At 71.9% G+C, this 56,735-nt stretch carries 49 protein-coding genes and 1 pseudogene (1 of these 50 running past the window's edge); 22 read left to right on the top strand and 28 right to left on the bottom strand.

Annotation, left to right across the window (positions count from 1 at the left end):
• Window positions 1–524 carry the 5' portion of an NAD-dependent epimerase/dehydratase family protein gene (locus V6U89_RS09915; RefSeq protein ID WP_334570479.1) on the bottom strand. It extends 538 nt beyond the left edge of the window, so 524 of the gene's 1,062 nt are visible here — the first part of the coding sequence; it begins with the start codon at window positions 522–524; the stop codon falls past the left edge of the window.
• 309 nt (window positions 525–833) lie between these two features.
• On the opposite strand from V6U89_RS09915, the gene V6U89_RS09910 reads away from it, so the two are divergent.
• Both V6U89_RS09910 and V6U89_RS09905 read left to right on the top strand, forming a co-directional pair.
• Window positions 834–2,114 (top strand): molybdopterin-dependent oxidoreductase, encoded by a 1,281-nt coding sequence (locus V6U89_RS09910; protein ID WP_334570707.1) that lies wholly within the window; start codon window positions 834–836, stop codon window positions 2,112–2,114.
• Window positions 2,107–2,550, top strand: coding sequence for a hypothetical protein (locus V6U89_RS09905; protein WP_334570478.1), 444 nt, complete (start codon window positions 2,107–2,109; stop codon window positions 2,548–2,550). Before V6U89_RS09910 ends, V6U89_RS09905 begins: the two co-directional genes overlap by 8 nt.
• A 37-nt stretch (window positions 2,551–2,587) precedes the next feature.
• Here V6U89_RS09905 and V6U89_RS09900 read toward each other — a convergent pair whose 3' ends face one another.
• Entirely contained in the window at window positions 2,588–2,821 is a 234-nt protein-coding gene (locus V6U89_RS09900) for a hypothetical protein (RefSeq protein WP_334570477.1), read from the bottom strand.
• A gap of 278 nt (window positions 2,822–3,099) precedes the next feature.
• On the opposite strand from V6U89_RS09900, the gene V6U89_RS09895 reads away from it, so the two are divergent.
• The 3 genes from V6U89_RS09895 to V6U89_RS09885 are packed head-to-tail and all read left to right on the top strand — an operon-like array spanning window position 3,100 to window position 4,756.
• The gene (locus V6U89_RS09895) at window positions 3,100–3,666 is read left to right on the top strand and encodes a hypothetical protein (RefSeq protein ID WP_334570476.1); all 567 of its coding nucleotides are present in this window, start codon (window positions 3,100–3,102) and stop codon (window positions 3,664–3,666) included.
• Complete coding sequence (locus V6U89_RS09890) at window positions 3,663–4,073, top strand: phage holin family protein (RefSeq protein WP_334570474.1); 411 nt, start codon at window positions 3,663–3,665, stop codon at window positions 4,071–4,073. Before V6U89_RS09895 ends, V6U89_RS09890 begins: the two co-directional genes overlap by 4 nt.
• A gap of 17 nt (window positions 4,074–4,090) precedes the next feature.
• Entirely contained in the window at window positions 4,091–4,756 is a 666-nt protein-coding gene (locus V6U89_RS09885) for a DUF3618 domain-containing protein (RefSeq protein WP_334570473.1), read from the top strand.
• Window positions 4,757–4,944: 188 nt separating this feature from the next.
• Here the strand turns inward: V6U89_RS09885 and V6U89_RS09880 are convergent, their stop codons facing one another.
• Window positions 4,945–6,036, bottom strand: a complete 1,092-nt coding sequence (locus V6U89_RS09880) for an NYN domain-containing protein (RefSeq protein WP_334570471.1) — start codon at window positions 6,034–6,036, stop codon at window positions 4,945–4,947.
• A 471-nt stretch (window positions 6,037–6,507) separates the two neighbouring features.
• Here V6U89_RS09880 and V6U89_RS09875 point away from each other — a divergent pair, with 471 nt between their 5' ends.
• Complete coding sequence (locus tag V6U89_RS09875) at window positions 6,508–6,741, top strand: hypothetical protein (protein WP_334570470.1); 234 nt, start codon at window positions 6,508–6,510, stop codon at window positions 6,739–6,741.
• A gap of 182 nt (window positions 6,742–6,923) precedes the next feature.
• Here the strand turns inward: V6U89_RS09875 and V6U89_RS09870 are convergent, their stop codons facing one another.
• The 7 genes from V6U89_RS09870 to V6U89_RS09840 all read right to left on the bottom strand — a co-directional run bounded on the left by V6U89_RS09870 (window position 6,924) and on the right by V6U89_RS09840 (window position 20,307).
• On the bottom strand, window positions 6,924–10,571 hold the full coding sequence (locus V6U89_RS09870; protein ID WP_334570469.1) for a discoidin domain-containing protein: 3,648 nt from the start codon (window positions 10,569–10,571) through the stop codon (window positions 6,924–6,926).
• A 124-nt stretch (window positions 10,572–10,695) separates the two neighbouring features.
• On the bottom strand, window positions 10,696–13,560 hold the full coding sequence (locus V6U89_RS09865; protein ID WP_334570468.1) for a galactose-binding domain-containing protein: 2,865 nt from the start codon (window positions 13,558–13,560) through the stop codon (window positions 10,696–10,698).
• Between the two features lie 182 nt (window positions 13,561–13,742).
• Window positions 13,743–15,356: a glycoside hydrolase family 13 protein gene (locus V6U89_RS09860; RefSeq protein WP_334570467.1), complete on the bottom strand. Its 1,614-nt coding sequence runs from the start codon at window positions 15,354–15,356 to the stop codon at window positions 13,743–13,745.
• An 80-nt stretch (window positions 15,357–15,436) separates the two neighbouring features.
• Entirely contained in the window at window positions 15,437–16,324 is an 888-nt protein-coding gene (locus V6U89_RS09855; protein ID WP_334570466.1) for a carbohydrate ABC transporter permease, read from the bottom strand.
• 13 nt (window positions 16,325–16,337) lie between these two features.
• Entirely contained in the window at window positions 16,338–17,294 is a 957-nt protein-coding gene (locus V6U89_RS09850; protein WP_334570465.1) for a carbohydrate ABC transporter permease, read from the bottom strand.
• An 80-nt stretch (window positions 17,295–17,374) separates the two neighbouring features.
• On the bottom strand, window positions 17,375–18,754 hold the full coding sequence (locus V6U89_RS09845; protein WP_334570463.1) for an ABC transporter substrate-binding protein: 1,380 nt from the start codon (window positions 18,752–18,754) through the stop codon (window positions 17,375–17,377).
• A gap of 551 nt (window positions 18,755–19,305) precedes the next feature.
• Window positions 19,306–20,307, bottom strand: coding sequence for a LacI family DNA-binding transcriptional regulator (locus tag V6U89_RS09840; protein ID WP_179805468.1), 1,002 nt, complete (start codon window positions 20,305–20,307; stop codon window positions 19,306–19,308).
• A 371-nt stretch (window positions 20,308–20,678) separates the two neighbouring features.
• On the opposite strand from V6U89_RS09840, the gene V6U89_RS09835 reads away from it, so the two are divergent.
• Complete coding sequence (locus V6U89_RS09835; protein WP_334570706.1) at window positions 20,679–22,631, top strand: glycosyl hydrolase family 28-related protein; 1,953 nt, start codon at window positions 20,679–20,681, stop codon at window positions 22,629–22,631.
• 159 nt (window positions 22,632–22,790) lie between these two features.
• On the opposite strand, the gene V6U89_RS09830 is transcribed toward V6U89_RS09835, so the two are convergent.
• The gene (locus V6U89_RS09830; protein ID WP_334570462.1) at window positions 22,791–23,264 is read right to left on the bottom strand and encodes an MOSC domain-containing protein; all 474 of its coding nucleotides are present in this window, start codon (window positions 23,262–23,264) and stop codon (window positions 22,791–22,793) included.
• Between the two features lie 106 nt (window positions 23,265–23,370).
• On the opposite strand from V6U89_RS09830, the gene V6U89_RS09825 reads away from it, so the two are divergent.
• From V6U89_RS09825 to V6U89_RS09795, 7 genes and pseudogenes are all read left to right on the top strand, one after another.
• Window positions 23,371–25,218 carry a glycoside hydrolase family 15 protein gene (locus V6U89_RS09825; protein ID WP_334570461.1) on the top strand — a complete coding sequence of 616 codons (1,848 nt, stop codon included), beginning with the start codon at window positions 23,371–23,373 and terminating at the stop codon, window positions 25,216–25,218.
• A gap of 114 nt (window positions 25,219–25,332) precedes the next feature.
• On the top strand, window positions 25,333–26,061 hold the full coding sequence (locus tag V6U89_RS09820) for an alpha/beta fold hydrolase (RefSeq protein WP_334570460.1): 729 nt from the start codon (window positions 25,333–25,335) through the stop codon (window positions 26,059–26,061).
• A gap of 286 nt (window positions 26,062–26,347) precedes the next feature.
• A pseudogene (locus V6U89_RS09815) lies at window positions 26,348–26,542 on the top strand (carbohydrate-binding protein); the annotation flags it as partial.
• Window positions 26,543–26,563: 21 nt separating this feature from the next.
• Entirely contained in the window at window positions 26,564–26,959 is a 396-nt protein-coding gene (locus tag V6U89_RS09810; protein ID WP_334570705.1) for a ricin-type beta-trefoil lectin domain protein, read from the top strand.
• A 207-nt stretch (window positions 26,960–27,166) separates the two neighbouring features.
• Window positions 27,167–27,598: a hypothetical protein gene (locus V6U89_RS09805; protein ID WP_334570459.1), complete on the top strand. Its 432-nt coding sequence runs from the start codon at window positions 27,167–27,169 to the stop codon at window positions 27,596–27,598.
• Window positions 27,599–27,758: 160 nt separating this feature from the next.
• Complete coding sequence (locus tag V6U89_RS09800) at window positions 27,759–27,929, top strand: hypothetical protein (RefSeq protein WP_334570458.1); 171 nt, start codon at window positions 27,759–27,761, stop codon at window positions 27,927–27,929.
• A 72-nt stretch (window positions 27,930–28,001) separates the two neighbouring features.
• Complete coding sequence (locus tag V6U89_RS09795; protein WP_334570457.1) at window positions 28,002–29,015, top strand: radical SAM protein; 1,014 nt, start codon at window positions 28,002–28,004, stop codon at window positions 29,013–29,015.
• Between the two features lie 31 nt (window positions 29,016–29,046).
• On the opposite strand, the gene V6U89_RS09790 is transcribed toward V6U89_RS09795, so the two are convergent.
• Window positions 29,047–29,499 carry a DUF6098 family protein gene (locus tag V6U89_RS09790; protein ID WP_334570456.1) on the bottom strand — a complete coding sequence of 151 codons (453 nt, stop codon included), beginning with the start codon at window positions 29,497–29,499 and terminating at the stop codon, window positions 29,047–29,049.
• A gap of 322 nt (window positions 29,500–29,821) precedes the next feature.
• On the opposite strand from V6U89_RS09790, the gene V6U89_RS09785 reads away from it, so the two are divergent.
• Window positions 29,822–31,108, top strand: a complete 1,287-nt coding sequence (locus V6U89_RS09785) for an erythromycin esterase family protein (protein ID WP_334570455.1) — start codon at window positions 29,822–29,824, stop codon at window positions 31,106–31,108.
• A gap of 87 nt (window positions 31,109–31,195) precedes the next feature.
• Here V6U89_RS09785 and V6U89_RS09780 read toward each other — a convergent pair whose 3' ends face one another.
• The 6 genes from V6U89_RS09780 to V6U89_RS09755 form a co-directional block, all read right to left on the bottom strand.
• Window positions 31,196–31,912, bottom strand: a complete 717-nt coding sequence (locus V6U89_RS09780) for a hypothetical protein (RefSeq protein WP_334570454.1) — start codon at window positions 31,910–31,912, stop codon at window positions 31,196–31,198.
• Between the two features lie 184 nt (window positions 31,913–32,096).
• Window positions 32,097–33,254 carry a glycoside hydrolase family 26 protein gene (locus tag V6U89_RS09775; RefSeq protein WP_334570453.1) on the bottom strand — a complete coding sequence of 386 codons (1,158 nt, stop codon included), beginning with the start codon at window positions 33,252–33,254 and terminating at the stop codon, window positions 32,097–32,099.
• Between the two features lie 203 nt (window positions 33,255–33,457).
• A complete protein-coding gene (locus V6U89_RS09770; protein WP_334570452.1) occupies window positions 33,458–34,615 on the bottom strand; it encodes a glycoside hydrolase family 26 protein in 1,158 nt (385 codons plus the stop codon).
• Entirely contained in the window at window positions 34,603–36,336 is a 1,734-nt protein-coding gene (locus V6U89_RS09765) for a glycosyltransferase family 2 protein (protein WP_334570451.1), read from the bottom strand. The genes V6U89_RS09770 and V6U89_RS09765 overlap by 13 nt, the downstream gene beginning before the upstream one ends.
• A 286-nt stretch (window positions 36,337–36,622) precedes the next feature.
• Window positions 36,623–37,789: a glycosyltransferase family 39 protein gene (locus V6U89_RS09760; protein WP_334570450.1), complete on the bottom strand. Its 1,167-nt coding sequence runs from the start codon at window positions 37,787–37,789 to the stop codon at window positions 36,623–36,625.
• Window positions 37,790–38,092: 303 nt separating this feature from the next.
• A complete protein-coding gene (locus V6U89_RS09755; protein ID WP_334570449.1) occupies window positions 38,093–38,596 on the bottom strand; it encodes a MarR family winged helix-turn-helix transcriptional regulator in 504 nt (167 codons plus the stop codon).
• A gap of 112 nt (window positions 38,597–38,708) precedes the next feature.
• Between V6U89_RS09755 and V6U89_RS09750 the strand changes: the two genes are divergently transcribed.
• Genes V6U89_RS09750 through V6U89_RS09740 form a run of 3 tightly spaced genes read left to right on the top strand, consistent with a single transcriptional unit; the run spans window position 38,709 to window position 41,527 of the window.
• Complete coding sequence (locus V6U89_RS09750) at window positions 38,709–39,758, top strand: LLM class flavin-dependent oxidoreductase (RefSeq protein ID WP_334570448.1); 1,050 nt, start codon at window positions 38,709–38,711, stop codon at window positions 39,756–39,758.
• Entirely contained in the window at window positions 39,751–40,782 is a 1,032-nt protein-coding gene (locus V6U89_RS09745; protein ID WP_334570447.1) for an LLM class flavin-dependent oxidoreductase, read from the top strand. Before V6U89_RS09750 ends, V6U89_RS09745 begins: the two co-directional genes overlap by 8 nt.
• A 34-nt stretch (window positions 40,783–40,816) precedes the next feature.
• Window positions 40,817–41,527, top strand: a complete 711-nt coding sequence (locus tag V6U89_RS09740; protein WP_334570445.1) for an NADPH-dependent F420 reductase — start codon at window positions 40,817–40,819, stop codon at window positions 41,525–41,527.
• Between the two features lie 161 nt (window positions 41,528–41,688).
• Here V6U89_RS09740 and V6U89_RS09735 read toward each other — a convergent pair whose 3' ends face one another.
• The 3 genes from V6U89_RS09735 to V6U89_RS09725 form a co-directional block, all read right to left on the bottom strand.
• Window positions 41,689–42,126 (bottom strand): hypothetical protein, encoded by a 438-nt coding sequence (locus V6U89_RS09735; RefSeq protein WP_334570443.1) that lies wholly within the window; start codon window positions 42,124–42,126, stop codon window positions 41,689–41,691.
• Between the two features lie 808 nt (window positions 42,127–42,934).
• Complete coding sequence (locus tag V6U89_RS09730; RefSeq protein WP_334570442.1) at window positions 42,935–43,483, bottom strand: hypothetical protein; 549 nt, start codon at window positions 43,481–43,483, stop codon at window positions 42,935–42,937.
• A gap of 71 nt (window positions 43,484–43,554) precedes the next feature.
• Window positions 43,555–44,526: an NADP-dependent oxidoreductase gene (locus tag V6U89_RS09725; RefSeq protein ID WP_334570441.1), complete on the bottom strand. Its 972-nt coding sequence runs from the start codon at window positions 44,524–44,526 to the stop codon at window positions 43,555–43,557.
• Between the two features lie 265 nt (window positions 44,527–44,791).
• Here V6U89_RS09725 and V6U89_RS09720 point away from each other — a divergent pair, with 265 nt between their 5' ends.
• Entirely contained in the window at window positions 44,792–45,814 is a 1,023-nt protein-coding gene (locus V6U89_RS09720; protein ID WP_334570440.1) for an endonuclease/exonuclease/phosphatase family protein, read from the top strand.
• Here V6U89_RS09720 and V6U89_RS09715 read toward each other — a convergent pair.
• Complete coding sequence (locus tag V6U89_RS09715; protein WP_334570439.1) at window positions 45,801–46,160, bottom strand: MmcQ/YjbR family DNA-binding protein; 360 nt, start codon at window positions 46,158–46,160, stop codon at window positions 45,801–45,803. The genes V6U89_RS09720 and V6U89_RS09715 overlap by 14 nt on opposite strands.
• Window positions 46,161–46,346: 186 nt before the next feature.
• Here V6U89_RS09715 and V6U89_RS09710 point away from each other — a divergent pair, with 186 nt between their 5' ends.
• Window positions 46,347–46,823, top strand: a complete 477-nt coding sequence (locus tag V6U89_RS09710) for a heme-degrading domain-containing protein (RefSeq protein WP_334570438.1) — start codon at window positions 46,347–46,349, stop codon at window positions 46,821–46,823.
• A gap of 174 nt (window positions 46,824–46,997) precedes the next feature.
• Window positions 46,998–48,416, top strand: a complete 1,419-nt coding sequence (locus tag V6U89_RS09705) for an outer membrane protein assembly factor BamB family protein (protein ID WP_334570437.1) — start codon at window positions 46,998–47,000, stop codon at window positions 48,414–48,416.
• A 13-nt stretch (window positions 48,417–48,429) separates the two neighbouring features.
• On the opposite strand, the gene V6U89_RS09700 is transcribed toward V6U89_RS09705, so the two are convergent.
• From V6U89_RS09700 to V6U89_RS09680, 5 genes are all read right to left on the bottom strand, one after another.
• A complete protein-coding gene (locus V6U89_RS09700; protein ID WP_334570436.1) occupies window positions 48,430–48,777 on the bottom strand; it encodes a nuclear transport factor 2 family protein in 348 nt (115 codons plus the stop codon).
• 172 nt (window positions 48,778–48,949) lie between these two features.
• Window positions 48,950–49,975: a hypothetical protein gene (locus tag V6U89_RS09695; RefSeq protein ID WP_334570435.1), complete on the bottom strand. Its 1,026-nt coding sequence runs from the start codon at window positions 49,973–49,975 to the stop codon at window positions 48,950–48,952.
• A 75-nt stretch (window positions 49,976–50,050) separates the two neighbouring features.
• Window positions 50,051–51,871, bottom strand: a complete 1,821-nt coding sequence (locus V6U89_RS09690) for a serine hydrolase (protein WP_334570434.1) — start codon at window positions 51,869–51,871, stop codon at window positions 50,051–50,053.
• An 11-nt stretch (window positions 51,872–51,882) separates the two neighbouring features.
• Window positions 51,883–53,190, bottom strand: a complete 1,308-nt coding sequence (locus V6U89_RS09685) for an exo-beta-N-acetylmuramidase NamZ family protein (protein ID WP_334570433.1) — start codon at window positions 53,188–53,190, stop codon at window positions 51,883–51,885.
• A gap of 10 nt (window positions 53,191–53,200) precedes the next feature.
• On the bottom strand, window positions 53,201–55,021 hold the full coding sequence (locus tag V6U89_RS09680) for a glycoside hydrolase family 3 protein (protein ID WP_334570431.1): 1,821 nt from the start codon (window positions 55,019–55,021) through the stop codon (window positions 53,201–53,203).
• A 659-nt stretch (window positions 55,022–55,680) separates the two neighbouring features.
• Here V6U89_RS09680 and V6U89_RS09675 point away from each other — a divergent pair.
• Window positions 55,681–56,007, top strand: a complete 327-nt coding sequence (locus V6U89_RS09675; RefSeq protein ID WP_334570430.1) for a VTT domain-containing protein — start codon at window positions 55,681–55,683, stop codon at window positions 56,005–56,007.
• Here V6U89_RS09675 and V6U89_RS09670 read toward each other — a convergent pair.
• Window positions 55,965–56,240: an alpha/beta fold hydrolase gene (locus V6U89_RS09670; RefSeq protein ID WP_334570428.1), complete on the bottom strand. Its 276-nt coding sequence runs from the start codon at window positions 56,238–56,240 to the stop codon at window positions 55,965–55,967. The two genes, V6U89_RS09675 and V6U89_RS09670, sit on opposite strands and share 43 nt — an antisense overlap.
• Between the last annotated feature and the right edge of the window lie 495 nt (window positions 56,241–56,735).

Below are 56,735 nucleotides of genomic sequence, written 5' to 3'. Positions count from 1 at the left end.
GGCTCCAGCGGGGCGTCCTCGGGCACCAGCAGGGCGGCGAGGGTGCCACCGCACTCCGGGCAGGTGGGGTCGTACCGGCCGGCGGCCAGGTCGGCGGCGCGGCGCGGAGCGGGCCGGACGAGGCCGTGCCGGGCGCAGCCGTAGCGCCCCTCGCCGTAGACCACCATCGAGCTGGCCAGCACCAGCCGGGACACGCCGGCCCGGTGCATCGCGGCGAGCAGCACCGCCGTGCCGTAGTCGTTGTGGCTGGCGTAGTCGGGGGCGTCGGACGGGTCCAACCCGTGCCCGACCATCGCCGCCTGGTGGCACACCGCGTCCACGTCGGCCAGCAGGTCGTCCAGCAGCCCCGGGTCCCGCACGTCGCCGACCACCGGGTCGTGCCGGCGCGACCACTCCGGGAGCGCGCCGCCGTGCGCCTGCGGCAGCAACGCGTCCAGGCACACCACCTGATGCCCCTCGGCGACGAGCAGGTCCGCGACCTGCGATCCGATGAAGCCGGCCGCGCCGGTGACCAGTACCCGCATTCCCGTCACGCTAGGTCAGCGCGGCGGCCCCGCGGGCCGGTTCGGGCCGGACGTCAGCACTCCGTAAGGGACCGGTAATGCGACAAAGCGGGCCGCCGGGCGGGGCCGCCGTCTAGCGTCCAGCACGAGGGCCACCGTGCCCGAGCAGTCCCGCCCGCAGGAGGTCCCGTGCCCGCCGACCCGCCGCCACCGCCCGGCGACCGGACGCCGGGGCGCGGCGGGCCGCGCCGGGCGGCCGACCGGTCCGGGCCGCGAGCCGCCGCCGGGACGTCCGCGACCGACACCCACGGGTACGCCTACCCGGCGCGACTGTGGCGGGCGCTGGACCGGCACCGCCCGCCCGGCGTCGACGCCACCGCAGCCGCCTGGCGCAGCCCGGTCCGCGGCCCGTGGTTGACGTCGGTGTTCGGGGCGGTCCTGCTCGCCGCCCTGCCGCTGGTGATCGTCACCGGTCTGCTGGACTGGATCGCCTACGGCCCCCGGCTCGGCCAGGCGTTTCCCCGCGACGTGGGCTGGCTGCACCCGCCCGTCTTCGACTGGCCCACCCGGCCGGCCTGGCTGTTCCGGCTCACCCAGGGCCTGCACGTGACGCTCGGCATCGTGCTGGTCCCGGTGGTGCTGGGCAAGCTCTGGTCGGTGGTGCCGAAGCTCTTCGACTGGCCGCCGGCCCGCTCGGTGGCCCAGGTGCTGGAACGGCTGTCGCTGCTGCTGCTGGTCGGCGGGATCCTCTTCGAGACGGCCACCGGCCTGCTGAACATCCAGTACGCGTACCTGTTCGGGTTCGACTTCTACACCGCGCACTGGTACGGCGCCTGGGTCTTCACCGCCGCCCTGGTCACCCACGTGGCGATCAAGCTGCCCCGGATGGTCACGGCGCTGCGCGGGCCGGGCTTCGCGCGTACCCCGGTGGCGCGGACCGGACCGGAGCCGGCGGATCCGGACGGCCTGGTGTCCCGGCGGCCCGGTCCGGCGACGATGAGCCGACGCGGGGTGCTGGCCCTGGCCGGCGGCGGCGCGCTGCTGCTGGCCGCCCTGACCGTCGGGCAGAGCCTGGACGGGGTGCTGCGCCGCACCGCGCTGCTGCTGCCCCGGGGTCGGCAGCCCGGCGACGGGCCGAACGGATTCCCGGTCAACCGCAGCGCCGCGGCGGCCGGCATCCAGCCCGCCGACACCGGGGCGGGCTGGCGACTGACCGTACGCGGCGGCGGGCGCAGCGTCGAGCTGGACCGGGACCGCCTGCTCGCGATGGCACAGCACACGGCGGACCTGCCGATCGCCTGCGTGGAGGGCTGGTCGACGGCGCAGACCTGGACCGGGGTGCGGCTGCGCGACCTCGCCGCGCTGGTCGGTGCGCCGGAGGCGGCCACGGCGTCGGTCCGGTCACTGGAGCGGGCCGGCCTGTTCCGCCAGGCCCGGTTGCAGGCCAACCAGGTCCGCGACCCCGACTCGCTGCTCGCCCTGCGGGTCAACGGGGTGGACCTCTCCCCCGACCACGGCTATCCGGCGCGGGTCATCGTGCCGGCGCTGCCGGGCGTGCACTGCACCAAGTGGGTCCGGGAGATCGCCTTCGAGGGGCGCGCCGATGGCTAGGTTCCGGCGGGCCTACGGCGCCGCGCCCTGGCATTTGCTGCTCCTGCTCGGCTGCTTCACGGTGACCGGCTGGATCGTCCTGCGGCTGGCCGGGGAGGGGTCCGCGGTGCGGATGCTGCTCTGGTTCCTCGGCGCGGTGATCGCCCACGACCTGCTGCTGTTCCCGGTCTACGCGCTGACCGACCGGGCGCTGCGGGCCGGAGCGGGCCGGCGGGGCGGCCCGTCAGCGCTGAACCACGTCCGGGTGCCCGCGCTCGCCGCCGGGCTGCTCCTGCTCGTGTACCTGCCCGGCGTCCTCGGCCTCGGCGACGGCACGTACACCGCGGCGACCGGCCTGACCCCCCGGCCGCTGCTGCTCCGCTGGCTGGCGGTCAGCGCGGCGCTCTTCGCCGCCAGCGCGGCGCTGTACGCGCTGCGCCGGTGGCGACACCGCTGAGCCGGGGGGACGCCGTCGGACGGCTGGCCGCCCGGCGTCAGCGCTTGGGCGACAACGGGGTGTCCATGCGGCTGCCGGCGGGGGTCATGACCTCCGGGGACGGGGTGGTGGCTTCGCCGCCGGAACCCACCCAGTCGCCACCGGCGCCCTTGCGCCGCCGCAGCGCCGCGGCACCGGCCGCTCCGGCGGTGAGGACGACCGCCGCCAGCGGCCACCAGTTCCGGCGGTGCATCCGCGCCGCCCGCCTCTTCTGCAACATCGTCATTCTCATGCGTCCATTGTCCAAATCCGCAGGGGCGTCGGCGGTGAAATCCGCACCTACACCCGTTCGGCTGGCACCTGCCAGCTCCCGGTCCCACACCCGCAGGGCCGGCAACGGGACGGGCGTGTACACCGGGCGGCCACGGGTAACCGGCGTTCCCGTTCCTGCCCGAAGGGCGGGCCCCGACGAAGGGAGATCGCATGACGACGGGTCGGGAATCACCTCCTGCATCCGGTGACGGATCGCGCGGCGGCAAGGTCGGACAGCTCCGGCAGGAGGCCGGCCGCATGGGCCAGGAGACCGCGCAGGCCGGCGGGCACACCGCCCGGCAGGCGATGGATCAGGGCCGGCAGATCGCCTCGGAGGGCCGCCAGCAGGCCCGCAACCTGCTCAGCGAAGCCTCGGCGCAGGCCCGGACGCAGGCCGAGGAGCAGCAGCGGCGGGCCGCCGACAGCCTGCGCACGCTGGGTACGCAACTGCGGTCCATGGCCGACGGCGCCGACCAGGGCGGCATGGCCGCCGACGTCGTCCGCCGGGGCGCGGACGCCGCGCAGCAGGCCGCGGGCTGGCTGGACGAGCGCGAACCCGGCGCCCTGGTGCGCGAGGTACGCGACTACGCCAGCCGGCACCCCGGGGCCTTCCTCGCCGGAGCCGCGATCGCCGGACTGCTCGCCGGTCGGTTGGGGCGCGCCCTCACCGGCGGCCAGGACGGCCAGGGCGGTGGCGGTGACACCGGCAGGTTCGCCGGCGAGGGCCCGCCGGCGGCGGCCCAGACGCCGTTGAACGTGCCGGCGAGTCCGGGGATGACCGCGCCGGTCCGCCATGGTCCGACGGGCCATGAGGTGGGCCCATGAGCGCATCAACCATGGGCCCGGGCGGGGGTTCGGACAAGGCCCAGGCCTCCATCGGTGAGCTGCTCGCCGACGCCACCCGCAACTTCTCCTACCTCCTGCGCAAGGAGGTGGAACTCGCCAAGGCCGAGGTGCGGGAGGAGGTACGCAGCCTCGGCATGGTGGCAGCCATGTTCGCCGCCGCGGCGATCGCGGCGCTGCTGACCCTGGTGTTCCTGTCCCACGCCCTGTGGTGGGCGCTGTCCAACGTCATGGACCAGGGCTGGGCCGCGTTGATCGTCGCCATCATCTGGGCGGTGATCGGCGCCGTGCTCGCCTCCCGGGCGCGCAAGCAGCTACGCACGGTGAAAGCCGTGCCGCGTACCAAGCAGACCGCGCACGAGATTCCGGACGCGGTCAGAGGCCGCTGAAACCGAAGGGAGACGTCATGTCCACCGATCCGGACCGGATCCGGTACGACATCGAGGCAGCCAGAGCGGAGTTGAGCAGCGACGTCGACGCGTTGACCGACCGGGTCAACCCGCGTCGGATCGCGGCCGCGCCGGTGAACCGGGCTCGTGGCCGGCTCAGCCGGATGGTCGACACGATCATGGGCAACGCCAGGCACGCGCGGGACGTGGCCAGCCACCAGGCGTCCGGCGTGACGCAGCGGGCCTCGGCCACCACGCACCGGCTGTCCGACACCACGCAACACCTGACCGGTACGGCGCAGCAGGGCGCCGCCACCGCCGGCGAGCGGGCGCGCGGCCTCACCCACGCCTCGCGGGAACGTGCCGAGGGCAATCCGCTCGCCGCGGGCCTCATCGCCTTCGGCGTGGGCGCGCTCGCCTCGTCGCTCCTGCCACCCAGCCGCAAGGAGCGGGAGCTGGCCGAGCGCGCCAAGCACCAGGCCATGGAACACTCGGACCAGTTCAAGCAGCAGGCCAGCGGCGTGATGCACGGCGTGCAGGACAACCTGCGCGAACCCGTCCAGCAGGCGACCGAGCAGGTCAGGTCCACCGCGGCCCAGGGCGTGGCCTCGGTCCGCGACACGGGCGTCGGGGAGGCGCAGCACATCCGCGACGACGCGCGGGAGGCGCCGCGCAGGTGGTGAGACGGCGCGGTGGGGACCTCAGCCCCGGTCGGCGGGGTCCACCCGGTACTGGTCGTGGCGGGCTCACAGGTCGACCCACTCGTCGTCGCTGAGGGTCCGTCCCGACGGTACGGCCGTCAGTGGCCCGTTGTTCAGGTCCCATACGCCGGCCTCGCGGTGGGCCAGCTGGCCTGCGGTGGGCGGCCGGGTCAGGAAGCCTGCGGGGTGAGCAGGTAGTCGTCGGCGTCGGCGTTCCACTCCAGCTGGACCACGCCGCTGGTGGCTGCCGCCTTGCAGAACTGGAGGAAGCTGCGGTAGCCGAGCTTCTTCTCGCTGAAGTCGGGCCGCGCCCGCCGGAGCTGGTTCTTCAGGCCGGACAGCGCCGCCGCGCCGTCGGCGCCGGCCAGGTCCTTGACCACGGCGCGCAGCAGCCCGAACGCCTCCTCTCGGTCGCCGTGTTCGGGCAGGGAGACCTCCGGGTCGCCCTTGGCCGGGCCCTCCGCCAGCTCGACGACGTTCTGCTTGGCGAGGTGGCGCAGGAGTTCGCCGAAGGTGCGGAACCCGTAGTCGGACTCGGTGAAGGTCGGGTCCTTGCGCAGCAGGGTGCGCTTCAACGTCGACGCGGTCACCTCGCCGCCGGAGCTGCCCTGGAGACCGGCCACCGTCTGGGCCACCAGCCCCGCGAGGGTGTCCACGTCGCGGACCGGTTCCTCGACAACCGCCTGGGGCTCGGGTTCCTGCTCGAGTCGTTCCTGCTCCACCTGCTGCGGTTCGGGGCTGGGCACCCGCGCCGGACGGGCCCGCCGGGCACGGGTCGGCGGGATGTCGACTCCCTCCAGCCGGTCGTAGTAGAGGAACTCGTCGCAGGCCGGCGGCAGCAGCGCGGAGGTGGACTTCTCCACCCCGACGCCGATGACCCGCTTGTTGAGCTCGCGGAGCTTGTGGACCAGCGGAGTGAAGTCGCTGTCGCCGGTGCAGATCACGAACGTCGAGATGTACTCGCGCTCGAAGGCCAGCTCCACCGCGTCGACCGCCATCTTGATGTCGGCGGCGTTCTTGCGGGAGGCGCCCATGCGCTGCGGTATCTCGATGAGCTCGACGTGGGACCGGGTGAGCATCCGACGGTCCTCGTCGAAGTACGACCAGTCCGCGTACGCCCGCCGCACGACCACCCGGCCCCGCTCGGCGAGGGCGTCCGCGATGGGGCGGAAGTCGAACGCCATGCCGCCGCGGTGGTCGCGCGCCCCCAGCGCGAGGTTCTCGTAGTCGAGGAACAGGGCGATCCGGTCTTCGTGATCCACGCAGGTCAGCCTACGCCGGGGCCGGGCCGGACACCGTCGACGTCGGCCGGCGCGCCCGGTGGACCACGCCGACCACCTGCGGCCGCCGTGACGGTGACCAACAAGCATCCCGAACGCGCCCTGCGGAGTCAGATCGAGGACAGTCCTCGGGGGGCGCCGACCCGCCGCACGGACAGCGCCCGCGAGCTGAAGATCATCAGGCCTCTGAGCTGCGCTTTTGTCGCTCATCCGTGGCTATAGTCGAGGTATCGCCCAACGTCGTGCAGGGGATCGACCCGGTCCGGTTGCGCCAGTCCGCGCCGCCCCCGCAGCCGCTGGCCGGGCCGGGCCGGGCCGGGCCGGGCCGGCCGCAACGAGCCAGGTCCGTCACCGGTTATCAGCCGCTCGTATTGCGAATGGGACTCATCGGCGGTGGGATTGGCGGCCCGAATGTCCGAGAATGGTTCACAGCAGCACGGAGATCGGAGACCGATGCCCGATCCACATGAGCCGGTGAGTCCGTCGTGGCAGTGCCGCGACTGCGGGCGCGAGTGGCCCTGCCCGAGCCGCCGGCAGATCCTGCTCGACGAGTACCGGCAGCAGTCGACCAACCTGCGGGTCTACCTCGCCACCTGCCTGACCTCGGCCACCCACGACCTGCCGGCCAACCCCGCCGACCTGCGCGACCGCTTCCTCGGCTGGGTACCGCACCGGGTGCCGTCCTGAGCGGACCCGCCTGACGATGGCCCGGCGCCGCGCGGGCGAGCGGCGCCGCCGGGCGGGGACGCGGAGCCCGGCCGGACCCGGGCGACAGCCGGACCGCCCCCGCCACGTCGACCCGGGCCGCCGGTCGACGCAGGACGCCGCCGGACGGCGGTGAGCCGCCGACGGCGTCCGGTTCCCGACGGTCAGTTCCGGTTGATGGTGAAGGTGGACGTGGTGTTGCGGATGTCCTGGTCGTTGTTGCTCAGCCGCAGGTTGGTGAAGGTGGCGGAGCCGACCGCCGGGCCCTGCCCGGCCTCCGGCATCTCGTTGACCCAGATCCCGAAGCCGGACTTGGCGTCGAAGGCATCCCCGCTGCGCCGGGCGCCGCTGATCGAGACGTTGGTGAAGACGGTGTCGGTGACCGGGTACTGCGGCTGCCCGCCGACGTAGTTGGTCTGGAACATGATGCCGCTGTAGGTCGGGTCGACGATGTCGACGTCGCTGACCCGGATGCCCTGGAACACCTTCGAGGCGGAGAAGACCCAGATCGCCGGGAAGGTCTGCGCGCCCCAGAAGTGCCCGCCGGCCCGGACGATGGAGATGTTCTCGAACCGGGTGGGCGGGTCGGCGCCGAAGCCGTTCATCGGGTAGCCGAAGTCCAGCGAGCTGATCGTGATGCCGGAGTAGACCAGCGTGTCGGCGATGTAGATGTTGCGGAACGTGTTGCCGTACCCGCCGTACACGGCCACCCCGGCGGCGCGCCAGGTCAGCAGCGATGTCAGGTTCTCGTAGACGTTGTCCTTCATGTCGGCGCCGCCGGCGTCGATCGCCGAGAAGAGCGCGAAGCTGTCGTCGCCGGTCGCCCGCGCCTCGTTGTTGCTGACCAGGTTGTTGGTGCTGCCGTTGGTCATGTTCACGCCGTCGGCGAAGGTGTTGCGGATCCGGGAGTTGCGGATCGTCGTGCGGTCGGTGTTCGCGCCCCAGTAGAGGCAGACCTGGTGTTCGGCCCAGATGTTGTCGATCACCATGTCGGCCACGTTGGCGAAGTCGAACACCTTGCCCGGCCCGTCGATGCGGGAGGTGTAGTTGCCGAAGTAGGCGAAGCCGGAGAACGTCGAGCCGTTGGCGGTGGCGTCCGCCCGGAAGCCCACGTCGGTGTTCTCCTGGGTGCGGGGCGCGACGAACCGGGTGTACCAGGGGCCCGCGCCGAGCACCGTGACGGCCTTGCCGTACACCTGGAACTTCTGGGCCGTCGCGTACGTCCCCGGCGGCAGGTAGACCCCGAGCGCCGTCGCGCTCTGCCGGGCGGCGTCCAGCGCGTTCTGCACGTCCTGGTGACCGAAGCCGGCCGGCACCAGGTACCGCGCCGGGTCCGGGTTGGCGATCGGCGCGACCTGCTCGGTGTTGATGAAGTCGATCGCGTACGTGGTGGTGTTGGCCGGGTCCTTCTGGAGCCGGATCCGGCTGCCGGCCGGCACGGTGGCGTTGAGCATGACGTTGGCCTCGTCGTAGATGTGCCGCGGTCCGCCCGCCCCCGGGGAGTTGCCCGGGCCGGCCTCGTTGCCGTACAACCACGCGTGCCGGGAGGTGAGGTCGATGGCCTTGTGGAAGGCGCCGTTGACGTAGATGTTCAACGTCGCGTCGATCCCGCCGCCGCCCGGGGCGTCCGGGATGGAGAAGCGGGTGACCAGCGTGTTGGTGCTGGCCCGGGTGGTGAACTCGACGTAGCTGCCGGTCGAGTCGAGGGTGACCGCGCGCCGGCCGGACGCCTCGCCGGCCAGGTCGCCGACGGTCCGGTTCGGTCCGACGACGGCCGCGCCGCCGCCGACCACGCCGTCCTCGGCCTCGTACATGTCGTACGGCATGTTCGCGCCCCGCCCGACGAAGAGCGGTCGCTCGCTGGTGTTGTTCTGCTGCTTCGCCGGCAGTTCGTTGGCGTCGGCCGCGACCACCACCCGGACGGTGTACCGGCCGTTCGCCGCGGTCCAGTTGCCCAGTCCGACCGGACCGGTGGTGGCGCCCGGGTTGATAACCCCGGAGTAGGAGCCGGTCAGCGTGCGGACCACCGCGCCCGACTGGTCGAGCAGGGTCAGCGTGATCGGGTGCGTGCCGGCGGCCGAGGCGACGCTGCCCGCGTTGCGCAGCGTCACGGAGAAGGCCACCGCGCCGCCCGCCGCCGGGTTGCCCGGGGTCCAGACGACCGACGCGGCGAGCAGGTCGGAGCTGGCCACCGGGTTCACCACCAGCTCCGACGGGCTGGTGTAGCTGTTGTTCGTCTCGTCGGACTCGATGACGGCGTTCGCCTCGTCGACCTTGGCGCTCAGCGGGTAGCTGCCGGCCGCGCGGGCCCCGATGTTCGCCGTGACGGTGGCCGAGCCGCCGGCGGCCAGGGCGCCGACCGGCGCGCTGCCCACCCGCACTCCACCGAGGTAGAGGTTGACGGCGGTGGCGGTGGACGCGGCCGTGCCGGCGTTGCGGACGGTGGCGGAGAGGGTGACCGCGTCGGCCTCGGTCGGGATGGCCGGGCTGGCCGACAGGGCGGTGACGGTCAGGTCCGGGTTGGGGGCGGGCACGCCGATCACCTGGAACTCGGCCACCTGCCCGCCGGGGGCGCCGGAGTTGGCGGTGAAGGTCAGCCGCAGGTCGGCGGCGGTGGCGGAAACCGGGATGGTCACCGTGTTGCCGGACGCCGGGTTGAAGGTGTAGCTGGCGGCGCCGACCAGGTTGGTGAACGACGTGGCGCTCTGCTCCCGGCCGAGCACCTGCACGGTCTGCGTCCGGGTGCCCCACACCGGGTCCGGGTTCAGCTTCAGCACCACCGCGCTCACGCCGGCGTTCGCCCCGAGCTGCACGGTCAGCGTGCCCGGGTAGCCGGCGCTCTCCCAGTAGGTGGCCGGGTTGTTGTCGTTGGCGTTGGTCGCGACGAAGGTGTGCACGTACGACGAGGCGGTGATCGGCCGGCCGACCGCGAGGTTGCTGCCGCCGCTGCCGGTGCGGGTGACCGTGTTGCTGTTCGCCGACTGGTTGCCGGCGGCGTCCCTGGCCCGCACGTGGTAGCTCACCGTGGCGCTGGTGGGCTGGTTGTCGGTGAAGGTCAGCACGGTGCCGGCGACGCTGCCGCGCAGCGCCCCGTTGGCGTACACGTCGTAGCCGGTGACCCCGACGTTGTCGGCGGCGGCGGTCCAGGTCAGCCGGATCTGCCCGCTGGTGGGTTCGGTGTAGGCCAGGTTGGTCGGGGCGGTCGGCGCCTGGGTGTCCCCGGTCGCCGTGCCGTAGACCTCGAACTCGGAGAGCTGCCCGGCGGGCCAGCCGGTGTTGCCCGTGAAGGTGAGCCGGACGTAGCGGCTGCCGGTGGCGGTCAGCGGGACGGTCACCGTGTTGCCGGTGGCCGGGTCGAAGGTGTAGCCGGCGGACGGCTTCAGGGTGGTGAAGGTCGAGCCGTTGGTGCTGCCCTGCACGGACAGCGTCTGGGTCCGGGTCTGCCAGGCGGCGGCCGGGGGCAGCTTCAGCACCAGCCGGTCCACGGTGACGGTGGCGCCGAGGTCGGCCTGGATCCACTGCGGGAAGGCGTTGTTGGCGCTCTCCCAGTAGGTGTCCGGGTTGCCGTCGTTGGCGTTGGCCGGGCCGTACACCTGGTTGACGCTGCTGGCGGTCATGGTGGCGGCGATCCCGGCGAGCGCCGCGGCGGTGGCGGGGGCCGGCGCGGCGGCCCGGGGGGCGCCGTCGCGGGGGCCGGCCGGGGCCGCGCCGGCGGGCACGGCGGGCCCGCCGGTGACCAGCAGTGCGGTGGCCAGCAGGCCGGCGGTCAGCCACCGGCCGGGGGTACGTCGTCTCGTGCTGTTTCCGGGCATGGCGGAGCTGCACCTTCTCTCGGGGGTGGTGGTGCCCGCCGGAGGGCGGGGGATGCCCCGGCGGGGTGGAGCTGCCGGGCCGGCCGGGTCGCGGGGACGGCCGACCGGCCCGGAGACGGGGCCGTCAGGCGGCGTGGACCTCGAACTCGGAGACCTGGCCGGCGGGCCAGGCGGTGTTCCCGGTGAAGGTCAACCTCAGGTGCCGCTGGGTGGTGGCGGGGAGGGCGATGGTGACCGTGTTGCCGGTCGCCGGGTTGAAGGTGTACCCGGCCGAGGGCTTCAGCGTGCTGAACGTCCCGCCGTCGGTGGAGCCGAGGACCGCGAGGGTCTGGGTACGGGTCTGCCAGGCCGTCGCCGGTGGCAGCCTCAGCACCACCCGGGACACCGAGCGGGCGGCGCCCAGGTCGACGGTGAGCGACTGCGGGAAGGCGTTGTTGGCGCTCTCCCAGTAGGTGGCCGGGTTGCCGTCGACCGCGTTGCCGGCGCCGTACACGTCTGCGTGGCTGGTCTCGGTGACCGGCCGGCCCAGCGCCAGGTTCCCCGAGGGCGGCGGGGTGGTGGTGGGCGGCGGCGTGGTGGTCGGCGGCGGGGTCGTGCCGCCGCCGTACACCTCGAACTCGGCGACCTGGCCCGCCGGCCACCCGGTGTTGCCGGTGAAGCTCAGCCGCAGGTGGCGCCGGCTGCCGGCCGGCAGGGTGATCGACACGGTGTTGCCGGTGGCCGGGCTGAACGTGTACCCGGCCGACCCGACGACCGTCGCGTACGCCGCGCCGTCCGTCGAGCCGGCGATCGAGAGCGTCTGGGTGCGGGTCTCCCAGCCCGCGGGCAGCTTCAGCACGATCCGGTCGGTGTGGACCGCCGCGCCGAGGTCGACGGACAGCGTCTGCGGGAACGACCCGTTGGCGCTCTCCCAGTAGCTGCCGGCGTTGCCGTCCACGGCGTTGCCCGCCACGTAGTTCTGCGACACGCTCGACGCGGTCACCGGCCGGCCCTGCGCCAGGTTGCCGCCCGTCGGCGGCGGGGTGGTCGGGGGCGGGGTGGTGGGCGGCGGGGTGGTCGGGGTGCCGGTGGGCGGGCTGGTCGGGCCGTTGCCCCACTGCGGGGTCGGCCACGGTCCGCAGTACGGGGTGGCGGTGTACCAGCCGGAGTTGCCGGCGCCCTGGCTGATCTGGAAGCCGCTGCCGACGCAGTTGTGCATCGGGTTGCTCTGCGCGATGCCGGTGGCGCGCACGTCGGTGAACGACACCTGGCTCGGCGCCTGCACCTGGAGCGCGTACGTGCCGGCGCCGTCGATCCGGACGTTGGTGAAGCTGATCCCGCTGGTCTGGCCCTCGATCCAGTGCAGGGCGGCGTAGGAGCTGTCCAGGATGTCGGTGTCGGTGACCCGGATGGTGGCGCCCTGGATCGGCTCGTTCAGCGCGGAGAACCAGATCGCGCCGACGCCGAAGTTCCAGTTGTAGTCGGAGTTGCCGTTGCGGATCAACGTGTTCCGGGCGACGGTGATCGTCCCGGAAACCGCGGTCGCGCCATGCACGCCGGGATAGCGGTTGGCGATGTGGATGCCGCCGCCGTTGGTCACCGAGTCGGCGGTGACGTTGTCGGCGATGGTGATGTCCCGGCCGCCGTAGGTGACCAGGTGGTTGGCGAGCACGGTCACGCCGATGGTGTTGTGGGTGAAGGAGTTGCCGACGTTCGGCACGTTCTGCGCCCACATCGCCAGGGCGTCGTCGCCGGTGTTGCGGACGAAAGTGTTGGTCACCGTCGAGTTGGTGACGCCCCAGTGGAAGTTCACCCCGTCGGCGGTCTGATCGAGGATCCGGCTGTTGCGGATGGTGAAGTTGTCCATCGGGCCGTCCATCCAGGCGCCGACCTTGGTGTGCTGCATCCAGACGTTGTCGACCACCGAGTTGCTCATCGCGCCGCCGATGGCGTTGACCTGGTCCTCGTCGACGCGTTCGGCGATGTCGCCGATGATGGCGAAGTCGCGCAGGGTGACGTTGCGGCTGGGTCCGCCGGCCTCGTGCGGCCGGATCCCCCCGCTGTACCCGCCGCCGGGCACGTACTTGCCGTAGATGCCGGCGGCGCGTGTGCGGTCGGTGGGGTGCCGGCCGCCGAGCACCGAGTACCAGGGCCCGGCGCCGCGCAGGGTCACCCCGTCGACGACCACGTGGTCCCAGAGGGTGAAGGTGCCGGCGGGGATCCACACCGCCCGGCCCTGGGCCTTCCCGGCGTCCACGGCGGCCTGGAACTTCGCCGTCGAGTCCGTCGCGCCGCTCGGGTCGGCGCCGAAGTCGGTGACCACGTCCAGTACGCCGGCGGGCTTGGTGAGCTGCGCGCCGACCAGCTCGAAGTCGGCCAGGTCGAGGGTGAAGCTCGGGGACTGGGCGGTCGAGGAGACCTGCAACCGGATCCTGGTGCCGGCCGGGTAGGTGGTCGGAAACATGGTCCGGGTCTCGTCGTAGAAGTGGTGCGGGTTGGTGTCGCCGGGGTTGTTGTTGAACGGGTATCCGCCGTAGAACCAGCCGTACCGGGAGGTGACCGGCACCGCCTTCACCAGGCTGCCGTTCGCCCGCAGGTCGAGGCTGGCGTCCCGGCCGGTGCCGGCGGCGTTGTCCGGGAGGCTGTAGCGGAAGGTCACCGCGTTGGCCGGGGCGGTCAGGGTGAACTCGACGTACTCCCCGACGGCGTCGAGGGTGACCGCCTCCCGGCCGGACGCCTCGGACGGCAACTGACCGTAGTAGCGGGTCGGGCCGATCTTCGTACCGTTGTGGGTGGCCCGCTCGGCCTCGTGCTCGACGAACGGCACGGTGGCGCCGCGGCCGGCGATGTCGAACGGGGACAGCCCGGCGGCGTGCGCCGGGGTGGCGGTGGAAACCGCGACGGCGCTGACGCACGCCGCCACGAGCGTGGTGCCGACGATCGCGGCCAGCAGGGAGCGGGCGGATCGTCCCGGGGGTGGAGCGGGGGTGCCGATGGTGTGGTGGGCCATGAGCGGTGCTCTCCGTTTCGTCGGGCGGGCCGGGTCCCCCGTGGTGCGGGCGTTGGGCTCTGCGGTACCTCCGTTCGGTCGCGCCGGCGAGGGGGGCCGGCGACGTGGCGGCGGGTCGGGACGGACCGGCCGGTGGGGGTGGCGCCGGCCGGTCGGGACGGACCGGCCGGCGCCGGGACAGCTCAGGCGGCCGGCGCGGCGCCGGGGGCGGCCGGCCGTTCCGGGGTACGCAGCCAGACGGCGGTGTCCGGCGGCAGCAGGTCGTCGTCCAGCGGCGCGCTGGCGAGCAGTCGCGCCTCGTGCGGGGGCAGCGGCACCGGGGTCGCGCCGAGGTTCACCAGGCAGGCGAAGGCGGGACCGCGGGCGAAGGCGAGCACCCCGTCGGGGGCCGGCAGCCAGCGCAGCGTCCCGTCACCGAGGTCCGCCTCGGTACGCCGCACGCCGATCGCCGCCCGGTACAGCTCCAGCATCGAGTGCGGGTCGTCGGTCTGCGCCCGGACGGTCCGGTCCTTCCACTCCGCCGGCTGGGGCAGCCAGGGCGTCCGGGTCGCGCCGTCCGGGCTGAACCCGAACGGCGGTGCGTCGCCGGCCCAGGGCAGCGGGACCCGGCAGCCGTCCCGGCCGTGACCCGAGCGCTCCCACATCGGGTCCTGGCGCAGCGCGGGCGGGATGTCCTCGACCTCCCACAGGCCCAGCTCCTCGCCCTGGTAGACGTAGACCGCGCCGGGCAGGGCGAGGGTGAGCAGCGCCGCCGCCCGGGCCCGCAGGGTGCCCAGCTCCAGGTCGGTGGGGACGCCTTCGCGCTTGCCGGCGAAGCTGAACGTGGTGTCGGCCCGGCCGTAGCGGGTGACGTGGCGGGTCACGTCGTGGTTGGAGAGCACCCAGGTGGCGGGCGCGCCGACCGGGGCGTGCGCGGCGAGCGTCTCGTCGACGCAGCGACGCAGCGCCGTCGCGTCCCAGGCGCAGCCGAGGAAGTCGAAGTTGAACGCCGAGTGCAGTTCGTCCGGGCGCAGGTAGTGGGCGAACCGGTCCCGGTCCGGCAGCCACACCTCGCCGATCAGCGCCCGCTCCCCCGGGTACGAGTCGGCGATCCGTCGCCAGGCGCGGTAGATCTCGTGCACCCCGTCGAGGTCGTGGAACGGGTGCGGCCGGTCCGCCAGGGCCTCGGGCAGCGTCCCGTCCTTGACCAGCAGCCCCGCCGAGTCGATCCGGATGCCGTCCACCCCGCGGTCGAACCAGAACCGCAGGATGTCCTCGAACTCCGCCCGTACCCGGGGGTGGTCCCAGTTGAAGTCCGGCTGCTCGGCGGTGAACAGGTGCAGGTACCAGTCGCCGGGGGTGCCGTCCGGGTCGACGGTCCGGGTCCAGGTCTCGCCGCCGAACTCGCCGACCCAGTCGGTGGGCCGCTGGTCGCCGTTCGGGCCCCGGCCGGGGCGGAACCAGAACAGCTCCCGCTCCGGCGCGTCCGGCCCGCCGGCGAGCGCCGCCTGGAACCAGGGGTGCGCGTCGGAGCAGTGGTTCGGCACCACGTCGACGATGATCCGGATGCCGAGCGCGTGTGCCTCCGCGATCAGCGCCTCCGCTTCGGTCAGGGTGCCGAAGACCGGATCGATGTCGCGGTGGTCGGCCACGTCGTAGCCGGCGTCGGCCATCGGGGAGGGGTACCAGGGGCTGAACCAGATCGCGTCGACGCCGAGCGCGGACAGGTGGCTCAGCCGGGACCGGATGCCGGCGAGGTCGCCGATGCCGTCGCCGTTACCGTCGGCGAAGCTACGCGGATACACCTGGTAGATCACGGCTCCTCGCCACCACGGACCCTGGTCTGCTGTGGACACGAGCACCTGCTTTCTGCGTCGGTACGTCGGCGGGTCGAGGGTCAGCCCTTGAGGCTGCCGGTGGTCAGTCCGGACATGATGTTTCGCTGGAAGATCAGGAAGACGACGACGGTCGGGATCGCGGCGATGACCGACGCGGCGATCACCACGTTCATCGGCGTACCACCCGAGAAGGCGTAGATGCCGACGCTGACCGTCCGGGTCTCGGGCGACGGCATCACCAGCTTCGGCCAGAGGAAGTCCTTCCAGACCGCCGTCACGGCGAAGATCGAGACCACACCGAGGATGGGGCGCGACATCGGCAGGATGATCGACCAGAGCGTGCGCAGCGGCGTCGCCCCGTCCACCAGGGCCGCCGCCATCAACTCCTCCGGGATCGAGTCGAAGAACCGCTTCAGCAGGAAGATGTTGAACGCGTTCGCGACCGCGGGCAGCCAGATCGCGAACGGCGAGTCGAGCAGGTTGAGGTGCAGGATCGGCAGGTCGATCACGGTCACGTACTGCGGGACGATGAGGACCATCGCCGGGATCATCAGCGTCGCCAGCATCAGGCCGAGGATCAGGTTGCCGAACACCGGTCGAAGCTTCGACAGGGCGTACGCCGCGGCGGTGTCGAGGACGAGCTGGAACAGCAGCGCGCCGGCCGCGTAGTAGAACGTGTTGAACAGCAGTTTGGCGAGGTCCAGGTTGTTCCACGCGTCGACGTAGTTCTGCGCCTGCGGATCCTCCGGGAACAGCGACGGCGGGGTCTGCGCGATCTCCTGGCCGGATTTCAGCGCGCCGGTGACCATCCAGTAGAGCGGCCCGAGGAAGACCAGCGTGAAGCCCACCACGACGACGGCGAGCAGCGTCCAGTAGACGACCTTGCCGCGCCCCCGCCGGAGCTGGGCCGGAGAGATGAGGGTCCGGGTCCCGGAGTCCTGTGCCATTGCTCGCCCCGTCCTAGTCCTGTTTCGCGCTCAGCCGCAGGTAGGCGGCGGAGAAGCCGGCCAGCACCACGAGCATGATCACGCCGAGCGCCGCGGCGCCGTTGAGGTCGTTCTGGAAGAACCCGTGCTGGTAGATGAGGTACGCCACCGAGGTCGCGGAGTCCTCCGCGCCCGCACCGTTGGCGAGGATCAGTGGTTCGATGAAGAGCTGCATGGTGGCGACGATCTGGAGCATCGCCAGGAGCGCGAGGATCAGCCGGGTCTGCGGGATCGTCACGTGGACGATCCGTCGCCAGATCCCGGCGCCGTCGAGCTCGGCGGCTTCGTAGAGTTCACCGGGGATGTTCTGCAACGCCGCCAGGTAGATCAGCACCGCGCCGCCCATGTTCATCCAGGTCGACGCGAGCACCATCGCCGGCATCGTCATCTCGGGTGACTGCATCCACTGCGACGTCGGCAGGTGCAGCGCCGCGAGGATCGCGTTGAAGAGTCCCGCCTCGCTGGGGTCGTACGCGTAGAACTTGAAGAGGAACAGGGCCGAGGCCGGCGGCAGCATCACCGGCAGGTAGACCAGGATCCGCAGGTACCCCTTGGCGTGGCGGAACTCGTTGAGCAGGATCGCCACGAAGAACGGCACCGCGTACCCGAGGACGAGCGCGAGCACCGTGAAGTAGAGGGTGTTCTTCCAGGCCGTCCAGAAGCTGGGGTCGTCGATGAGGCGCAGGTAGTTGTCCCAGCCCACCCAGGTGGTCTCCCCCCGCCGGGTGCGCTGGAAGCTCATGACGATGCCGCGGATCATCGGGTACCAGGAGAAGACGGCGAAGCAGAGCACCGCGCCGATCAGGAAGGCGTGCCCGGTGAGGTTGTCCCGTACCTTGCGGCCGAGGCTCGTACGCTGCGGTCCGGCCGGGTACGGCGACGCGGGGCGACCCGCTCCCCTCGTGGTCCCCGGGACGGTGGTGATCACCAAGGCAACTCCTGCGTGAGTCAGCGGCCGACGTGCGGCGCGGAGGGTGTGGGGGCCGGCGGGCCGGCCCCCACCCGATCGGATCAGCTCTCGGCGGCGAGCAGCTTGTTGACCTTGTCCTCGGCCGTCTTCAGGAGTGCGTCGAGGTTCGCGTTCGGGTTCGTCAGCACCCCGGACATCACGGCGTCGAGCACCGCGTAGATCGCCTGCGCGTTGCGGGGCTCACCCTTGATCGGCACCGGGTTCGCCTCGAAGATCGCGAAGTTCGCGGTGTCGACGTTCGCGTTCGCCTTGCGCAGCTCCAGCTCCTGCTTCTGCGCCTCACTGCCGTTGGCGAACAGCAGCGGCTGGGGCAGGCCCACCGGGTAGTTCTGCGGCTTCGCCCGGACGTAGTCGAACTGGCCCTTGCCCGGCGTCAGCTTCTGGTACGCGATCCACTTCAGACCGGCCTTGACCTGCTCCGGGGAGAGGCCCTTCTTGAAGAAGTAACCCTCGCCACCGCCGAGCGTCGCCTTCGCCTTGCCGTCCTGGCCGGGCAGCGGGCCCATCGCCCAGTCCTGGAACTTGCCCTGGAACTGGCTGACGATCGCCTGGGTGGCGTCCGGCGCGCCGATGAACATGCCGACCTTGCCGGCGCCGGCGTTGGTCAGCAGGTCGCCCCACTGGAGCAGTTGGCGGGCACCCATGCTGTTGTCGCCGTACCGCATGTCCTTGAGGTTCTGCAGAACCTGCTTGCCCATCGCGTTGTTGAAGTCGGCCTTCTTGCCGTCCGGGGTCAGCACCTGGCCGCCCTGGGAGTAGAGCAGGGAGGTGAAGTGCCAGCCGCCGGTGTTGCCGGCGCTGTACTCCGCGTACCCGGCGATGCCGTTGCCCAGCGCGGAGATCTTCTTGGCGGCGTCGCGGACCTCGCCCCAGGTCTTGGGCGGGTTGTTGACGTCGAGCCCCGCCCGCTGGAACAGCACCTTGTTGTAGACCAGGCCCATCGAGTAGTTCTTCACCGGGACGGCGTAGAGCTTGCCGCCGTCGGTGAAGACCTCCTTCAGCGCCGGGTCGACGCTGTCCCAGGTCGGGACGGTGTCCTTGGTGGCGTACTGGCTGATGTCCATCGCCTGACCGGAGTCGAGCACCTGCTGGAGATCGGTCATGTACCCGTAGAACACGTCGGTCACGGTGCCCCCGGCGAGGCGGGCGGTGAAGTCCGGCGGGTTGTTGCACTGCTCGCCGACGCTGACGCTCTTGATGACGATGTTCGGGTTCTGCCGCTGGAACTCGACGACATCGTCGTTCCAGTTCTTCAGCAGCTCTTTCTGGGAGCCGACCGGCTGGCAGTCGACGGTGATGGTGACCTTGCCACCGGCATCGCTCGTCGTGTCGTCGCTCTTGGTGGAGCACGCCGTGAGGCTGAGCCCCAGGCCGGCCACGAGCGCCAACGCCGCAGCCTTCCGGTACTGCGGTACGGACATCTGTCCATCCCTTCGGGAACGGGTGTCTTCAGGACGTCGCCGACCTGCGGTGAACGCACCGCGGCACCGCCCTGCCAGTGATCTGCGTCGATCGGATGACCTGACCCCCGGTAGCTGCGTCGGGGCCAGCTGTGAGTGGAGTCACTGTAGCGAGGCCGACTCATTTCAGCAAGGTTCCGATCGCGATCTGAAAAGACACGACGTAGACATGGCAGATGTCGACAGAGCTTCGGGTCGTATCCGAATTGCGGGACCTTCGCAGCTTTTGGCGCTCGTGCTCGTCCGTCGCCTGAGATGGGTGCCGACCGCAAGCAGCGGTCGACGGCCGGGGTGTCGTTCGGCGGTCAGGGAGGCGGTTCGTGGCCGGATCGCCGGTCGATGGCCGCCGGGACGGTCAGCGGCGGAAAGGGTGGCCGCCGGACGACCCAGGCGCCCCGCCCGCGTCGTCCGGCGTTTTCAGAGAAAGCGTGGCTGTCCGGCGCGGAACAGCCACCCTTTCCGGGAAAGTGCGCCCACCGCGCTGGGGGTGGTGGGGGCGACTCCGGCGGGGGTCAGCGGCCGGGGGCGGGCGCGGTGGAGCCGCGTACCACCAGTTCGGGCTCGAACAGCAGCTCGTCGTGCAGCACGCCGGCCCCCTCGATCTGGGTGACCAGCAGGTCCACCGCGGCCTGCCCCATCGTCTCGATCGGCTGCCGCACGGTGGTCAGCGGCGGGTCGGTGCAGGTCATGAACGCGGAGTCGTCGAAGCCCACCACCGACACGTCGGTCGGCACCGCCCGACCCAGCCGCCGGGCGGCCCGGATGGTGCCCAGGGCCAGCACGTCGCTGGCGCAGATGATGCCGGTCACGCCCCGCTCGACCAGCTTGGTCGCGGCGACCCGGGCGCCCTCCATCGAGAAGCTGGAGCGCTCGACGCACTCCCGGTCGTCGGCCCAGTTCGCGGCCTGGACCATCGCGTCCAGCTTGCGCCGGGACGGCACGTGCCCCTCCGGGCCGAGCACCAGGCCGATCCGCTCGTGCCCGAGCGAGCGCAGGTGCCCGTACGCCTGCTCGACCGCGACCGCGTCGTCGGTGGAGACCCGGGGGAAGTCCAGCGCGTCGACCCCGGCGTTGACCAGCACCACCGGCAGCCCCCGGTCGGTGAGCCGCCGGTAGTGCTCGTGCGACGCGTCGGCCAGCGCGTACGACCCACCGGCGAAGATGACGCCGGAGACCTGGTGGTCGAGCAGCATCTCGACGTAGTCCGCCTCGGACACGCCGCCGATCGTCCGGGCGCAGAGCGCGGGGGTGTAGCCCCGCTGGGCGAGCGACCCGGTCACCACCTCGGCCAGCGCCGGGAAGATCGGGTTCTGCAACTCCGGGAGCACCAGCCCGACCAGGCGGGCCCGCTCCCCCCGCAGCTTGGTCGGCCGCTCGTAGCCCAGCACGTCCAGCGCGGTGAGCACGGCGGTACGGGTCGACTCGGAGACGCCGCCACGACCGTTGAGCACCCGGCTGACGGTGGCCTCGCTGACGCCGGCCTTCCTCGCCACCTCGGTCAGTCGCTTCGTCACGCCGCGATGATACGGCACCGACTCTGCAAGAAATGAACCGCTCACTGACGTGTCACGTCAGCGGTCGGCGACAGGGACCCAACTGCCCGGCCGCGTCCCACCGGCCCGGCCTGCCGCCGACGGCCAGACCGGGTCCGCAATTACTGCACAAACACCTGCTTGAATATTGACAGGTTGTAGAAATAACATCGCCGCAACCAACTCGCCTCGCTTCTGACATCCACCGCGGCACGACGGGGACTGCCCGCGGCGTCGATGACGGTCGTCGGGTCCTCGGGAGAACGGATCACGCGATGTCTCGAATCAGCACAGGACGGCCGGGCGGACCGGCGCGCCGGCGAACCGTCGGGGCGGCGGCCGTGGCGGCGGTCATGGCGGCCACGGTGACCGGTGGGGCCGGGGCGGCCCGGGCCGAGGCCGCCCCGCCCCCTGTGGTCACCCGGGCCGCTCTCGACCCGTCGCTCGTCGCGGGCCGGGGCGCCGACGTCGCGTTCCTGGAGCAGGAGGCGGAGAACGCCACCACGAACGGCACGCTGATCGGCCCGGGACGCACGGCGTACACCCTGGCGTCGGAAGCCTCCGGTCGCCGGGCTGTGCGCCTGGCGCCCGGCCAGTTCGTCGAGTTCACGCTGCCGGCCGCGACCAACGCCATCACCGTGCGCTACAGCATCCCGGACGCGCCCGCCGGCGGCGGCATCACCGCGCCGCTGGACGTCTCGGTCGGCCGCCGGCCCGCCCGGACCATGACGCTCACCTCGCAGTACGCCTGGCTGTACAACCAGTACCCGTTCTCCAACGACCCCACCGCCGGCCTGTTGCACCCGGACTGGTGGATCACCGAATGCTCCTGCGTCCCCGCGGCCACCACGCCCGCCCCGACGATCACCAGGCCGTTCCGCCCGCACCACTTCTACGACGAGCAGCGCATGCTGCTCGGCCGGACGTACCCGGCGGGGAGCGTGCTGCGGCTCGCGGTCCCGGCGGGCACTGTCGCGCCGTGGACGGTCATCGACCTGCTCGACTCGGAGCTGGTCGGCCCGCCGCGCGTCGTGCCGGTGGCGGCGAACGTGCTGGCGTTCGGCGCGGACCCGACCGGCCGCCGCGACTCGGCCGGCGCCTTCGACCGGGCGATCGCCTTCGCCCGGCGTACCAAGCTGAAGGTCTACCTGCCGCCGGGGACCTACCAGGTGAACCGCCACATCGTCGTCGACGACGTCACCATCGAGGGCGCCGGCAACTGGTACACCATCGTCAAGGGACGCGAGGTCGCGCTCGACACCCCGGCGCCGGACGGCTCGGTGCACACCGGGGTCGGCTTCTACGGCCGGCCCGCGTCGGCGGGCGGCAGCCGCAACGTCCACCTGTCCGGCTTCGCGATCGAGGGCGACGTCCGCGAGCGCATCGACACCGACCAGGTCAACGGCGTCGGTGGCGCGTTGAGCCACTCCAGCGTCGACGGCCTCTACCTGCACCACACCAAGGTGGGACTCTGGTTCGACGGGCCGATGACCGACCTGCGGGTCACGAACAACGTCATCGTCGACCAGATCGCCGACGGCCTGAACTTCCACACCGGGGTCACCGACTCCGTGGTGCGCAACAACTTCGTCCGCAACAGCGGCGACGACGGCCTCGCCATGTGGTCGGAGAAGACCGGCAACGCGGGCAACATCATCCACCGCAACACCGTGCAGTCGCCGGTCCTGGCCAACGGCATCGCCGTGTACGGCGGCACGGACAACACCCTCTCGCGCAACCTGGTCGCCGACCCGGTGCGCGAGGGCAGCGCCATCCAGGTCGGCTCCCGGTTCGGCGCCGAGCCGTTCGCCGGGCACCTGTGGATCACGGAGAACACCACCGCCCGGGCCGGCACCTACGAGCTGAACTGGAACATCGGCCTCGGCGCCATCTGGTTCTACGCCCTGGACCGCAGCATCGACGCCGACATCCAGGTGGTCGGCGACCACTACCTGGACAACACCTACAACGCGATCATGCTGGTCAGCGACTGGCCGGTGAAGGACCGGTACTCGATCACGAACGTGCACGTCCGCGACGTCCGGGTCGACGGCGCGGGGACGTCCGTGGTGAGCGCTCGCACGGCGGGCTCGGCCTCGTTCGCGAACGTCGACGCGCGCAACGTGGGGGCGGTCGGCGTCAACAACTGCGGCTCCTTCCACTTCACCCCCGCCGGATCCGAGTTCAGCCTGACCGACCTCGGCGGCAACGACGGCGGGTGGCTGGCCCCGTGGCTGCTGCCCAACACGATCACCTGCGACGACCGGCCGCCGGTCGTGGCGCCGCCACCGCCGTCCACCTGGTGACCGCCGGCCCGGCCACCTGCTCCCACCCCCGGCTGACCCCGTCGAACGGCGCCGGTCGGAATCCCCCCGGATTCCGGCCGGCGCCACGTCCTGCAGCCGGCCACCCCGGAGCGCACGGACCTGCCCCGGAAGCAGTGGCGGGAACTCGCCGCGCTGTCGCTAGCTCTCGACCGCGACGTCCACCGGGCCGACGCGCAGGGTGCCGTCGTTCAGCGGCGTGCAGCGCACGCCGCCCCGGCGCCGCAGCGCCCGCCATCCGCCGGGGCCGATCGTGACGTCCATCCAGGCGCACGGGTTGGCCGGCCGGTTGACCCGCAGCCGGACCGGGCCGTCCCCCGAGTCCAGGACGAGCACCGATCCGACCAGCTCGTCCACCGCGATACCGGTGGTCAGGATGTTGCGCCGGACCTGCACCAGGTCGACGCGCGGCGGCAGCGACTCCTGCGCGATCACGGTCACGCTCGCCGCGCGGTGCGCCGGCCGGCCGAAGTACCGGTCGCCGACGATGCCCAGCTCGGCCCGGAGCCGGACCTCCGTCACCAGCTCGCCGGGCGGGGCGGGCAGCGGGCCGTCGGCGGGCCGCCCCACGTAGCGGTGTACCGGCGAGGCCAGCAACTGGACGATGCGCGGCACAGCGGGATTCTACGGAGCCGACGGCGCCCACCGGGCGGACTCGGGCGAGCCGGGAACGACGATGACGACCGGGACTGCCTGCCTGCCGGTCGGGTAATGCGGCCGGGTGAGCGTCACAGGGATCGCCGACCACGGGCTGCTCGCCGACGGCCAGAGTGCCGCGCTGGTGGACCGGGACGGCTCGGTGAACTGGTGGTGCCCCGGGCGCTTCGACGGCCCGGCGGTCTTCGGGCGCCTGCTCGACCACGACGCGGGGCACTGGTCGCTCCGCCCCGAGGGCGACTTCACCAGCGAACGGGCGTACGTGACCGATTCGCTGGTGCTGCGTACCGTCTTCACCACGGCGACCGGCGCGGTGGCGGTGACCGACGGGTTGGCCCTGGAGCCGGGCGCGCGCGGCCACCGGGTCGGCCGGCGCTCGCCGCGGGTACTGGCCCGGGTGGTGCAGGGGCTCGCCGGCCTGGTGCGGGTCCGCTCGCACTTCCGGCCCCGGTTCGAGTACGGCCGGGTGGTCCCGCGCCTGGACCGGCAGGGCGACGAGGTCGTGGCCACCGCCGGCGCGACCCGTCTGGTCCTGCGCGCCGACACACCGCAGTCCGTCGGCACCGGCGAGGCGTCGGCCACGTTCACCGTCCGGGCGGGCGAACGCCGGGGCTTCACCGTCGGCTACGGGCCCGCCTACGCCGCAGACCCACCGGTCCGACTCGACGCCGCGCAGGCGGTCGACGACGCGGTCGCCGGCTGGCGGTCCTGGATCCATCTGCACGACTACCAGGGCCTGTACCGGGACGAGGTGCGCCGCAGCGCGCTGGTCCTGGCGGGCATGACGTACCAGCCCAGCGGGGCGGTGGTGGCCGCCGCGACGATGGGGCTGCCCGAGGAGGTGGGCGGCGAGCGCAACTACGACTACCGCTACGTCTGGGTGCGCGACTTCAGCTTCACCCTGGAGGCGCTGTGGCGCTCGGCCTGCGCCGACGAGGTCGGCCGGCAGTTCCGGTGGCTGGCCCGGTCGATGGGCGTGGTGCAGAACGGCGTGGTGCCGATCATGTACGGCGTCGAGGGGGAACGGGATCTGACCGAGCACCGCTTGGAGCACCTCGGCGGATTCGCCGACAGCCGGCCGGTGCTGCTCGGCAACGACGCCTGGCGGCAGCGGCAGACCGACGTGGTCGGCGAGGCGCTCTGCGCGGCCTGGCTGATGCGGGAACACCTGGATCCGATGGAGCCGGAGACCCGCCAACTGCTGCGTGGGATGACCGAGCGGGCCGCCCGGGACTGGCGGCTGCCGGACGCCGGGATGTGGGAGGAGCGGGACGTCGAGCGGCACCACCTGTCGTCGAAGGTGCAGTGCTGGACGGCGTTGGATCGGGCGGTCCGCTTCGGCGACCGGCTCGGCACGCCGGCGGAGACGGCCCGCTGGGCGGCGGCGCGGGACGCGGTGCGGCACGCCGTGCTGACCGAGGGCTTCGACGACCGGGCCGGCGTGTTCACCGGCACCGTGGGCGGCGCCGATCTGGACGCGTCGGCCCTGCTCATGCCGCTGGTCGGCTTCCTGCCCGCCGACGATCCGCGGATACGCTCGACCATCCGGGCGATCGAGGAGCGGCTGGCCCACGACGGGCTGCTGCGCCGCTGGGAGGGCGACCCCGCCGGCTTCGTCATCTGCTCGTTCTGGCTGGTGGCGTGCCTGGCCCTGGCGGGCGAGCGGGACCGTGCCGGGCGGCTGTTCGAGAGCCTGGCCGCGCGGAGCAGCGACCTGGGCCTCTTCGCCGAGCAGATCGACCCGGGCACCGGGGAGGCGCGGGGCAACTTCCCCCAGGCCTTCTCGCACATCGGCCTCATCAACGCCGCCGGGGCTCTCGCCGACGTCGACGCCGGCCGCGACGTCCTGCCGCCCGCGCCGCCCCGGCTCATCCCGGCCGGCGAGTTGCGGAGCGCCGGTTCGCGCGGGTGAGTCGGCGGCGCGGAAACGCCGATCTCCCCGCACCACTCTGACTACCCTCGGTAGTTGACCGGTGCCGGCGTGGATCCGCGCCCGCGCCGCAGGACTGCGATGAGGGGAACCGCCATGGCCACCGCACCGAACGACACGCCGACCGTCGTCCTGGTCCACGGCGCCTTCGCCGACAGCTCGGGATGGAACGGCGTGGTCGAGCGCCTCCAGGCCGCGGGCGTGACGGTGAAGGCGGTGCCGAACCCGCTGCGCGGGGTCAGCGAGGACGCCGCGTACGTCGCGAGCGCGCTGAAGCAGACCGAGGGCCCGGTGCTGGCCGTGGGCCACTCGTACGGCGGGGCGGTCATCACCAACGCCGCGGCCCGGGTCGACAACGTGGTCGGCCTGGTCTACGTCGCGGCCTTCGCCCCCGACGAGGGTGAGACCCTGTTGTCGATCGAGAGCGACTCCAAGGACAGCGTGCTCACCTCCGCCCTGATGGAGGTGAAGTATCCGACCGCCCAGGGCACGGAGACGGAGTTCCTCATCGACCCGGCGAAGTTCCACGACGCGTTCGCCGCCGACGTGTCGAAGAAGGACGCCGCCGTCATGGCGGCCACCCAGCGCCCCGTCTCGGCGCTGGCCTTCGGCGAACCCACCGGGACGCCGGCCTGGCGCAACCTGCCGTCCTGGGCCGCGGTCGCCACCGGCGACAAGGCCGCCGGCACCGACGTCCTGCGGTCGATGGCGCAGCGGGCCGGGGCGACCATCACCGAGGTTGAGGGCTCCCACGTGATCATGGTCAGCCAACCCCAGGCCGTCACTGACGTGATCATGCAGGCGCTCGACAGCGTCAAGCGCTGACCACTTCCCGCCGGCCGAGCATTTTTGTACCGATCGGTCGCGGCGGCAGCTACACCGACCGGGGCGCGAGCGGTTCCGTGCCGCTGACCGGGGAACGGGAGATCAGCCTCTACCCCAAGCAGTGGCAGGCCGAGCACCACGTCACGCTCAACGGCCCCAGGGTGATCGACCAGGCTGCGGCCCGGGGTGGCAAGCGACTCGGTGACATCCAGAACGGGGAGAACGTCCGACACCACGCGGTGAGCCTGAAGGGCATCACCGGGGTCAGGGCCCGGTCTCCTCCGGCGGCGCCGGGGGCACGGTCTCCTTCCGGTACGACTCCCCCACCGGCCCCGAGGTCGCCCGGATCGCGGTGCCCAACACCGGCGGCTGGGACACCTACACCGAACTCGGCACCACCGTGACCAAGCCGGACGACGGCACCCACGACCTGTACCTGGTGTTCACCGGCGGCAGCGGGGCGCTGCTCGACGTCGACAGCTACACCTTCACCGGCCCGGGCGTGGGCACCGGCGGCGCCCGGACCGGTGAGATCAAGGGGCTGGGCAAGTGCGGCGACATCAGCTCCAGCCAGACCGCCGACGGCACCAGGGTGCAGCTGTGGACGTGCAACGGCACCGGCGCCCAGCGGTGGACGCTGCCCGGCGACGGCACCGTCCGCGGGCTGGGCAGGTGCCTCGACGTCAAGAGCAGCGGCACCACGAACGGCACCCCGGTCCAGCTCTGGACCTGCAACGGCACCGGCGCTCAGCGGTGGGCGCCGCAACCCGACGGCAGCCTGAAGAACCCGCAGTCGGGCCGCTGCCTCGACATCCCGGCCTCCAGCACCACCGACGGCACGCAGTTGCAGATCCACGACTGCAACGGCACCGGCGCCCAGCGCTGGACCCTGCCCTGACCGACCGGCACCGGGCCGGGGTGACCCGTCACCCCGGCCCACCGCCGGGGCTCGACCGCACCGGCGCTCCCCCGCGCCCGGTCCGCGCGCCGGACGGTGGCGGGAACCGGGCGGGTCCGTCGGTGTCCGTGCTCATCGGCTGCTGCCATCCGGGCGTCGTGGTGCGACGATGACATCGACGGCATTCTGGCCGAGCGGAGGACTGTCGTGGCAGACGGAAGAGATCCGGCGGTGAACCGGTCGCGTCGGTTGGGCCGGAGCGCCCTCCCGCACCTCCTGGCGATGGTGATCTTCGGGCTGCTGGCCTGGTCCGGGGGCAGCATGCTGCGCCAGGGGGTGGACGGGCTCGCCGTGCCCTCGTTGATGATCGGGGCCGCCGGCGCCGTCGGCGCCCTGCTGCTGGTGGCGGAGCGCCCGTCCCGGCAGACCGACCGGAGCGGACCCGACCCCCACCAGCTCGTCCGGGTGGCGATGGTGCTGGTGGCCGTCACCGCCCTGGTGACCGGCACTGCCCTCGCGCCGGACGGGATGGACCGGGGCTTCGTCATCTCCGTGGACGTGGTCCTCGCCGGCGCGCTCGCCTCGTACGCCCTGCTGGCCGGCGAGCAGCGCCGTCCGGCGGCTCGGCTGCCCGGCTGAACCCGCCGCCCGGGCGCAGCCGCTACCCCCTCCGGTCCCGCCGGTCCCGCCGCCGGGCAACCGCCACCGTCCGCCGACCGGCACGTACCGGGCGGAAACCGGACCAACCAGCCGACCGGCCGCGTAGCGTGGGCGACACGAGCGGCAGCAGGAGGGTGACGTGACGGATCCGGAGGAAGACCGGGAGAAGACCGGCAAGACCGACCGTGTGCTCTACTCCCCCGACGGGGATCCCCACCACACCTTGGCGCAGGCGCCCCAGCCCGACGAGCACCCTCCGGTGACCGTCACGCGCGACGACCGGACCGAGGTCGTCGACGACGAACAGTGACCGGCTGACGGCGTCGCCGGGGGCATCGGGGGCGGCGCGGTTTCATCCGGTGGCGTCCGGGCATCAGGTGACATGCCGGTTGACCTCGACGATCCGCCGCTGCCGCCGCACCTCCAGGTGGAGGTCACCTCGGCGTGCAACCTGCGGTGCGTCATGTGTCTGGTCCGGTACCGACCCCCGGTCAACAAGCTCGCCGGGGCCATGCGGCCGGAACTGTTCCACCGCCTGCTGGCCGAGGTACCCGCGCTGAACCGGATGACGCTGCAGGGGCTGGGCGAGCCGCTGCTGTCGCCGTACCTGATGGAGATGGTCCGGGCGGCGGTCGCTCGCCGGATCACCGTCGGGTTCAACACCAACGCCACCCTGCTCACCCGTGGCCGCGCCGAGGAACTCGTGGACAGCGGGGTCGACTGGCTGCACGTCTCCCTCGACGGGGCCGGCGCGGGCGCCTACGAGGCGGTCCGCGAGGGGGCCGACTTCGGCCGCGTCGTGGCGAACCTCGCCGGGCTGGTGCACGCCAAACGGGCCGCTGGCAGTGCCAACCCGTGGATCCGGGTGGTGTTCGTGGCGATGCGGGACAACGTCGGCGAGCTGCCGGACCTGGTGCGCCTGCTGGCCCGCATCGGGGTGGACGAGCTGCACGTGCAGAACCTCTCGCACAGCTTCTCCGACGCCGACCCCGCCGGCGGGTACGACGGCATCCGGCAGTTCACCGCGGACCAGGCACTGTGGACCGGCACGGACGCGGATCGCGTCGCGACCGCCTTCCACGCGGCGAGCGAGGCGGCGCGGGAGCACGGCGTGCGACTGCGCCTGCCGCGCCCCGGCGTTCCGGCCGACGCCGGCCCGCCCTCGGGCCGGGGCTGCTCCTGGCCCTGGGAGGCGGCCTACATCACCAGCACCGGCGTGGTGCAGCCGTGCTGCATGGTGATGGGCGACGACCGGATGTCCCTGGGCCGGTTGACCGAGAAGAGCTTCCCACAGATCTGGTACGGCGAGCGCTACCGCGAGTTCCGGCACCGCCTCCTCGGCGGCGAGCCGCCCGAGGTGTGCCGAGGTTGCTCGCTGTACCGGCGCGCCTTCTGACACCGCCCCCGCATCGAGGGTGGCTCGTCGGTCAGTCCGCGCGGTGCAGCGGACCCCACTCGTGCGACGCCTGCTCCTCCACCGCCCGGTGGGCCTGGCTGAGGGCCGCCTCGCTGACCCAGGCCAGCGGCCGCTGGCAGATCACCAGGGGTTCGTTGTCGGGCCCCCGGCCGATCTGCTCGCCCAGCAGCACCCACGGGCGTACGCCGGGCCCACGCAGGTCCCGCAGGTGACAGTAGTCGTACAGCCGGCGGGCGATCCACAGCCGCAGGGGCCGGTCACCCCACCACGACTCCACGGCGAGCGGGTTGGCGGACAGGCCCGGCAGCTCCGTGCCGGTCAGCGCGTCCCGGCTGGACTGGCTGGCCTGCCGTTCGTCGGTCAGGTCCGCCTGCGGTCCCCGGGACCACCGCACGTACAGCGACTCGTCCGCGGCTTTCTGCACCAGGGCGACGAGCTGATCCAGATCGTCGACGACCCACATGCCCGCTTCGTTGTGTGCCTTGCTCACCCCGTCCATGTGCCCTGCCGGCCCCCTGGCCATTCCTCCTGATTCCGGGCCTTTCGGGAATCGGACCGAGTCACCCGTACGCCTTCGGGCGGTCGGCACCTCCCCCGCCCGCCGACGACCGGATCCGGCGAACGACGGCAGCCGGAACGCATGCGCCGAGGCGGTGCGGGTAGGCACGGGTCGACGTGTCCGTGACGGCGGCGCGCCACCCGCGGTAACTGTGGGGGCGCCCGCCGGTACGGCCCGAGCGCCGGCCGGGGGCCACGGGCCGGATCCGAGGCGGCGGGAGTGCGCGATGGGACGCTACGACGACGAGGTGACCGGGCTCGCGGCGCCGCTGACCGACCCGGGCGACCTGGACGTGCTGCTGGACCGCGTCGGTGCCGCCCGGGTGGTGATGCTGGGCGAGGCGACCCACGGCACGCACGAGTTCTACACCTGGCGGGCCGCGATCACCCGGCGACTCATCGAGGAGAAGGGCTTCTCGTTCGTCGCCGTCGAGGGCGACTGGCCCGACTGTGACCGGGTCGACCGCAGCGTCCGGTGCCGCAGCGACGCGCCGGAGGACCCGCGGGCGGCCCTCGCGGCGTTCGAGCGGTGGCCGACCTGGATGTGGGCCAACGAGGAGGTCGTCGACTTCACCCGCTGGCTGCGGTCCCACAACGCCCAGTTGGACGAGACGGCACGGGTCGGCTTCCACGGCCTGGACGTCTACTCGCTGTGGGAGTCGCTGCACGAGATCCTCGTCTACCTGCGCGAGCACGACCCGGAACAGGTGCCGGCGGCGCTGGCCGCCTACCGCTGTTTCCAGCCGTACGACGAGGACCCCCAGCAGTATGCGCTGGCGACCCGGCTGGTGCCGAACAGCTGCGAGAACGAGGTCGTCGACCTGCTCGCCGCGCTGCGCGAGCGGGCCGCCACCGACGGCGAGGGACGCTTCGGGGCGTGGCAGAACGCCGAGGTGGTCGCCGGCGCCGAGCGCTACTACCGGGCGATGGTGCGGGGCGGCCGCGAGTCGTGGAACGTCCGTGACCGGCACATGGACGACACCCTCGACCGGCTGCTCAGGCACTACGGACCGGGTGCGAAGGCGGTCGTCTGGGCACACAACACCCACGTGGGTGACGCCCGGGCCACCGACATGGCCGACGCGGGCGAGGTCAACATCGGCCAGCTCGCCCGCGAGCGGCACGGCGCCGACCAGGTCGTCCTGGTCGGCTTCGCCACCCATCGGGGGACCGTGGTGGCCGGCGACGCCTGGGGCGCGCCGATGCGGGTGATGGCGATGCCGCCGGGCCGGCGGCACTCGCTGGAGGACGTGCTGCACGCCGCCGCGCCGCCGGAGGCGCTCTTCGTCTTTCCCCGGGACGGCCGTCCCGACCTGCTCACCGACGAGCTCGACCATCGGGCGGTCGGGGTGGTCTACCACCCGGAACAAGAGAGCTGGGGCAACTACGTCGCCACCGTGCTCGGCGACCGCTACGACGCCCTCTGCTGGGTCGACCAGTCCCAGGCCGTCCGGCCGCTGCACATCCGGCCCGCCAGCCTCGCCGAGCCCGAGAGCTACCCCTCGGGCGTCTGAGCACACCCGGCCAGCGGTTCGACCGGCCGCTGACGGGTAGGCGACGGCGACGGCCCCGACCGGGTCGGGGCTTCCGGCGGGGCGGGACTATCGGACGGCGACGGTGATCTTGTCGAAGTCGGGTGCCGGCGCGTCCGGGTTGAACATCGTCAGCGTGTTGGCCCCGGGTCGGAACGGCACCGTCACGACCATGGTGCCGACGCTGCTCCAGCCGCCCGTCCCCGGGAAGGTCAGCGTGATCGGAGCCGCGCCGTTCACGCTGATCCGCCCCACCCGGGGGGACTCGCCGTTGACGTACGCGATGGTCACGGTGGCCGACCCGCCGGTGCGGGCGGTCAGGCCGTTGAACCGCAGCGTTCCCATGTCGCGCCCGATGTTGCCCACCTTCTTCCCGCCGGAGCAGCCGGGACAGTCGTAGACCCTGATGTCGTCCAGGCCGTTCTCCGCCGACTCGGCCTCGTAGGACCGCACCACCATCGGTGCCGCCGGAGCGGCGGGCGGGCGGGTGGCCGGCGGCCGGGCGGTCGGAGGCGCCGTCGGGGGTCCCGTCGACGGCACGGCGGGTCGGCTCGCCACCGATCCGACGCGCACCTCCCCGCCGCGCTCAACGGGGGTGGCGGTGGTCGCGTCCGGCGTCGGGTAGGCCGGATCAAGGTCGGTCGCCGGGCCGGCCGGGCCGGGATGATCCGCCGCCGGCGATCCCCCGAGGCCCAGATCCACGTTCACCGCCGCCAGCGTCAGAACGATGATCAGGTAACCGACGCCCACCACCGCCAGCAGGCGGACCGGGCCGATCCGCCACATGCCGTGAGGACCGGATCCGTGACGTGGACTCACTCCCGAGGCTCCCCTCCGCGCGCCGAGTGGTGCGCCCGGCAGCGGGGGCGACCCGGAGCCGGGTGTGACAGGTGCCACAGGATTGTAGGGGGCCGATCAACTTCTGGCCCGCCGACAGGTGCGTCACGCGGGCAGCGTCCGGTCCGCGGGCCTACTCCTCGATTGTGGTACGCGGCAGCATGGCCGGCGACCAGTCGAAGTCGTACCGGGGGGCGGCGACCGCCCGGGCGAAGGCCTTGGCGGCGGCCGGAGAACTGACGATCCTCCAGTCCACCTCCTTGTTCGCCTCGAACCAGATCAGGCCGATGATGTCCCGGTGGCGGGGCAGCAACTGGAAGGTCTGCTTGATCCACTCGGCCTTGCGCCCATTACTCTCGGAGGCGGCGGTCTCGGTGATGACCAACGGCTTGTCGGTGAAGGTGCGGATCTCCTTGATCGTGTGGTTGAAGATCGCGTCGAAGGACCGGTACGTGGAGAGCGCCCCGGTGCCGTAGTAACCCGAGAGTCCGACCCAGTCGACGTAGTCGTCGCCCGGGTAGAGCGTGGAGAGTTTCGGGGTGGAGTCGTCCCACCTGACGTTCGGGCTCCACGTCCAGATGACGTTCGTGACCCCGGCCGCCTCGAACACGTCGTGGACATGACGCCAGGCCTTCACGAAGTCGCCCGGCCGGTTGCCGTTGACCGGCTCACACCAGGGGTACCAGTCGCCGTTCATCTCGTGGGCGAACCGGATGGCCACCGGGTAGTCGAGTGACTTGATGCCCCGAGCCCAGGACTGCAGGTACGTGTCGAAGCTCCCCCGGGCGATGCGGGACAGCCGGTAGTGGGGTTGGTCGGAGCGGATCCTGTCGATCTTGCGGGCGCTGAAGCCCTTCTTGCGGGACGCCTTGTCCAGCTCGTAGTCCCACGGTTCCCACGCCAGCATCGGCAGCATGCCGCGGCTGCTGATCCGGTCGAAAAGCGTCCGGTCGAATGTGTCGGACGCCCACCCCGAGCTGAAGAGCATCACCTGCGGCTCGCGCTTCGCGGCCGCCGTGAACATGTCCAGCGCGGTGAAGTCGTGCGGGCCCTTTTGTGTCATGACACCGATGAACGCCTTGCCGGCCGGCGGGAACAGTTCCGCAGCCGGTCGGGGCGGCGCGCTGGGTGTGGCTCCGGCCGCCGCCGCACCTGGCTCGGCCTTCGCAATCCGGCCGGACGGTCCGTCCTCCCCGCCCCCGGACATCGCGGTCGGTGCGATGGCGAACGCGTAGGTCAGCAGCAGCGCGCCGATCAGCACCATCAGGACCCGCGGAACGGTCAACCTCATCGTTGCAGAACCCCCTCAGCCGCCACCCGCAACCTCGGCGGGTGGCGTTCCTCGCTGTCGGCGCGAGCGACCGGCTCGGCCATGTCGTCAACCGCCGGCAGGTGCCGCTCGGCAGCTTCGCCCCCGGGCGCCCGGCACCGGGTCACCCGTCCTGCCGGTGCGGGTGTCGACATCGACCGGGGACGAGGCCGGGTACGGAACATCTAGTCCTCGAGTTTCATGCGCAGGAGCATGTCTGGCGACCAGGTGACCTGGTAGCGAGGGTCGGCGACCCCATTGGCGAAGGCTTTTGTCACGGCCGGTGAACTGACGATGCGCCAGTCCACCTCCTTGTTCACTTCGAACCAGATGACGCCGATGATGTCCTTGTAGCGCGGCAGCAGCCGGAATGTCTGCGTGATCCACTCGGCCTTGCGCCCGTAGGCGTCGGAGGCACCGGTCTCGGTGATGACCAGCGGTTTGCTGCTGAAGGCGCGGATCTCCTTGATGATCCTGTCGAAGATCACGTCGAAGGGCCGGTAGTCCGAGGTGAACACAGTGGTGTAGTAGCCGGAGATGCCCACCCAGTCGACGTAGGCATCGCCCGGGTAGAACGTGGAGAGTTTCGGGAGCGAATCGTCCCAGATGTTGTTCGGGCTCCACACCCACGTGACGTTGGTGGCGCCGGCAGCCCGGAACAGATCATGTACGTGGCGCCACGCCTTGACGTAGTCGCCCGGTCGGTTGCCGTTGACCAGCTCGCACCACGGGTACCAGTAGCCGTTCATCTCATGGGCGAACCGGATGGCCACCGGGTAGCCGAGCGACTTGATCCCTTCGGCCCAGGATCGCAGGTAGCTGTCGAAGTCCCCGCGCGCTATGTGGGACAACCGGTACTGGGTCTGCTCGTTCCGTAACCTGTCGACCTCGCGGGTCGGGAGCCCCTTCTTGATGGCCGCTTCGCCCAATCGGTAGTCCCACGGTTCCCAGCCCAGCATTGGCAGCATGCCGCGGTCTTTGATCCGGTCGAAGGGCGTCCGGTCGAATGCGTCGGATGCCCATCCGGAGCCGAAGAGCATGACCTGCGGCGGGCGCTTCGCGGCCGCCGTGAACATGTTCACGGCGGTGAAGTCGTGCGGGCCCTCCTGTGTCATGACACCGATGAACGTCTTACCAGCCGGAGGAAAGATTTTCCGGTCCGGTCCGAGCGACGAGCCTGGTTCGGCCGTCGCCACCGCGCTTGGTCCAGCCGCGGCAACCCGGTCGGACGGCGCCTCCTTTCGGCCCTCGGCCGTGGTCTTTGGCGCCACGGCGAAGGCGTAGGCCAGCAGCAGCGCGGCGATCAACACCATCATGACCCGCGGGATGGTCAGCTTGGCCATGACAAACCCCCGTTCGCCGGCACCCGCGACTTCGGCGGTTGGCGCTCCTCATTGCCGGCGCGCGCGGCTTGCTCGGCCGTGTCGTCGTGCTGCTTCCTGCGGGCCGTGATGTTCGACAGGAGCGCGATCAGCGGCGGACCGAGACCTGTCAGGAGGGTCAGGATCGGCCAAACGTGGAGCATGGTGAAGCTGGTGTCCAGTACGAAGCTCGCGCCGAGCAGGGCAGCGGCGAAAGCCGCCCAGCAGAAGTGCAGCCGGAAGGTGCCGAGCGACTCGGTGGTGCGCAGCTTCCCCTTGGCCGTCACCACGAACCCGAGCTTCCGCCGAAGCAGCGCACTCACACCGGCGGCCACGTAGATGGGACCGGCGAACAGCGCCAGCGCCATGCCGACCAGGCCGATCTCCTCCCGTTCGTGGGGAGCGATGTTGAAGCGGCGGAGCCAGAGCCACAGCAAAAACCAGGTGCCCATGCTCGAGCCCCACAGCGCCGACCACACGGTGACGTCGAGTTGGGCCGCGCCCACACCGGTGAGCAGGTACATGGCCGTGGCGAGATTGCCCAGCAACAGGCTGACGGCGACGCTCGGGTAGTAGAACTGCAGCAGGCGGTACTGCCAGCGGCGCCGTCCACGGAGTTCGCGCGGTGCGCGCAGCTCGGGGCGGATGAGGATCTCGCAGATGCCGGCCGCCCACCGCTTCTGCTGGTTGAAGTAGTCCGCCCACGACGTCGGGCCTTCCCCGATGGCCAGCACGTCCGGGGTGTAGACGCCCTTCCACCGGTTGCCGGTCCGCGGGTTGACGGCGGCGTGGACCCGGATACTGGTGAGATGGTCCTCGATGATCGAGTCCTGGTAGCCCCCGATGCTCCGCCAGGCCGCCGGTCGGTATAGGTGGCCGGTGCCGGTGAGCAGCGGCGCATCCAGCCCGTTCCCGCCCCGCGCGATGAGCCCGTTGTAGAGGTACTGCTGCACCGACGCGCCGTGCGCGACCCAGTTCTGGTGCATGTTGCCGTAGACCTGGGGCGTCACCACGAAGGCGACGTCCGGGTCGCGGAAGTATCCGAGAGTCCGTTCGAGGAAGCCCGGCAACGGCACGTGGTCCGGGTCGACGTTGGCCACCACGTCGTAGCAGTGCTCGTACTCCGCCCGCCAGGCGTTGTGGTTGCCCGACTTCGTCCGGGCCCGGAACTCGCCGCTCGGCTGGTTGTACTCCGGACGGCCCTTGCGGCTGAAGTGCCGCACCCCGAGCCGCGCGGCCATCTCCTTCACCGCCGGGTCGTTTCCCTCGTCGAGGATCCAGACGTCGACCTGGCCGCAGTACACGATCTGCGTCATCCTTCGCAGGGTCCGCTCGGCGACATCGATCGGCTCCTTGCTGGGCACGATCGTGGTGAGCAGCGCCACCCGCAGGCCGACCGGCGGATCGACCGGGATCGGATCCTTGGCGTGGTACGCGAAGACCCAGATCACCACGTTCTGCGCGAGGCGGATCAGCTCCACGCCGACGACCACGCAGAAGCCGATCCGGGCCGCCATCGTCTGCCAGCTCCCGATCCCGGTCACGCCCGGTCCCGGCACGTGCGCCGGGAGCAACAGCCAGCCGATGAACAGCACCCCGGCCGCGCTGTTGACGAGGACGAACAGGGTGAGGACCAGCCGTGACGCCGGCGAGACGGCGTGGCGGAACTCGACCGCCGCCTCCGGGTGTCGCGGCGCGACCAACGGGCCGGCCGTCGTCCCGCACGCCGCGTAGGCGCGACGCGCTCGGACGTTGCGCTGTCGACGGTCGGGGGGCTGCTCCGACGAGGCCCGGGGCGAGGTGGCGGCCGGAGCGCCGGCGGTGACCTCCCCCGCGACGTGAGACAGCCGGATATCGCTGGCGATCCCCACGTTGCCCCCAAAGGACTCTGCCCGACACAAACTCGACCGGAGCTGATGCTATTCGGGCAATCTGCCCAAAGAGTGCGTGTTGCTCAAATGGCCATGAGGCTTGTTCCGCCGGCCGTTCTCATTCTCCGTCGGAGGTCGGGCGAGCCCCGTGCGGCGTCTCGCCGTCGACGGGCCGGGTCCACAGTTGAATGATCCTCGTGATATCGCCGGTCACCTGCTCGAGTGCCTCCGGCGCCGGCCGGGCGAGTTGTGCCGGCGCACCGAGCACCGCGATCGCCACCAGGGCGACCGCACACCACCGGGCACGCACCCGGGCCAGGGCGACCGCGCCGAGCGTCGCCCACGCCGGAAGCGTGAAGAGCAGCACCTCCGGCCCCCAGATCGGCGTCGCCTGCGCGACGAGCAGCAACCCCAGCGGCGGCACCACCGCCCACGCGGTGTAGACGGCGGCGGAGCGCCGCAACGGAAGGCTGAACAGCGCCAACCCGAGCAGCACAAGCCCCAGGGCGGTGACACCGAACAGTTCCCGGGGGGTCGCGGCCAACACGTCCGGGGTCAGCTTCGATCCCCGCGCGATCGGCCCGCCGGGTGGCCCGCCGAACAGTCCCAGCGCGGCGGCCGCGGGTAGCGCAGCCAGGAGCGCCACCGCCGACCAGCGGCCGGCCACGCCGCGCCGGAAGGCGAGCACGGTCCAGCCGTGCCCGGCCAGCAACAGCAGCGCGAGACCGTGGGAGAGGCCCAGCAGCAGCACCGCGGCGCCGTAGCCGGCGAAGCGTCCGAACGTCGGCCGGTCGACGGCCAGCACGAGCAGGAACGTGGCGAGCACGGCGGCGAACACCGTCAGCGCGTACGGCTGGACCTCCTGCGCGTACCGGGTCGACGTCGGCAGCAGCGCGAAGATCACTCCGGCCAGCAGGCCGACCCGCGGCGTGAACAGCCGGGCCGCCAACAGCCCGACGAGGGCCGCCGCGGCGGTGACGGCGACCATCGACACCGCCCGCACCGCCGACCCCTGTGTGCCGAGGACCTCCGCCCACCAGCGCATCAGGGCTGAACCGGCGATGCCCCAGGCCCGGGCGTCGTCGGTGGGCGGGGCGGGCACGCCGGCCCGGACGAGACAGAGCGCGACCGTCAGCAGTGCCGGTACCAGCCAGGCGGCGACCCGCCACCGGACGGGGTCGGCCGCCGGCTGGGGGCCCACGTCGTGGCCTTCGCCCCAGGGGTCCTCGATGTCGACCTCCGCCGACGTCAGCCGGGGCAGGACTATGGTGTCCGCGTCCTTCATCGTGTCTCACGCATTTCTGTCGGAACCGGCGGTCGAAGCCGTGGCAGGGGCGACGCGAGGCCAGCGGTCCGGTGGCGTGGGCAGCACGCGGCGCAGGACCGGCCGGAGTCCTGGATCGGGTAGGAATGTCACCTGGAGCATAGGGAAGAGCGGCGGACACATGCCCCGTATCAGTCACAAGCACCGAATCGGGGACAACCACCGCTCAGCGGTCGGGAAGCCGATCGAGTCGCCCGGCTCCGCCGCAGGGTGCTCCGGTCCCAGCGTCGCCAGTGCCACGAGAGTCCGGGCTCACCGGATGTTTCACGGCGCCTGAGGGGTCTGGTGGCGCGTGTCGAGGTGCGCGCGCAGCGCCGCGGCGATCTCGCCCGCCGCGACGAGCTGATCCGGCGTGAGAGCGTCGACGAAGAGTGCGCGGATGGCGCGCAGGTGCGGAACGGTGGAGCGCCGGAACGCGTCGGCTCCGGCCGGCGTGAGCAGGACCTCCGCCCCACCCCGATCGGTTGCGCACTCCTGGCGGCGGATGAGCCCGCGCCGCTCCATCCGCCCCAGATGGTGGGAGAGCCGGCTGCGCTCCCACCCGATGTGGGCCGCGAGTTCGGAGGAGCGCAGCTGCTGTTCCTGCGCCTCGGTGAGAGCGAGCAGCACGGCGTAGTCGCCCGGGGAGAGGGAAGACTCGGCCTGGAGGCGGGACGCGAGCTGTGACCTGAGCGCTTCCGCCGTCTCGATGTAGTCGCGCCAGGCCCGCAGCTCCGCCGCGCTCGGGAGCTGACGTCCCTTCCGCCGGTCAGGTGTGGCTTTCGTCATCTCCCGCTCCTGGTTGACATGTCAATCCCGAGGTTAGCATGGTTGACGTGTCAATCGTCGAGGGCTTCCTGCGGCGAGATCGCCGCCGGGGAGCGAGCGTGAGGAGGAGACGATGACAGCGGAAGGCTTTGAACTGGGGCTCAACTCGTTCGGGGAGGTCGCCACCGACGGCGGCCGGGTCCTCAGCGACGCCGAGACGGTGCGGCTGCTCGTCGACGAGGCACGGCTCGCGGAGTCGGTCGGCCTCGACGTGTTCAGCGTGGGCGAGCACTACCGGGAGGGCCACAACGACTCGGCGACGCCGGTGCTGCTCGCGGCGATCGCGACGGCGACCGAGCGGATCCGCCTCGGGACCTCGGTGACGGTGCTCAGCACCAACGACCCGGTCCGGCTCTACCACGAGTTCGCGACCCTGGACGCGGTGTCGAACGGCCGGGCCCAACTGGTTCTCGGGCGGGCGTCGGCGACCGAGTCGTTTCCGCTGTTCGGCTACGACCTGGCCGACTACGAGCGCTTGTTCGAGGAGAAGCTCGACCTCTTCGTCCGGCTTCAGCGGGAAGAAGCGGTCACCTGGTCGGGCACCGTACGCAGTCCACTGGTCGCGCAGCGCCTGCATCCGCGGATGCCGGCGGGTGGCATCCCGACGTGGATCGGCGTCGGCGGGAGCCCGAACTCGGTGATCCGCGCCGCTCGCTACGGCCTTCCGCTCATGCACGCCATCATCGGCGGGCGCCCGCAGCGGTTCGCCGGCAACGTCGACCTGTACCTCCGGGCGCTCGAACAGTTCGGGCATCCGGTGCAGCCGATCGGGCAGCACTCCCTCGGCCTCGTCGCGGACACCGACGAGGAGGCCGTCGAGACCTGGTGGCCGTACTGGCAGCCGGTGGTGGCGCGGACCGCCGCGGAGCGCGGCTTCTACAAGCCGGACCGCAAGCGCTACGAGGCCGAGCTCGACCACGGCGCGCTCTTCGTCGGGTCACCCGAGACCGTCGCGCAGAAGATCGCCACCATGGCCCGTGACCTGCGGCTGAGCCGCTTCGACCTCAAGTACGACATCATGCACCTGCCCCGCGAGGCACGCGCGCGCACCATCGAACTGCTGGGCAGTGAGGTCGCGCCGCGGGTCCGGGAGCTGCTGGCGAAGGAGCCCACCCATGTCTGATCTCGAGTTCGGCCTCGACACCTTCGGCGACGTGCCGGAGGACGACTCCGGCAAGCTCATCTCCTACGCCGCGGCGATCCGCCAGGTCGTCGACGAGGCGGTGCTGGCGGACGAACTGGGGGTCGACGTCATCGCCCTCGGCGAGCACCACCGCCCGGAGTACTCGGTGTCCACGCCGGAGACCGTGCTGGCCGGGATCGCCACGCGTACCTCGCGGATCCGGCTCGCCTCCGGGGTGACCGTGCTGAGTTCGGACGACCCGGTCCGGGTGTTCCAGCGCTTCGCCACGGTGGACGCCCTGTCGCACGGCCGGGCCGAGGTCATCCTCGGACGCGGGTCGTTCACCGAGTCCTTCCCGCTGTTCGGCTACGACCTGCGCGACTACGACGTGCTCTTCGAGGAGAAGATCGAGCTGTTCGTGAAGCTGCTGGACGAGCAGCCGGTCACCTGGAGCGGCACCAAGCGGGCGCCGCTCGAGCGCGCCGACGTCTTCCCGAAGACCGAGTCGGGACGCCTCACCACCTGGGTGGGCGTCGGCGGCTCGCCGCAGTCGGTCGTGCGTACCGCCCGGTACGGCCTGCCGCTCATGCTCGCCATCATCGGCGGCGCTCCCGAGCGCTTCGCGCCCTACATCGACCTCTACCGCCGCGCCGCCGAGCAGCTGGGCACGACGGCACACCCGGTCGGGATGCACTCCCCCGGCTTCATCGCCGACACCGACGAGGAGGCGAAGGAGCTGTACTGGCCGTACTACCGGGTGATGCGGGACCGGATCGGCGCGCTGCGCGGCTGGCCGCCGATCCGCCGCGCGGAGTTCGACGCCGAGGTGGAGCACGGTTCCCTCTACATCGGCTCCCCGGCGACCGTCGCCCGCCGGGTGGCCCGCGCCATCCGCAGTCTCGGCGTCGGCCGGTTCGACCTCATCTACACCGCCGGAGCGCAGCCGGTGAGCGCCCGGATGCGCGCGGTGGAGCTGTACGGCACCAAGGTGATCCCCATGGTCCGGGACATCCTGGCCAGTTGATCACAGACGCCCGATCGGAGAGCGGAAGGACGACATGAACGACAGCGCCCGGAGCGAGCCCCGGACCCTCGGTATCCTCGGTGCCGGCAAGGTGGGCACCGTACTCGCTCGACTCGCCCTCGCCGCCGGTTACCGGGTGCTGATCGCCGGCTCCGGTGACCCGGAGAAGATCGCCCTCACCATCGAGGTGCTCACGCCCGGTGCGGTGGCCACCACCGCGGTCGACGCCGTGGCCGGTGCCGACATCGTCATCCTCGCCCTCCCGCTGGGCAAGTACCAGAGCATCCCCGCCGAGGCGCTGCGCGGCAAGCTCGTCGTCGACGCGATGAACTACTGGTGGGAGATCGACGGCATCCGCGACGACCTCACCGACCCGCGCACCTCGTCGAGCGAGACCGTCCAGTCGTTCCTGTCCGACTCCCGCGTCGTCAAGGCGTTCAACCACATGGGGTACCACGATCTCGAGGACGGGGCGCGGCCCAGCGGCACGCCCGACCGCAAGGCCATCGCCATCGCCGGCGACGACCCCGGGGATCTCGACGTCGTCGCCTCCCTGGTCGACCGGCTCGGTTTCGATCCGGTCGTCGCCGGCCCGCTCGCCGAGGGCGTGCGACTGGAACCGGGCAGCGAGTTGTTCGGCGCCAACGTGAGCGCCGACGAGGTGCGGGCCATGCTCGACCGCTTCGCGGAGTCGGAGCGTGGGCGGGTCGTCGCCCTGGCCCGAGCGACGCCGAAGGCGGGGTGAGCCCTGGCGGAAGGCCGCGGGTGGTGAGGCGACCGAGCCACGGCAGCGGCGACCGGTTCCCCGTCGACAGGTCACACCGCTGGGCGACCTCACCACCCGGCAGCGCGCACGGGCCCGGGCCACGCTGGTCGCGCGGCCCGGGCCGTGCTGCGCGGTCCGGGTCAGTCGACCGGCGGGGTGTACGTGTCGCAGACCCGGCCACGCTCCGCCCGGGTCACCGTGGTGCCGACGCACAGCCGGAGCCGTGGCTTGAACCCGCCCCACAGCAACTCGGCACGGGTCTGGGCGGTCGTCTTACCAGGAGCGCACAACGCGGCGAAGGTCCGCCAGACGAGCTCGTCAGCCGGCCCGTTGGTGGCGATCTGGACCACGCCGCACCGCCCGGGGGCGTTGACCGCGAGCGTCCCGTTGACCGCCATCGGCGGTACCGGCCGCTCCGGGATGCTCATCGTCGTGGCGTAGCTGCCGTAGGCGCTGACCCCGGCGCTCTCCAGTGCGAAGTCGCTGTCGGCGGATGCCGTGGCGGGTGACGCGCCGGCCGCGAGAGCGATACCGGTCACGGCGACCGCACCGAGCATCCTGACAACGAGTGACGTCATTGTGCACTCCCTTTCTAAAGGGCCCACCGATCGGGCGGGCGAAATGGGCGGCGTCCACCGTGGTCGCAAACCAAGGGTCGATGGCACGACCACGATGACGGGACGCCGGACGGCGCCGGCCGTTTGATGATTGGTCGGCGCCGGCCCCGATGAGATCGCATCACGGATACGCCGTCAAGGAACTCCGGTCGGCGTCGGGGGCGCGGCGACCGGCGCGAGGCCGCCCTTTCGCTGTTCAGCGTCGACGCCGCCGACGGAACAGCGCCGACGGATGTGTCCTGCTTCACTTCGGCGCCGCTCCGCACTATTTCACGATTGTCGCAGCGAATTCTTCTCGCCCACATATTCGCCCCCGGTGGGGCTGGCCGCTGCCTCCCGCCGCCGCACCGCAGGCGGCGAGGATCGAGCGCCACTCGGCGAGTCCCGACGTCCCACCCGTTCGATCGCGACAGCGGCCGCGCGCCCGACGTGATCGCCGCTACCGTCCGCCATGCGGGCAAAGACGTGGTCAAGGCGCAGCCGCCGCCGAAATCACCGACGGACGAGCCGACTCGGCGAGTCCGGTGATGAAGGGAAACGTTCTCATTCTGTTGGTGAAACAGTGGCAATCGTTGCGTGGGAACCCCCCGCTCAACCTCGGGCAGTTCCCCGAAGCCAACCCCCACTCACCGCACGGTGGAAATGACCTCGACCTCGACATCAGTCGAGCTGAGTTCCCCGGTCTGCGCAGGCTCGATGATTTCCGGGAAGCAGCCTCCACGCCGTCCTGGACCTGCCGGCCACACCGGATCACCGGCCCGGCGAAGTGCTATCCCCGCCGTGCCCGTACGCCGTATGCGTCGCCTCGAGGCAGCGGGCCGACGTCGGAGCGGCGGCCGGGGCGCAGCGCCGCGTGCCGCTGGCCGGGGCCGGCGCCGTCGCGGGCGGCGAGGAAGTCCGCGACCGCCCCGGTGGCGAATCCGTAGATCGACTTGTGCAGGACGTCGACGGCGAGTTCGCCGCGTGGCCAGGTCAGCGGCGGCGCTCCCACGCCGGTGGCGTTCTCCAGAATCTGATCGTTGATCAACCGCACCACGGTGAACGTCCCCGAGGCCCACACACCCCGCAGACCGACCTGTGCCATGATGCTGCGCACCACGCCGACGAGCACGCCCTGGCCGTAGTGCATCGCGAGGTTCTGCCACCGCGGCGGACACGTCGGTGCCTCCGGCAGCCCGGTCAGCCGCGCCAGTACGCGGGCCGGCACGTGGGAGTCGGGCCGCCCGGTCACCCGCTGCTCCAGCTTCTCCGCCGCGGTCATCACCGCCGCCCCCGCCAGCCCGGCGACCAGCCCCTGCCACACCGCGCGCTTCATCATGGCGAACCCGTACCCGCCGGCCGCGCCCCCACACCCGCGATCGGCTACGCGGTCGGTGCCGCGGCCGGCGGTCAGACCACCGTGAGCAGCAGCCTGCCCGGGAAGGAGGTCTGCAGGCGACGGTGCGCCTCCGCCGCCTGCCCCAGCGGGAACTTCTCGGCGACGTGCACCTCGAACGGTCCGGCCTCGATGAGCTCGTTGAGACGCTGCAACTGCCGGGGCCCGGTCTCGCCGTCGTACGCCCGCACCGTCACGCCGGGCCGCTCGCCCGGTTCCGGGTGCACCCCGTGGGGGTACGCGAGCACACCGCCCTCGCGCAACGCCTCGGTGAGCGTGTCCAGCGTCTGTCCACCGACCATCGCCAGCAGGCCGTCCACGCCGTCCGGGGCCACCTCCCGGATCCGCCCGAGCACCTCGGCGAGGTCACCGTGACCGTCGACGGCCAGATCGGCGCCGAGCCGGCTCACCAGCGCCACGCCCTCCGCCCCGGACGCCACGGCGACCACATTGAGCCCCTGCCGCTTGGCCAACTGCACGGCCAGGTGGCCCTGTCCCCCGCTCGCCCCGAAGATCAGCAACCACGCGCCGGCGGACAGGCCCAGCACGTCCAGGCCCGTCAGGGCGGTCAGCGCGTCGGTGGGCATGGCCCCCGCGTGCTCCACCGGCAGGCCCGCCGGCAGCTTCGCGACGTACTCGGCCCTGGTCGCCGCGTACTCGGCGTAGAAGCCGCCCTTCGGCCGGGTGTAGCCGTACACGTAGATCACGTCGCCCACGGCGACGTTGGTGACCTGCCGTCCGACGGCGGCGACGCTGCCGGCGGCCTCGGCGCCGGGCACGATCGGGAAGGTGGATCCCTCGGGCACCAGCGTGCCCTCCCGTGTCATGGCGTCCCACACCCCGACGCCGGCGCTCCACACCTTGATCAGAACTTCGTCGTCGGCGATCTGCGGCACCGGCAGGATACGCGGGGTGATCACCTCCGGCCCGCCGAACTCGTCGAAGGCCGCGGCCTGCATCTGCTCCGGCACGTCGCCGTCTGCCATCTGGAATCCTCTCCGCCCCGGTGTTGTGCGGGCACCGCATCGTCGAAGGCAGCATGCCGGTGCACCGGTCGCCGGGGGTCCCCGCGCGAGCGCCGTTCACCCGGTCGGGCTACCGGCGGCGAGCCCGCCGGGCCTGCCGTGGACCAACTCCGCGTTCCCGTCGACCGGAGAACTCCGGCCTGCACCACCGGGTCCGGCGACCGATCGGCAGCAGTAAGATCGCTGGCACCCGGCGAAGACACGTCCTCCCCCACCCGGAGCCCGCATGTCCGAGCAGCCCGCCGCCGACGTCACCGGCCGTCGTCCGCGCGGTCTGGGCCTGGCCGGATTCCTTCGTCGGCGCGGGGCCGATCCTTCGTACCGGACTCTCCGCCCGGTCCTGGTCGTGGCGTGCCTGATCGCCGTGGCCGGGTTGCCGGCCGGATCGTCGGTGGCCGACGCCACCGGATCCACCGCCCTGCGGGTGCTCCAGCTGAACCTCTGCAACAGCGGCCGGGCCGGCTGCTACACGGGCCGGTCGGTGCCCGAGGCCGCGGAGGTGATCGGCGCCGAGCTGCCCGACCTGGTCACCCTCAACGAGATCTGTCAGGACGACGTGGCCGCGCTGGAGCCCGCGTTCGCGGCCGTGCACCCCGGCGGCACAGTCGTCTCCGCCTTCAAGGCCGCCGGTGACCGCCCTACCGGTGCCGCCACCCGGTGCCGCAACGGGCAGCCGTACGGCATCGGGCTGCTGACCCATCTTGCCGCGCCGTACCCGCGACACGCGGTGCACAGCGGGATCCACCCGACGCAGGATGTCACGGACCCCGAGGAACGGCCCTGGCTCTGCGTCCACGTCGCCGGCGTGCTGCACGCCTGCACCACCCACCTGGCGGCCACCAGTGCCACCGTCGCGCTCGCCCAGTGCGCCCACCTGCTCGACACGGTGGTACCGACGATCCGCAGGAGCACCGGATACGCGCCGACCGTGCTGAGCGGCGACCTCAACCTCCGGCACGGCGGCTCCCCCGACGTGCGGTCCTGCGTGCCACCAGGCTACCTGCGCATCGACGACGGCGCGGTGCAACAGATCATGGCGACAACCGACGTCACGATCTGTTGCGGCAGGTCGATCGGCATGCGCGGGGCGACCGACCACCCAGCGCTGTTGGCCACCCTCACGATCGACGACCGACGTCCCGCCTGGGCCGCGACCGCGCCGCGCTGGACACCCGCCCGCGTCGCCCCGGCACGCAGAGCCCGGTGGACGCGGCAGCGGGCCGGTCAGGCGGCCGTCAACGGTCGCTGACGAGCGCGTCCGGGGCCCGCATCCGCCACGCGTCGGTCACCAACTCCCGTAGGCGCTCGACATCGACCTCGGCCAGGCGCAGCATCACCAGCGGCCACCCCTCGTAGCCGGGCGTGGTGAAGAAGCGGTCGGGCTCGCCGAGGAGGAGCGCCTGCTTCTCGGCCTCGTCGCCGACGAACAGCACCGCGATGTCGGTCCGGATCACCCGTGGCCTACCCGGCCGCCGCTCGGGATAGGACCAGACGAATCCCTTGTCGGCGACCCGGAAGTCGAAGCCCTCGCTGTCGATCTCCACCACGTGCGGCAGGGCCAGGGCTATCCGGCGGACATCATCGGCGTCAGCCATCGGGGTGCCTCCCGGGTCGGATCCTCACCGGGCCGAGGTTACGCCTCGGCACCGACATCGATCATGTACGTGCGTGTCGCCGGCGTCCGGCCCATCGCGGAGGAGGCACCCATCCGGTTTGCGACAATCAACCAGCACGGACACCGGACCCGGCGCAGTCCGCCACTCGACCAAGAAGAGGTACGTATGCCACTTGACCATGACGCGTGGCCGACGCTGGAGGAGCTGCTGCGCGAGGAGGGCGAGTTGGAACTGCCGGCTCTGTCGGAGTCGGACGCGTACGAGTTGGGGATGCGGGCGGTCGCCGCCGCGCGGGAGCGGAACCTGCCGATCTCGGTGGGTGTGTGGCGGACCGGGCGCCAGTTGTTCCACTGCGGCCTGCCCGGATCGACGCTGGACAACGACGGGTGGCTGCGTCGCAAGGGACGAGTGGTGATGCGGTTCGAGCACTCGTCGCTGTACATGGCACGGCTCTGCCAGGACAGGCAGGTCACCCTGGCGGAGAGATTCGGACTGCCGGCCGCGAAGTACGCGGCCGCCGGGGGCGCGGTGCCACTGCACGTTCGCGGCACCGGCGTGGTGGGCTGGTTCGGCGTCTCCGGACTTCCGCAACTGGACGACCACCGCTTCGTCGTCGACGTGCTTCGCGGAACCTCGCGCTAGTCGTGCACCGGAGCGGTGAGTGACCCGAGCCCTGGTGGGCGCGGGTCGGGGTTGACGGGCCGCCGCCGACGGGCCGTCAACCCCGCCGATCTTGTCGGGGGCGGTGGTTAGCGTGTGGTCACTGTCGCCGCGCCGGCCACGTCGGGCCGGTCGCTGACCCTCTCGGAGGCCCCCATGTCGCAGGAGACGACCTACCTCGAACTGTCCGAAGTGGACGGTGCGCACAAGTTCTACGAGGTCGTCGTCGAGGACGCCACGCTGACCGTGCGCTACGGCCGGATCGGCGACCAGGGGCAGGTCAAGGCGAGTGCCTATCCGGACAACGCGCGGGCCCGGGCGGCCGCGGCGAAGAAGATCGGGGAGAAGGTCCGCAAGGGGTACGCCCCGGCGGTCCCCGGCGTCAGGAAGAAGCGCAGCGTCTCCCGGCGGCAGATCGTCAGCACCCGCTCCACCGCCCGCACCGCCCCGGTGCTGTGGCGCTACGACTCGGGTGCCCCCGCCTTCGGCATCTTCGTCGACGGGCAGCACTGCATGGTGGGCAACGAGCACGGCGTGATCACCACCCTCGGCCACGACGCCCAGGTGCGCAGCCAGGTCCGACTCCCCGACGGGGTGAAGTGCATCGTCGCCGACGACGCCTGGATCTACGCCGGCTGCGACGACGGCAACGTCTACGACCTCTCCGGCAAGGTGCCCCGGGTGGCGTACGCGATCGCCCCCGAGATCGACATCTACTGGCTGGACATCCACGACGGCGTCCTGGGCGTCTCGGACGCCGACGGCGGGATCGCCGCCATCGACCACGAGGACGAGTTCCTCTGGCGCCGGCCCGGGCGGGGCCGCTCCGCCTGGATGGTGCGCTGCGACACCGACGCGCTCTACCACGGCCATTCCCAGGGGGTGACCGGCTACGACTGGCGTACCGGCCGCGAACTCTGGCACACCGGCACCGGCTCGGTGCTCTTCGGGTGGCAGGAGCGGGGCAGCGTGTTCGCCGGGACGAGCACCCGCGAGGTGGTGCGGCTGGCCAAGGACGGCCGGGTCGAACGCCGCTACCGGTGCGACGCCCCGGTCTTCTCCTGCGCGACCGCGGAGGGCGGCCGGTACGTCTTCGCCGGCGACAGCCAGTCCTCGATCTACTGCTTCGACGCGGCGGGCACCCGGCTGTGGAAGCTCGGCACCGGCTGCGGCTCGGCGTACTCCATGCAGTACCACGACGATCGGCTCTATGTGGTCACCACCGGCGGCCATCTGGCCTGCATCGACGCCAGCGAGCCGGCGATCCGGGCGGCCCAGGTCGGCGAGGTGCCGCAGGTGCTGGACGTCAAGGCGCCCCGCCAGGCACCGCGGACCGTGGAGCCGACGGTGGTCGAGGTGACCAGCGAAGCCGGCGCGGGCGTCGTCGTGCAGTGCCTGGACGATCGGGGGCGGCTGCGGGTCCAGGTGGTTTCCGACGGCTACCGGCGTGACTGGTCGGTGCAGTTCCCCAAGGGCATCCGCGTGCCGGGCGCCCGCTACCTGGTGACCGAGGTCCGCGAGTCCGGCCGCGGCGGGTTCTACCGGGCGTACGGCGACATCCGCCGGCTGCGCTGAGCAGGGCGCGTGGTCAGGTCTGTCGCACCCGCCCGCCGAAGAAGACCTGGATCTCGACGATCCGTCCGTCGCGCACCGTGATGTATTCGGTGTTGCGGTGCCGGTCGCCGGTCTTCAGCTCGTACTCGTACAGGATGAAGACCCCGTCTCCGTCGCCGTCCACGACGTCCAGGACCTCCTGGGACTGGAGACGGCCCGCTGTGGGGAAGCACCGTTCGAAGTACGCGGTCCGGTCGATGTGGTCGTCCTGCGGGCTCGTGAACACCAGGTCCTCCGCGAACAACTGGTTCGCGGCGTCGCGGTCCTGCGCGAGGTAGGCCTCGAACGCCGCGCGGACGGTGTCGACGTTGGAGAGTGGCACCTTGGCCTCCTTGACGGCGTCGAGGCGAGGGACGCTGGCTCGTGGTGATCGGAGTGGACGAGGTCGACCACCGGCGGTTCGGCCTGATCATGGAATTCGTTCACCTCGATGGTAAGTGCCCCAGGACAGCGACCGCTTCCCATCGGGACCACGCGCCTCACCGGGGAGAGGTTCAGCCGTCGGCCAGGATGATCCGGATCGCGAGCAGTTCACCGGCGGCATCGCGGTCGACGCGGACCGGGAACACTCCGTCGCCACGACCGGTCATCGCGAACAGGATCTGGGCTTCGCCGAGGCGCACCGTCCCGCTCTCCGTGGCCCTGGCCCTCACCTGACGCATGACCTGCCAATGGTGGGAGTGTGGCCGGAAGTCGCATCCGAGCCGCCGGCTCGGCTCCGCGTCCTTCCAGGCCTCTACCGTCGTCGCCCGCCGGAGGGCGGATCGGACGGGTAGGTCGGTCCAGCCATAACTGCCGTCGTCACCCGGCGTGCTCAGCGGCATCGCGCTGAACTCCTGGGCGGCCGCAGGCGCGTCGAGGCCCCAGAACGCCACGTCGGCGAGTCCATCCAAGGGCTCCTCATGACGCCACAGGTCGAGGGCTTCCACGTCGCCGAAGGCCAGCCTGGCCGCGTCGACACCGACAACGCCGACCTCCACCGTCGACGCCGCGGGCGCCCGGCGCACCCGGACCGTCATCTGGCGCCAACCGTTCCATGGTTCGTCCGAGCGTTCCGCCTCCACCGTGATCACCCCGTCGGGGAGACCGTCGACCGCCACCGCCGGTAGGCCGAAAACCCTGAATCCCGGCTGACGTTCGACGGCGCAGCGGCGGGCGCGCTCACGGTGCGGCACCTGCACCTCGGACCGCTCCAGCACCGCCATCCACCCTTGTTCCCGGCAGTGGCCGCCGAAGCGCTCCACCCAGTCGCCACTGCGGGAGGCGGGAATGTCGTAGTGATACCGCCCCGGTCGGAGCGCGAACGACGCTCCGGCCTGCTCGGCGTCCGGACCGACAACCGTATAGTCCGCCGCGTCGGCAATCTCGGCCAGCAGGTGCGGATCCTCGACGCCAAGACCGCGCGGGTCCAGCTCGGTCGGTGGGCGACTCCCGGACCACATGCCGAGGATTCCCCCGTCGATGATGACGAGCTGGCCGGACGGGCAGCGGACTTCGCCCAGCGTCACGATCTCTCCCATGGCGCGGCAGTCTACGGATGGCCAGGCCTCAGGCGCCCGGTGGAATCGAGGAAACCGCAGGTGCTGAGTAGCCAGTCAGGTGCGGGCGGGTGACCACCCGTCGGCGACGAGGAGGGAGGCGTCGACGCCCTCGCCGTCGAAGAGCACCCCGTCCCGGTCCCCCGCGACGACCCGGTCGACGTACACGCCACGACCCTGGCCGGAGCCGTCGGTGCTGCTGCTCCACCGCAGGTGGGTCGCCTGGTCGGGCAAGGCCACCGAGGCCTCCCACCAGGCCCGGCCGCCGTAGCCGGTGACCGTGCCGTCGCTGGTCCAGCGTCGGTCCCCGTGCCGCAGCAGCATCCGCGCCGGAGCCCACGTCTGCCCTCCGTCGGTGGACACCTCGAACCGCATGCTGTCGTAGCGGGGCTCGGTGTCGTACCAGAGCAGGAAGTTCGCGGCGCCGCCGTGCGCGGCCCGGCGCAGCGGGGCGGTGAGGGTGACGGTCGCGAGGTCGCGTGGGTCGGCGCGCCAGGCCTCCCGCGACCGGGGCCGCACCGGCATCGCCTCGGCGAGGTCGCGCGCGACCGCGCGCCGGGCGACGTTGTTGCTGCCCCAGCCGCGGTCGGGGTGCACCCGGTTGCTGAGCATGATGAGGAACGAGTGGGAGAGCGGGTCGATGACGAGGGACGTGCCGGTGAAGCCGGTGTGCCCGAACGCCACCGGGGAGGAGAGACCCATCATGTACCAGTGCTTGTTGAGCTCGAAGCCGAGCCCGCGATCGCTCTCCGGGTAGGCCGCCTCCAGCGGCGCGTTGTAGTTGACCAGCATCGCGCGCACCGTGTCCGCCCGGAGGATCCGTCGCCCGCGGTACTCGCCCCCGTTGAGCAGTGCCTGGCAGAGCAGCGACAGGTCGGCCGCGGTGGAGAAGACCCCGGCGTGCCCGGCCACTCCCCCGAGCGACCAGGCGTTCTCGTCGTGCACCTCGCCCCAGACCATGCCGCGCCCGGCGTACGGCTGGTACTCGGTGGCGGCGATCCGCGACCGCAGCTCCGGCCCCGGGTTGTAGCCGGTGTCGGTCATGCCCAGCGGCGCGGTGACGCCGTCGCGGACCAGGTCGGCCAACGGCCGCCCGGTCACCCGTTCCACCAGCACGCCCAGCGCGATCAGGCCGAGGTCGGAGTAGACGTAGCGGGTGCCGGGCGTCGCTCCGGCCGCCAGCGGCGTGGCCAGCGCGGCGGCGAACCGCTCGGCCGGCGTCGGGTACCTGCTCCACAGTGGCGTGAAGGCGGGCAGACCCGAGGTGTGGGTCAGCAGCATCCGTACCGTGACCGCTTCCTTGCCGCCGGCCGCGAACTCCGGGACGTAGCGGGCGACCGGGGCGTCCAGGTCCACCCGCCCCCGCTCGACCTGCTGCATGGTGACGATCGTGGTGAACAGCTTCGACACCGAGGCCAGGTCGAAGACGGTGTCGGCCCGCATCGGGATCTGCTGGTCGGCGGGAAGCTCCACCCCGACCAGCCCCGGCGGCGGTCCGACGGCGGCGTACCGCACCGCCGTGCCCACGGCGGCGTGCTGCACGACCACGCCGTCCTTGGCCGCCAGGACCACCGCGCCCGCGTACGCCGGGTAGCCGGGGTGGTCCGGCGTCGGCTGGAGATAGGCCGCCAGGTCGGCGGGAAGGCGATCCACCTGCGCGGGGAGCAGACCAACCTCGGCGGCGCTGCCGGGCCGCAGCGTGTCGTGCCGGAAGTGGATGTCGGCGGGGGTGACGGCCGGCGGCCCGGATTCGTCGCCCAGCGATGCGCCGGCCGCCCCGGTGGCCGGCGCGGTCGTACCGAGGATGGCCACGGCCAGGCCGAGCGCGAGCCGGCGGAGCGCGGGCGGGCGGTGCAGCGAGCGGGACGACGTGGTCATGGCCACACTCCTCAGTAGAGCAGGTAGGGCTGGCGCTGGCGGTCGAACGCGGCCAGCTCGTCGGCCCAGGCGCCGACGACGTCGTCCACGTCGGCCCCGGCGTCGATCTGGGTACGCAGGCGGGGCGACCCGGTGAGCTTGTCGATCCAGTACGGGCGGACGGCGTCCCAGGAGTCGCGCCGCCAGGCGAACGCGGGGTACTTGTGCGCCTCCACCAGCATCGCCACCGCGGTACGGATCGGGTCGTACACCGCGCGGTCGACGACCTTGACCTCGACGCCGGCGCAGAGCTTGTTCAACAGCGCCGGCTTCTGCCCGGCCGAGGTCGGTGCGAAGTACGCCTCGCGGAACTCGACTCCGGGCAGGTCGCGGGCGTTGAGGCGGTCACTCCAGTGGTGGTCGAAGTCGGTCGCCAGCCCGCCGATCAGCTCGAACGGACGGCAGGTGCCGCGGCCTTCGGTGATCGACGCGACGCCCTCGAAGAGGCCGGTACCCGGGTAGACCAGCGCGGTGTCCGGGGTGGGCATGTTCGGACTGGGCATCACCCAGGGCACGTCGGTGTCGGCGGCGAGGTGGTCCCGCTTCCAGTGCTCGCACCGCACCACGTGCAGGTCCACCGGTCGCCCGGCTTCGACGGGCAGGAACGTGCCGTTGAAGAACCGGGCCAGCTCCCCGACGGTCATCCCGTGCTGCTGGACGATCTCCTTGAGGCCGACCCCCGAGGTGTACGGCGCGGTCATCATCGGCCCGTGGGCCCGCCCGCCGATCGGGTTCGGGCGGTCCAGCACGACGTAGCGTTTGCCGACCCGGGCCGCGGCGACCATCGAGGTGTACATGGTCCAGATGTAGGTGTAGAAGCGAACGCCGACGTCCTGGATGTCGAAGACGACCGTGTCGACACCCGCCTCGGTGAACATGCTCTCCCACCGGGCCAGCGAGGCGCCGTACGCGTCGTAGACGGGGATGCCGGTGCGGGCGTCGACGCCGGTGCCCTCGCTGCCTCCGGCCTGGGCCGAGCCACGGAAGCCGTGCTCGGGGCCGAACGCCGCGGTCAGCCGGACCTGGCCCGAGCCGTGCATCAGGTCGACGAGGTGACGGTAGGCCCCGTCGACGCCGGTCGGGTTCGAGACGACGCCGACCCGCTGACCGGCGAGCACGGCGAAGTCGGAGGCCACCAGTTGGTCCAGGCCGGTGCGGACCCGGCGGACACCGGGACTGCCCGCCGCGGGCGCCAGGGCCGCGCCGACACCGAGCGCCCCCGCGCCGGCGCCGAGCGCCCCCGCGCCGACCGCGCCGGCGAGGAAATTCCTACGCTGCATGGGTTGCCTCCTACCAGGTCAGGCCGTGGCCGTAGGGGTAGAGCACGGTGCCCGCGCCCTCGGCCGTGGGGATCGTGACGGGCAGCCGCCCGCGGGGGGACAGCTCGCCGTGCAGCGCGCGGACGAGTGCGTCCATCGCCGCCCGGGTGTACGAGTAGGTCGCCAGATAGGTGGTCACGCCCGGCAGGTGGGCGATGTCGTAGGGGTCCCGCACCGCCACCACCACCACGGGTTTTCCGGTGGCGAGCAGCGCTGCGACGAGGCGCTGCTGGGTGGCCCGCGGATCGCTGATGGTGGTGTCCCACGCCTTGTTGACCAGCACGACGGTGAGGTCGTGCGCGGCCGCCTGGGTGGCCGTCGCGGCGATCACCGCGTCGGACGGCAGCGTGGCCGGCCGGGCGGTGGTCCGGGCGCCGCGGGCGGTGAACCCGTCGGCGACCGTCGCGATCGGAGCGAAGGCCGCGCTGTTCCAGCCGGTGACCAGCACCGACCGGTCGGTGCCGACCAGCGGCAGCAGCCCGGCGTCGTTGCGCACCGCGGTGAGCGTCGGATCGGTGACCTGGGCGACGGCGGCGAGGTGCCCGGGCGCCCCGACCGTCCGTACCGCCTCCTCGACGTCGACCAGCGGCGACCGGGCCAGCCCCTGCCGGTACTTCATGCCGAGGATGCGCCGCACCGACTCGTCGATCCGCTGCTCGGTCAGCTCGCCGGTGGCGACGGCCCGCAGCACCGCGTCCCGGGCCAGCGCGAGGTTCGGCGGCATCAGCAACTGGTCGGCGCCGGCCTTGATCGCCAGTACCGGCACCCGCTCGTCGCCGTACTTCTGCCGCACGCCGGCCATGTTCAGCGCGTCCGTGACGATGACTCCCCGGAAGCCGAGTTCACCGCGCAGCACGCCGGTGAGGATCGTCGGCGACAACGTCGCCGGGTCGCCGGACGGGTCGAGCGCGGGCACCACGATGTGCGCGGTCATGATCGATTCGACACCCGCGCTGATCGCCTGTCGGAACGGCGGCGCGTCGATCCCGTCCCACTCCGCCCGGCTGTGGTTGATCACCGGCAGGCCGGTGTGGCTGTCGGTGGCCGTGTCGCCGTGGCCGGGGAAATGCTTGGCCACCGCGGTCACGCCGGCGCCGTCCTGGAACCCGGCGACCTGCGCCGCGGTCAGGTCGGCCACCAGGGTGGGGTCGGCGCCGAACGACCGTACCCCGATGACCGGGTTGCCGGCGTTGACGTTGACGTCGGCGATCGGCGCGTACGGCTGGTGAATGCCCACCGCGCGCAGCTCCCGCCCGGTGATGTCCGCCGACGTACGTGCGTCCTCGGGTGAGCGCCCAGCGCCGAGCGCCATCGCGCCGGGGAACTGCGCCGCGGGAGCGGGCATCCGCAGCACCGTGCCCTGTTCCTGGTCGGTGGAGATGAGCAGGGGGACGCGCCCCTTGCTGCCGTCGCCGAGGGCGGCCCGCTGGAGGCCGTTGGAGAGGCCGGCGATCTGACGGGGACTGTCCAGGTTGTGCGACCAGGAGAAGTAGCAGACGCCGCCGAGGTGGAACCGGTCGATGACCTCGGCCGGAGTCTCCACACCGAACGCGGCGCGGTTCGCGGCGCGGTCGGCGACCGTAGGCTCGGTGGCGTCACTGCCGTAGACGTAGGTGGAGAAGAGCTGCCCGACCTTCTGCGCCAGGCTCATGTGCCGCAGCGTCGAGGTGACCCAGCCCTGCTCGGCGGTGGGCGGAAGCGCGGGCTCGGCCGAGGCGTGGACGGGGAGCGGCGCGAGGGTGGTCACCAGGGTGGCCATCAGGACGGTCGCGGTGACGGATCGGGTCTTCATAGACGACGACCTCTCAGTCCGGGTGGCTGAAACTTAGCTACATATGAATGAGCAGTCAAGAAGGTTAGCTACAAATCGAAGTGGACTGAGTGGACCCGGCCTGCCCCGCCCAGGCGGGTCAGGGACCGCTCAGGGGCCCGCGACCGGCAACAGCGGTCCGAAGCTGGGGAACTTCCTGCACATTGGGTGCGCGCCGAGCAGAATGGCACAGATGCACCACTCTGTCCTGATCATGAAACCCGCCCTGGAAGGGCTGCGGATCGCGCGCCCGGGAACCGGGCTGGGCCGAATTCCGAAGGATGTCGCATGACCTCGTTGACGCCGCTGTCGGCAACCGTGGCGGAGCCGGAGGCGCTGTCCACGCTGCCGACACCGGCGCGCCCGCGGGTCGACCCGGACGACGTCGTAGTGCCCGACGGCTACCGCGTGGAGGTGGTGCTCGTCGGCCTGTCGATGCCGTGCGGGATGGGTTTCGCCGAGGACGGCACCCTCTACGTCCTGGAGGGCGGCAGCACCTGGCCCACTCGCCCCTACGTCCCGGCCCGGATCCTGCGACTGGACCCGGACGGCCACCTCGGCGTGGTCGCCGAGGAGGATCTGGGCGGGCCGCGGCACGTGGCGGTGCACGGCGACGCGCCGCCAACGGAACGCTGTTCGGTGTGCTTCCCGGGACGCTGCTGTCGCTGCTCGGCGGACTCGGGTCCACTCTCATCGCCTTCGGCCTCGGCAGACGCAGCCGCGGTCTGCTCGTCCGCACCACCACGCCGGCGCAGCGCGCCCGCGCCGAACGGCTGCTCACCCGGTACGGTCTGCTCGCCGTGCTGGTCACCCGCCCGGTACCGGTGCTGGCCGAGACCGTCGCCCTGCTCGCCGGCACCACCACGCTCGGGTGGTGGCGCGTCACGTTGGCGAGCGCCGCGGGAGTCCTGCCGGCCGCGCTGATCTACGCGGCTGCGGGCGCCACCGCACAGAGCGGGCTGTCCTGATCTTCACAGGGCTCCGTCTCCGGTCCCGGGTCCTTGGCGTAGGCGAACAGCGGTGCCCAGAACTTCTCTCCGAAGCCGTCCAGGTAGGCGTTTCCGCTCTGGGTGATGATCCCGCTGATCCTGTCCGGATCGCGCAGCGCCAGCCGCAGGCCGACCGGCGCGCCGTAATCGTGCATGTAGAAGGCGTACTTCTTGATCTTGAGGTGCGCGGTGCGGTGATGCACGGGCACCATGCCGTTCCTCCTGGTCCGCCCAGCGATGAGTGAGCTCAGCACATGCTCTCCGGGATGTCCCTGCACCGCCCGGTTCGAGTATCACGACCGGCCCGCCCCTCCCCGAGCCCCGGTCGCCGGCGTCATCCTTACGAGTACCGGTCCGCATTTCTCGTGCCTGAGCAGCGCCCCGGGGACGAACTGAGGTCGGGCGGGCGCCACCGGCGGCGGCTGTCCGGCCGGTGCGGGCGGTTCGTCCAGCCGGTGATCGCTCACGGTCGTGTCGTGCGGAGATAGGCGAATCGACGGCCGCGACCGAGTACGCCGTCGTACGGTCGGAGGCGTGGGTTCGTCGGCCGGCTCCCGTCGGTCCAGTCAGCGTGGCCCACGGTCGACGTGTGTCTTCCGGGAGGACCTGTGTTCGCCGACCCCAGGGAAGCCCTGCGGTACCTGAAGAACGAGGACGTGAAGTTCGTCGACGTACGTTTCTGTGACCTGCCCGGCGTGATGCAGCAC

The organism is Micromonospora sp. CPCC 206171 (genome assembly GCF_036906755.1).
Classification (GTDB): Bacteria; Actinomycetota; Actinomycetes; order Mycobacteriales; family Micromonosporaceae; genus Micromonospora; species Micromonospora purpureochromogenes.
This window is presented reverse-complemented; position numbering and strand designations above follow the sequence as displayed.

What these genes read in the sequence shown, in the direction of transcription:
- V6U89_RS09905 (WP_334570478.1), top strand. Translation starts at nt 2,107, where the DNA reads ATGGCTAGGTTCCGGCGGGCCTACGGCGCCGCGCCCTGGCATTTGCTG.
- V6U89_RS09900 (WP_334570477.1), bottom strand. Translation starts at nt 2,821, where the DNA reads ATGAGAATGACGATGTTGCAGAAGAGGCGGGCGGCGCGGATGCACCGC.
- V6U89_RS09895 (WP_334570476.1), top strand. Translation starts at nt 3,100, where the DNA reads ATGGGCCAGGAGACCGCGCAGGCCGGCGGGCACACCGCCCGGCAGGCG.
- V6U89_RS09890 (WP_334570474.1), top strand. Translation starts at nt 3,663, where the DNA reads ATGAGCGCATCAACCATGGGCCCGGGCGGGGGTTCGGACAAGGCCCAG.
- V6U89_RS09885 (WP_334570473.1), top strand. Translation starts at nt 4,091, where the DNA reads ATGTCCACCGATCCGGACCGGATCCGGTACGACATCGAGGCAGCCAGA.
- V6U89_RS09875 (WP_334570470.1), top strand. Translation starts at nt 6,508, where the DNA reads ATGCCCGATCCACATGAGCCGGTGAGTCCGTCGTGGCAGTGCCGCGAC.
- V6U89_RS09870 (WP_334570469.1), bottom strand. Translation starts at nt 10,571, where the DNA reads ATGCCCGGAAACAGCACGAGACGACGTACCCCCGGCCGGTGGCTGACC.
- V6U89_RS09865 (WP_334570468.1), bottom strand. Translation starts at nt 13,560, where the DNA reads ATGGCCCACCACACCATCGGCACCCCCGCTCCACCCCCGGGACGATCC.
- V6U89_RS09855 (WP_334570466.1), bottom strand. Translation starts at nt 16,324, where the DNA reads ATGGCACAGGACTCCGGGACCCGGACCCTCATCTCTCCGGCCCAGCTC.
- V6U89_RS09845 (WP_334570463.1), bottom strand. Translation starts at nt 18,754, where the DNA reads ATGTCCGTACCGCAGTACCGGAAGGCTGCGGCGTTGGCGCTCGTGGCC.
- V6U89_RS09835 (WP_334570706.1), top strand. Translation starts at nt 20,679, where the DNA reads ATGGCGGCCACGGTGACCGGTGGGGCCGGGGCGGCCCGGGCCGAGGCC.
- V6U89_RS09820 (WP_334570460.1), top strand. Translation starts at nt 25,333, where the DNA reads ATGGCCACCGCACCGAACGACACGCCGACCGTCGTCCTGGTCCACGGC.
- V6U89_RS09795 (WP_334570457.1), top strand. Translation starts at nt 28,002, where the DNA reads ATGCCGGTTGACCTCGACGATCCGCCGCTGCCGCCGCACCTCCAGGTG.
- V6U89_RS09790 (WP_334570456.1), bottom strand. Translation starts at nt 29,499, where the DNA reads ATGTGGGTCGTCGACGATCTGGATCAGCTCGTCGCCCTGGTGCAGAAA.
- V6U89_RS09785 (WP_334570455.1), top strand. Translation starts at nt 29,822, where the DNA reads ATGGGACGCTACGACGACGAGGTGACCGGGCTCGCGGCGCCGCTGACC.
- V6U89_RS09780 (WP_334570454.1), bottom strand. Translation starts at nt 31,912, where the DNA reads ATGTGGCGGATCGGCCCGGTCCGCCTGCTGGCGGTGGTGGGCGTCGGT.
- V6U89_RS09775 (WP_334570453.1), bottom strand. Translation starts at nt 33,254, where the DNA reads ATGAGGTTGACCGTTCCGCGGGTCCTGATGGTGCTGATCGGCGCGCTG.
- V6U89_RS09770 (WP_334570452.1), bottom strand. Translation starts at nt 34,615, where the DNA reads ATGGCCAAGCTGACCATCCCGCGGGTCATGATGGTGTTGATCGCCGCG.
- V6U89_RS09760 (WP_334570450.1), bottom strand. Translation starts at nt 37,789, where the DNA reads ATGAAGGACGCGGACACCATAGTCCTGCCCCGGCTGACGTCGGCGGAG.
- V6U89_RS09755 (WP_334570449.1), bottom strand. Translation starts at nt 38,596, where the DNA reads ATGACGAAAGCCACACCTGACCGGCGGAAGGGACGTCAGCTCCCGAGC.
- V6U89_RS09750 (WP_334570448.1), top strand. Translation starts at nt 38,709, where the DNA reads ATGACAGCGGAAGGCTTTGAACTGGGGCTCAACTCGTTCGGGGAGGTC.
- V6U89_RS09745 (WP_334570447.1), top strand. Translation starts at nt 39,751, where the DNA reads ATGTCTGATCTCGAGTTCGGCCTCGACACCTTCGGCGACGTGCCGGAG.
- V6U89_RS09740 (WP_334570445.1), top strand. Translation starts at nt 40,817, where the DNA reads ATGAACGACAGCGCCCGGAGCGAGCCCCGGACCCTCGGTATCCTCGGT.
- V6U89_RS09735 (WP_334570443.1), bottom strand. Translation starts at nt 42,126, where the DNA reads ATGACGTCACTCGTTGTCAGGATGCTCGGTGCGGTCGCCGTGACCGGT.
- V6U89_RS09730 (WP_334570442.1), bottom strand. Translation starts at nt 43,483, where the DNA reads ATGATGAAGCGCGCGGTGTGGCAGGGGCTGGTCGCCGGGCTGGCGGGG.
- V6U89_RS09725 (WP_334570441.1), bottom strand. Translation starts at nt 44,526, where the DNA reads ATGGCAGACGGCGACGTGCCGGAGCAGATGCAGGCCGCGGCCTTCGAC.
- V6U89_RS09720 (WP_334570440.1), top strand. Translation starts at nt 44,792, where the DNA reads ATGTCCGAGCAGCCCGCCGCCGACGTCACCGGCCGTCGTCCGCGCGGT.
- V6U89_RS09715 (WP_334570439.1), bottom strand. Translation starts at nt 46,160, where the DNA reads ATGGCTGACGCCGATGATGTCCGCCGGATAGCCCTGGCCCTGCCGCAC.
- V6U89_RS09710 (WP_334570438.1), top strand. Translation starts at nt 46,347, where the DNA reads ATGCCACTTGACCATGACGCGTGGCCGACGCTGGAGGAGCTGCTGCGC.
- V6U89_RS09705 (WP_334570437.1), top strand. Translation starts at nt 46,998, where the DNA reads ATGTCGCAGGAGACGACCTACCTCGAACTGTCCGAAGTGGACGGTGCG.
- V6U89_RS09695 (WP_334570435.1), bottom strand. Translation starts at nt 49,975, where the DNA reads ATGGGAGAGATCGTGACGCTGGGCGAAGTCCGCTGCCCGTCCGGCCAG.
- V6U89_RS09690 (WP_334570434.1), bottom strand. Translation starts at nt 51,871, where the DNA reads ATGACCACGTCGTCCCGCTCGCTGCACCGCCCGCCCGCGCTCCGCCGG.
- V6U89_RS09685 (WP_334570433.1), bottom strand. Translation starts at nt 53,190, where the DNA reads ATGCAGCGTAGGAATTTCCTCGCCGGCGCGGTCGGCGCGGGGGCGCTC.
- V6U89_RS09680 (WP_334570431.1), bottom strand. Translation starts at nt 55,021, where the DNA reads ATGAAGACCCGATCCGTCACCGCGACCGTCCTGATGGCCACCCTGGTG.
- V6U89_RS09670 (WP_334570428.1), bottom strand. Translation starts at nt 56,240, where the DNA reads ATGGTGCCCGTGCATCACCGCACCGCGCACCTCAAGATCAAGAAGTAC.